The sequence below is a fragment of the Maribacter arenosus genome, assembly GCF_014610845.1.
GTDB classification, from domain to species: domain Bacteria; phylum Bacteroidota; class Bacteroidia; order Flavobacteriales; family Flavobacteriaceae; genus Maribacter_A; species Maribacter_A arenosus.
This window is the reverse complement of record NZ_JABTCG010000011.1, coordinates 1-50,817: the sequence shown is the minus strand read 5'-3', so window position 1 is coordinate 50,817 and position 50,817 is coordinate 1. Positions and strand designations below refer to the sequence as shown.

General features: G+C 37.5%; 44 protein-coding genes. 16 read left to right on the top strand and 28 right to left on the bottom strand.

Features of this window, described 5'->3' with window-relative positions; all coding sequences use genetic code 11:
• The 3 genes from HPE63_RS18655 to HPE63_RS18145 all read left to right on the top strand — a co-directional run.
• Positions 1–116 (top strand): T9SS type B sorting domain-containing protein (locus tag HPE63_RS18655; RefSeq protein ID WP_188315724.1); only part of this gene is annotated, 116 nt, incomplete at its 5' end.
• Positions 117–123: 7 nt separating this feature from the next.
• Complete coding sequence (locus tag HPE63_RS18150; protein ID WP_188315723.1) at positions 124–1,113, top strand: PorP/SprF family type IX secretion system membrane protein; 990 nt, start codon at positions 124–126, stop codon at positions 1,111–1,113.
• Positions 1,114–1,271: 158 nt separating this feature from the next.
• Positions 1,272–3,197 (top strand): OmpA family protein, encoded by a 1,926-nt coding sequence (locus tag HPE63_RS18145; RefSeq protein WP_188315722.1) that lies wholly within the window; start codon positions 1,272–1,274, stop codon positions 3,195–3,197.
• A 33-nt stretch (positions 3,198–3,230) separates the two neighbouring features.
• Here the strand turns inward: HPE63_RS18145 and HPE63_RS18140 are convergent, their stop codons facing one another.
• Both HPE63_RS18140 and HPE63_RS18135 read right to left on the bottom strand, forming a co-directional pair.
• Complete coding sequence (locus HPE63_RS18140) at positions 3,231–4,487, bottom strand: NRAMP family divalent metal transporter (protein ID WP_188315721.1); 1,257 nt, start codon at positions 4,485–4,487, stop codon at positions 3,231–3,233.
• A 53-nt stretch (positions 4,488–4,540) separates the two neighbouring features.
• Complete coding sequence (locus HPE63_RS18135; RefSeq protein ID WP_394355026.1) at positions 4,541–5,284, bottom strand: SanA/YdcF family protein; 744 nt, start codon at positions 5,282–5,284, stop codon at positions 4,541–4,543.
• Positions 5,285–5,698: 414 nt separating this feature from the next.
• On the opposite strand from HPE63_RS18135, the gene HPE63_RS18130 reads away from it, so the two are divergent.
• From HPE63_RS18130 to HPE63_RS18115, 4 genes are all read left to right on the top strand, one after another.
• Complete coding sequence (locus tag HPE63_RS18130; RefSeq protein WP_223198219.1) at positions 5,699–7,264, top strand: FAD-dependent oxidoreductase; 1,566 nt, start codon at positions 5,699–5,701, stop codon at positions 7,262–7,264.
• Positions 7,265–7,268: 4 nt separating this feature from the next.
• The gene (locus HPE63_RS18125) at positions 7,269–8,240 is read left to right on the top strand and encodes a polysaccharide deacetylase family protein (protein WP_188315720.1); all 972 of its coding nucleotides are present in this window, start codon (positions 7,269–7,271) and stop codon (positions 8,238–8,240) included.
• Positions 8,241–8,312: 72 nt separating this feature from the next.
• A complete protein-coding gene (locus HPE63_RS18120) occupies positions 8,313–9,404 on the top strand; it encodes a glycosyltransferase family 2 protein (protein ID WP_188315719.1) in 1,092 nt (363 codons plus the stop codon).
• Positions 9,405–9,415: 11 nt separating this feature from the next.
• Positions 9,416–10,726 (top strand): hypothetical protein, encoded by a 1,311-nt coding sequence (locus HPE63_RS18115; RefSeq protein ID WP_188315718.1) that lies wholly within the window; start codon positions 9,416–9,418, stop codon positions 10,724–10,726.
• A 230-nt stretch (positions 10,727–10,956) separates the two neighbouring features.
• Here the strand turns inward: HPE63_RS18115 and HPE63_RS18110 are convergent, their stop codons facing one another.
• From HPE63_RS18110 to HPE63_RS18045, 14 genes are all read right to left on the bottom strand, one after another.
• Positions 10,957–12,258, bottom strand: coding sequence for a heparin lyase I family protein (locus HPE63_RS18110; RefSeq protein WP_188315717.1), 1,302 nt, complete (start codon positions 12,256–12,258; stop codon positions 10,957–10,959).
• A gap of 224 nt (positions 12,259–12,482) precedes the next feature.
• Positions 12,483–13,442 (bottom strand): heparin lyase I family protein, encoded by a 960-nt coding sequence (locus HPE63_RS18105; protein WP_188315716.1) that lies wholly within the window; start codon positions 13,440–13,442, stop codon positions 12,483–12,485.
• 141 nt (positions 13,443–13,583) lie between these two features.
• On the bottom strand, positions 13,584–14,693 hold the full coding sequence (locus HPE63_RS18100; protein ID WP_188315715.1) for a glycosyltransferase family 4 protein: 1,110 nt from the start codon (positions 14,691–14,693) through the stop codon (positions 13,584–13,586).
• A 70-nt stretch (positions 14,694–14,763) separates the two neighbouring features.
• Complete coding sequence (locus tag HPE63_RS18095; RefSeq protein ID WP_188315714.1) at positions 14,764–15,864, bottom strand: glycosyltransferase; 1,101 nt, start codon at positions 15,862–15,864, stop codon at positions 14,764–14,766.
• Between the two features lie 68 nt (positions 15,865–15,932).
• Positions 15,933–17,054, bottom strand: coding sequence for a glycosyltransferase family 4 protein (locus tag HPE63_RS18090; protein WP_188315713.1), 1,122 nt, complete (start codon positions 17,052–17,054; stop codon positions 15,933–15,935).
• Between the two features lie 23 nt (positions 17,055–17,077).
• Positions 17,078–18,949: an asparagine synthase (glutamine-hydrolyzing) gene (gene asnB, locus HPE63_RS18085; protein WP_188315712.1), complete on the bottom strand. Its 1,872-nt coding sequence runs from the start codon at positions 18,947–18,949 to the stop codon at positions 17,078–17,080.
• Positions 18,950–19,017: 68 nt separating this feature from the next.
• Positions 19,018–20,223 (bottom strand): glycosyltransferase, encoded by a 1,206-nt coding sequence (locus HPE63_RS18080; protein ID WP_188315711.1) that lies wholly within the window; start codon positions 20,221–20,223, stop codon positions 19,018–19,020.
• A gap of 166 nt (positions 20,224–20,389) precedes the next feature.
• The gene (gene asnB / locus HPE63_RS18075; protein ID WP_188315710.1) at positions 20,390–22,249 is read right to left on the bottom strand and encodes an asparagine synthase (glutamine-hydrolyzing); all 1,860 of its coding nucleotides are present in this window, start codon (positions 22,247–22,249) and stop codon (positions 20,390–20,392) included.
• Between the two features lie 91 nt (positions 22,250–22,340).
• Positions 22,341–24,041 (bottom strand): glucosamine inositolphosphorylceramide transferase family protein, encoded by a 1,701-nt coding sequence (locus HPE63_RS18070; RefSeq protein ID WP_188315709.1) that lies wholly within the window; start codon positions 24,039–24,041, stop codon positions 22,341–22,343.
• A 73-nt stretch (positions 24,042–24,114) separates the two neighbouring features.
• Positions 24,115–25,476, bottom strand: a complete 1,362-nt coding sequence (locus HPE63_RS18065; protein WP_188315708.1) for a lipopolysaccharide biosynthesis protein — start codon at positions 25,474–25,476, stop codon at positions 24,115–24,117.
• A 36-nt stretch (positions 25,477–25,512) separates the two neighbouring features.
• On the bottom strand, positions 25,513–26,886 hold the full coding sequence (locus HPE63_RS18060; RefSeq protein WP_188315707.1) for an O-antigen ligase family protein: 1,374 nt from the start codon (positions 26,884–26,886) through the stop codon (positions 25,513–25,515).
• A gap of 71 nt (positions 26,887–26,957) precedes the next feature.
• On the bottom strand, positions 26,958–29,366 hold the full coding sequence (locus HPE63_RS18055; RefSeq protein WP_188315706.1) for a GumC family protein: 2,409 nt from the start codon (positions 29,364–29,366) through the stop codon (positions 26,958–26,960).
• Positions 29,367–29,483: 117 nt separating this feature from the next.
• The gene (locus HPE63_RS18050) at positions 29,484–30,308 is read right to left on the bottom strand and encodes a polysaccharide biosynthesis/export family protein (RefSeq protein WP_188315705.1); all 825 of its coding nucleotides are present in this window, start codon (positions 30,306–30,308) and stop codon (positions 29,484–29,486) included.
• Between the two features lie 98 nt (positions 30,309–30,406).
• Entirely contained in the window at positions 30,407–31,798 is a 1,392-nt protein-coding gene (locus tag HPE63_RS18045) for an exopolysaccharide biosynthesis polyprenyl glycosylphosphotransferase (protein ID WP_188315704.1), read from the bottom strand.
• Between the two features lie 871 nt (positions 31,799–32,669).
• Here HPE63_RS18045 and HPE63_RS18040 point away from each other — a divergent pair.
• From HPE63_RS18040 to HPE63_RS18010, 7 genes are all read left to right on the top strand, one after another.
• Positions 32,670–33,884: a site-specific integrase gene (locus tag HPE63_RS18040; protein WP_188315703.1), complete on the top strand. Its 1,215-nt coding sequence runs from the start codon at positions 32,670–32,672 to the stop codon at positions 33,882–33,884.
• A gap of 616 nt (positions 33,885–34,500) precedes the next feature.
• The gene (locus HPE63_RS18035) at positions 34,501–34,788 is read left to right on the top strand and encodes a helix-turn-helix domain-containing protein (RefSeq protein WP_188315702.1); all 288 of its coding nucleotides are present in this window, start codon (positions 34,501–34,503) and stop codon (positions 34,786–34,788) included.
• 67 nt (positions 34,789–34,855) lie between these two features.
• On the top strand, positions 34,856–36,058 hold the full coding sequence (locus HPE63_RS18030) for a primase-helicase family protein (protein ID WP_188315701.1): 1,203 nt from the start codon (positions 34,856–34,858) through the stop codon (positions 36,056–36,058).
• A gap of 210 nt (positions 36,059–36,268) precedes the next feature.
• The gene (locus HPE63_RS18025) at positions 36,269–37,225 is read left to right on the top strand and encodes a toprim domain-containing protein (protein ID WP_188315700.1); all 957 of its coding nucleotides are present in this window, start codon (positions 36,269–36,271) and stop codon (positions 37,223–37,225) included.
• Positions 37,222–37,527, top strand: a complete 306-nt coding sequence (mbpA, locus tag HPE63_RS18020; protein WP_188315699.1) for a mobilization protein MbpA — start codon at positions 37,222–37,224, stop codon at positions 37,525–37,527. The genes HPE63_RS18025 and mbpA overlap by 4 nt, the downstream gene beginning before the upstream one ends.
• Positions 37,524–38,393 carry a relaxase/mobilization nuclease domain-containing protein gene (locus HPE63_RS18015; protein WP_188315698.1) on the top strand — a complete coding sequence of 290 codons (870 nt, stop codon included), beginning with the start codon at positions 37,524–37,526 and terminating at the stop codon, positions 38,391–38,393. Before mbpA ends, HPE63_RS18015 begins: the two co-directional genes overlap by 4 nt.
• 12 nt (positions 38,394–38,405) lie before the next feature.
• A complete protein-coding gene (locus HPE63_RS18010) occupies positions 38,406–38,879 on the top strand; it encodes a DUF6730 family protein (protein WP_188315697.1) in 474 nt (157 codons plus the stop codon).
• A gap of 410 nt (positions 38,880–39,289) precedes the next feature.
• On the opposite strand, the gene HPE63_RS18005 is transcribed toward HPE63_RS18010, so the two are convergent.
• The 3 genes from HPE63_RS18005 to HPE63_RS17995 all read right to left on the bottom strand — a co-directional run bounded on the left by HPE63_RS18005 (position 39,290) and on the right by HPE63_RS17995 (position 40,589).
• On the bottom strand, positions 39,290–39,760 hold the full coding sequence (locus HPE63_RS18005; protein WP_223198218.1) for a UPF0158 family protein: 471 nt from the start codon (positions 39,758–39,760) through the stop codon (positions 39,290–39,292).
• A complete protein-coding gene (locus HPE63_RS18000) occupies positions 39,729–40,073 on the bottom strand; it encodes a DUF3024 domain-containing protein (protein ID WP_188315696.1) in 345 nt (114 codons plus the stop codon). The genes HPE63_RS18005 and HPE63_RS18000 overlap by 32 nt, the downstream gene beginning before the upstream one ends.
• Positions 40,074–40,172: 99 nt before the next feature.
• A complete protein-coding gene (locus HPE63_RS17995) occupies positions 40,173–40,589 on the bottom strand; it encodes a hypothetical protein (RefSeq protein WP_188315695.1) in 417 nt (138 codons plus the stop codon).
• A gap of 539 nt (positions 40,590–41,128) precedes the next feature.
• Between HPE63_RS17995 and HPE63_RS17990 the strand changes: the two genes are divergently transcribed.
• A complete protein-coding gene (locus HPE63_RS17990) occupies positions 41,129–42,184 on the top strand; it encodes an IS110 family RNA-guided transposase (RefSeq protein ID WP_188315691.1) in 1,056 nt (351 codons plus the stop codon).
• A gap of 248 nt (positions 42,185–42,432) precedes the next feature.
• Here HPE63_RS17990 and HPE63_RS17985 read toward each other — a convergent pair whose 3' ends face one another.
• The 4 genes from HPE63_RS17985 to HPE63_RS17970 form a co-directional block, all read right to left on the bottom strand.
• The gene (locus HPE63_RS17985) at positions 42,433–43,104 is read right to left on the bottom strand and encodes a hypothetical protein (protein WP_223198217.1); all 672 of its coding nucleotides are present in this window, start codon (positions 43,102–43,104) and stop codon (positions 42,433–42,435) included.
• Positions 43,105–43,192: 88 nt separating this feature from the next.
• On the bottom strand, positions 43,193–43,810 hold the full coding sequence (locus HPE63_RS17980; protein ID WP_188315694.1) for a hypothetical protein: 618 nt from the start codon (positions 43,808–43,810) through the stop codon (positions 43,193–43,195).
• A 146-nt stretch (positions 43,811–43,956) separates the two neighbouring features.
• Complete coding sequence (locus HPE63_RS17975) at positions 43,957–44,328, bottom strand: ankyrin repeat domain-containing protein (RefSeq protein WP_188315693.1); 372 nt, start codon at positions 44,326–44,328, stop codon at positions 43,957–43,959.
• Between the two features lie 174 nt (positions 44,329–44,502).
• Positions 44,503–45,018: a hypothetical protein gene (locus HPE63_RS17970; RefSeq protein WP_188315692.1), complete on the bottom strand. Its 516-nt coding sequence runs from the start codon at positions 45,016–45,018 to the stop codon at positions 44,503–44,505.
• A 184-nt stretch (positions 45,019–45,202) separates the two neighbouring features.
• Here HPE63_RS17970 and HPE63_RS17965 point away from each other — a divergent pair, with 184 nt between their 5' ends.
• Positions 45,203–46,258: an IS110 family RNA-guided transposase gene (locus HPE63_RS17965; protein WP_188315691.1), complete on the top strand. Its 1,056-nt coding sequence runs from the start codon at positions 45,203–45,205 to the stop codon at positions 46,256–46,258.
• A 286-nt stretch (positions 46,259–46,544) separates the two neighbouring features.
• Here the strand turns inward: HPE63_RS17965 and HPE63_RS17960 are convergent, their stop codons facing one another.
• The 5 genes from HPE63_RS17960 to HPE63_RS17940 form a co-directional block, all read right to left on the bottom strand.
• Entirely contained in the window at positions 46,545–46,958 is a 414-nt protein-coding gene (locus HPE63_RS17960; RefSeq protein WP_028374946.1) for a DMP19 family protein, read from the bottom strand.
• Positions 46,959–47,208: 250 nt separating this feature from the next.
• The gene (locus HPE63_RS17955) at positions 47,209–47,553 is read right to left on the bottom strand and encodes a hypothetical protein (protein ID WP_188315690.1); all 345 of its coding nucleotides are present in this window, start codon (positions 47,551–47,553) and stop codon (positions 47,209–47,211) included.
• A gap of 181 nt (positions 47,554–47,734) precedes the next feature.
• Positions 47,735–48,277, bottom strand: coding sequence for a TPM domain-containing protein (locus HPE63_RS17950; RefSeq protein WP_188315689.1), 543 nt, complete (start codon positions 48,275–48,277; stop codon positions 47,735–47,737).
• Between the two features lie 184 nt (positions 48,278–48,461).
• Complete coding sequence (locus tag HPE63_RS17945; RefSeq protein ID WP_188315688.1) at positions 48,462–49,931, bottom strand: amidohydrolase family protein; 1,470 nt, start codon at positions 49,929–49,931, stop codon at positions 48,462–48,464.
• 157 nt (positions 49,932–50,088) lie between these two features.
• A complete protein-coding gene (locus HPE63_RS17940; RefSeq protein ID WP_223198216.1) occupies positions 50,089–50,649 on the bottom strand; it encodes a CPCC family cysteine-rich protein in 561 nt (186 codons plus the stop codon).
• Between the last annotated feature and the right edge of the window lie 168 nt (positions 50,650–50,817).

Below are 50,817 nucleotides of genomic sequence, written 5' to 3'. Positions count from 1 at the left end.
ATACTTGGGACGGTACCCGTAACAATACGGATGTACCCAAAGGCACCTACTTCTATGTTCTGGATTTAGGGGATGGCTCGGAGGTCAGAAAAGGGTGGATCCAAATCATAAGATAATAAGATAATGAAATATAGAATCCATAATATTAGATATAATTCAACGCTTTTTGTTGCCGCATTGGTATTATTGTTCTCCACTGCGATGTTCGGGCAAAAAGAACCCCAATATACCCAGTATATGTACAATATTGGTAGTTTCAACCCGGCCTATGTAGGTACGGTTGAAACCCCCGAAATTGCCGGGTTGTATCGCGCACAATGGCTAGACATCCCAGGAGCGCCTAGAACCTTTAGGTTTGGCGTTAATGTTCCCTTTGCCAATGAAAAAGTGGGTATGGGATTCAATGTGGTCAATGATCAATTGGGGCCTTTTACGCAAACCTATGTAGACCTAGCCTACTCATATCAGGTCAATGTCTCCGATGACACCAAGCTTTCGTTCGGGTTGGATGTAGGGGGATCATTTTTAGCGGTTGATTTTACCAAAGGCAATTTTGAAGTAGAGAATGAACCTTTACTCAATGAACAAACCGTGAATAAATTTTACCCCACCATTGGGGCAGGTACTTTTTTATATTCCGATAATTGGTATGTGGGTCTATCGATTCCGAATTTCCTCACCAATGGCATTTATAACGATGAAGTAGCAGTTGTGGTTGAAGATAAGGTGCAGTTCAATTTTATCGGGGGCTATGTTTTCGACTTGAAGGAAGGTTTGAAACTTAAACCGGCCTTTATGGTAAACTACTTGCAAGGCGCCCCGGTGAATCTGAATGTGTCCTCCAACTTCCTCATAAATGACGTACTTACTTTAGGGGCTTCCTATAGGCTTGATAATGCCCTGAGTGGCTTGGCAGGTTTCCAGATTTCCAGTAGTACCTTTATAGGGTACTCTTACGATTACAATACCAATGGTTTAGGGGAGTTTAACAATGGCTCCCATGAGATAATACTTAAGTTTTATCTTGGAAAGGGCGGAGATCGCAACAGACAACCCAAAACCAAGAATGCTAAAGGGAAGCCTAAGCAAATCGATACGCCAAGGTTCTTTTAAAAATGAATGAATACATTAAAATGAAATGAGCATAAACAAAATTAATTTTTTGCTTATCAACTGAAATAATTAAATTTTTTATGCGCAAGCGAAGCGGTTGATCGATGCATAAAATTTTATTATACTCATTTTCAGAATTATACAAAATTTTATAATAGATGAAAACAAAGGCTTTACTAGTATGCTGTTTTATGATCTTAGCGACAACTTTCGCCCAAGAAAAAAAGTCGAAGGCTGATATTTTCTTTTATGGGTACGATTATAAAAATGCGATTGTGGAATATCAAAGGGAAATGACAAAAGCACCTTTAAAAAATAGCCAACTATTAAATTTGGCAGATTCCTATTACAATATCGGGGATTATAAAAAGGCCTCTGAAGTTTACTTGGATGTACATAAGAAAGACACGGTAATGTCTAGTAATCGCTTTAATAAAATGTTACAGAGCCTTTCAAAAACAGCTTCAAATGAACGGGTAAAAGCTTTTTTGAACTCAAAGCGGGGATCATTTTCAAATGAGCTGTTAGAGAATGCTGAGTTTAACGAGGAGTTACTTTCAGGAGATCAGGACAATTCAGAAATGGAGATCTTTAATTTGAATGGGAATAGCCCACAAGCGGACTTTGCCCCCGGGTTTTATAATGACAAGCTCCTTTTTAGTAGCGGTAGGGCTAAGAGCAATAAAAAGACCTATGAACCTTCAGGCGAATCTTATTTGGATATTTATGAAGGCCGTATCAGTGAGGATGGTAATGTTAGAAGTGTAAATCCTTTTACCGCGATTGCCGAATCTAAATTTCATAAGGCAACCCCATTTTTTTCAAAGGAACTAGGTAAATTGTTCTATGTACTTTCCAATACTTGGGAAGGCGAGCTTTTATTTGACGATAAGGGTAAGAATGCACTGGCCATTGCCATGTCCGATATGAAAGGGAACTTAACTTTTTTGCTTAAAGACCTAAGTACTTCATTTTATTATCCATTTTATGATGCAGCATCGTCCAAGCTTTATTTCGCCGCAAGTTTTGAGGATAGTTATGGGGGAACAGATTTGTATTATGTGTATACGAATAATGGGCAGATAATGTCAGAACCTACTAATCTTGGACCAAGGGTGAACTCTCCTGGGAATGAGATAGCGCCATTTATTTTTGATAATAGTCTTTATTTTTCATCCGATATTTTTTATGGGCTTGGGGGTATGGATATGTACAAGGCGAATATGCACACCGATGGGTCTTTTGGTATCCCAATAAATCTCGGTAAAAGCATAAACTCGACTTCTGATGACTTTAGCCTAGTACTCAGGGAAAACGGATCAGACGGACTTTTAGGATATTTTTCATCGAATCGGGGCGGTGGTAAGGGCAATGATGATATTTATGGCATTAAGGTTAAAAACGGGGTTGGCTTAAAAACCTTAACTATGAAAGGCCGTGTTGTGAACCTAAATTCCAACGACGGTATTGCTAAATCACAAGTTAGATTAATCGACAAGGAAGGCAATGTCTTAAAAGAGACCTACACTGATGAAAATGGTAATTTCAGGATAGAAATTCCATGGCAAGAGGAAGTAACGGTCCAAGCAACGAAAGAGCGACATTCTGTTTTTACGGCCAGTTATACGGAAAAGGAGTTAGAAAATGTGCAGCAATCGAATTTAAACCTCGGCCTATCATTTATCGATGATTTACTTACGGAAAAAGAGGGGAAACCCGTTATAAAACTTCAAAATTTCTATTTTGATACTGGAAAGGATAATATAACCCCAACGATTCAGACTGAGTTGGACAAGGTGGTCGATGCCGTTCAAAGATTTCCGCAATTAAAGTTAATCATCGAGACGCACACGAATAGCAAAGGTTCAAAGGCAAGTAATCAAAAGCTCTCCCAGAATCGTTCTGATGCTATCAAACAATATCTACTGCAAAACGGTGTAATATCGACAAATATAGTGGCTTCGATTGGTTATGGTGAAGAAAAATTGACCAACAATTGTGCAGATGGGGTATATTGTCTTGATTTCTTGCATAGGCAAAATGACCGTACCCTTATCGTTATTGCCAATTCTGAAGAATTATAGGTCTTTGATAAAACCTGTTACAACCTTTTAAATTCATTTGAACAAAACGATCCAGAAGTAGTAAATAGAGAAAAATGCAAGAAAAACAATTCCTGCATAGGTAAGTACCTGTAATGGTTTTTTAGGTCGCAATTCTTTTGGTATTTCACCCCCCAAGACGTTTTTCAGATTCATAAAGCCGATGATAGGGGCAACAACAAATGAAACAAAAGTAGCCAGCGCTACCAAGAGGCCCATATTTGCACTGAACGTGGTGATGACCACAAAGTTTATCACGGCCAAAATGAGGACACCTAAGGCAAAAAATCCTTTTTGCCCTGTCAATTTGACTTTTGGATAAAGCAGGTCGATGATATCAAGACTTACACGGGTAATGGCATCATGAGCGGTCATGCAGGTGCTCAACATGGTGGCAAAGGCAGCAATGGCTATAAAAATGTAAGCCCAAGGTCCAATATGGGCGGTGAAAAGTCGAACAACTTGGTCCGCAAAAGTGACCGCATTTCCACTAAGTTCCGTGTTGGTTCCATAAAGGGTCATCCACCCTATAATCATAAAGAAAACGGCAAGAATGCCGGTCATTATATATCCTATATTGAATTCTTGCAATGACTCGCGAAGCGTAGGCTTACTGCCCTCCGTATTCCATTTTTCGATACTCCAAAGACTTACCCAACTAGATGCTTCCACGGTAGTAGGCATCCATCCCATCAATCCTATTAAAAATAATACACCTACCTCATTGAAAATGGGGGTCGGGGTAAAGTTGGTGATCTCTTCCACCCGACCTTTAAAAATCACTAGTGCGGTCGTAACGATAAGGGCAATGAACAGAATGCTCACAACAAACTTAAGGGAGTTCTCCAGAAAACGGTACTTTCCAATAATCAACAAGGAGCTGATAAAAGCAAACAAACCCAAAGCCACTAAACTTATCGAAACACCCGATAGTTCAAAAAGGTTGATAAAGAGTCCAGCTGTTACCGTGTACAATGCAGCCAAAATAGTAAAGGTAGTAACGAGTGTAATCGCAGCATAAAACCATAGATAGCCCTTGCCGCGATTTAAATAACCTTCAATCAATGTTTTGTTGGTAATATTGGTGTAGCGTACCCCGAATTCAAAAAAGGGGTACTTAAAAACATTGGCCAAAACGATTGGAATGACCATGATCCAACCATATTGGGCACCTGCTTTAGTGGATAGCACTAAATGGGAAGTACCTATAGCCATACTCGCGAACAAAAGACCAGGGCCTAGATTTTTGATGAGTATTCTGAGTTTTGACATAATACGCTAATAACCTCCCTAAAATAAACTTTTTGATCGAGTTGTATACGTTGTTATTTTATTTCTATAGGGTTGCCGTAGAATTTGGGTTCGGTTTTTAGGACTAAATCAACAAATACTTTTACCCGTGCAAAATATTCCCTCAATTGCACTTTGAAGCCTTCCTGTCCCGAGATATCCCGGGCATTGTAACCGATAGCATGTAAACCTTTCTGGTTGGCAATATAGATGGCGCGTTCATTATGGAATTTCTGTGAAATCACCGTAACGCTGTCCAGGCCAAAAACAACATTGGCCCGTACCATGGAATCCAAAGTTCTGAAGCCTGCATAATCCAAATAAATACGCTCTTGGGGAATTCCATGGGCGATGAGATCCTTTTGAATGGTCGTAGGTTCGTTGTAGTAGATACTACCGTTATCACCACTGACAAGTACAAAATCTATTTTATGGGCCTCAAAAAGTTCTACGGTGGCTTTTATTCGATTTGAATAGTAGGGATTGGGTTGTCCTCCCACAATTTTTTTGGCAGTGCCCAGAACCAAACCGACCCGGTTTTTTGGAATTTCGTTAATAGAAGAGTAGGTTTTACCCTTGGCCCCTAACTCTATCAATAGATTACAGATGAAGGTAAACAGTAGACCAAGTATAAGGAGGATGCCAACCCTTTTGATAAACTTTCTCTTGTTGAACTGTTTGCGCATAATGGTGTATAAAGGTAGCCAAATATGGAAAGTATAGGACTTAAAAGAAACAAAAAAACCAAAGCTTTCGCCTTTGTTGTAATTAGTAATCATTAACTCTATATTTTTAGATTCGGCTATTATTCCCGTGCTAATTAATCCGAATGGCAACAAATAATAATCTAATAAATTTTTTTACCGTAAGGGATGTATGTTATGGGAAGAATATCGAGCCAAACGTTTAGAGCATCGTACCTGGTAGTATAGTCATTGATTTCAATCAAAAAATGGATTATCCATATAATTCCATAAGGCAAAGAAATAGGTAACGAATAAATGATAATAGTGCCGTTCTTTTGAGTGTCTTTTTTCGTTTATTTGTACTTGCGAAAAGAATATTAATTAGGCTTCTTCCAGTCCAAAGTATTATAAACGATATTTGAGTCTTTAATCTAGTTTTTTTCAATTATCATAACTACGAGGTTAATTTCGATTCTTGAAAAATTCTAATACGATTCAAGACAAGGATTGCAGATTATTAAATATTTTGCTGAACATTATACTGATTTAGATAAAGCGCAACTCAAAATTGAATGTGCAGCTACAAAAGGAATTACACAAGGCGCTCAAGATGAAATGAAACAGTTTACAAAATCTACAAAGTCCGGGAACTACCAAGGCGCACATGCAAAAAAGAATGTGCAAAATGGGTCGGATATTACAATCGACGAGCTTCAAAATGACCCTCTGACACAGTCGGGAAATATGAAAATAGGGATAATTGGTGGAGGATTAATGGGAATGGCGCTTGCCTTTAGAATTTCAGAGTTGAATGCTTCTGTAAAAGTGTTTGAACGCGATTCGCAGTTGGGCGGTTTATCTACACACTACAATTACGGCAACTTTACCTGGGATAAGTTTTACCATGTGATCGTACCGACCGATGGTAGTTTAATTAACCTGATCACTGATATCGGCTTGGGAGATAGTTTAAATTGGAGTCGCTCCTTTACAGGGTATTATGTAAATAAATCATTCTATTCCCTGAACAGCCCCAAGGAATTTTTGTTATTTCCGCTTTTAAATATTTGGGATAAAATTAGACTTGTATTCACCATCTTTTATGGGGGTAGAATCAGCAATTGGAAAAAGCTTGAAGGGGTCACGGTCAAGGATTGGTTGATACAGATGGGTGGCAAGAAAAATTTCAATAAATTCTGGGAGCCTTTATTATTGGCCAAACTTGGTGAAAACTATAAACGAGTGTCAGCTGTTTTTATCTGGACGTACATCCGTAGGTTATTCAAAGCACGGGAACATCCGGTGGAAAAAGACTTTATGGGATATGTTTCGGGAGGGTATAAAACAGTCTTTGATCGTTTGGAAAAAGAGCTTATAAAAAATAACTCAAGTATCCTTAAAAACACCTCAGTAAAAAGTATCAGACCGTTGGATGGAGGTGGCATTGAAGTGAAATATGATGATAAGGTCGAACATTTTGACAAGGTAATCTTCACCGCGCCTCTTAATGTTCTGGAAAATGTAACTTCTCCTGAATTTTGTGAAATCGTAAAAAACGATCAGGCCATTGAATATCTCGGCGTAGTTTGTTTGGCATTGGTGACAAAAAAGCCCCTTACGCCTTTTTACGTATTGAATATGGGTGATGTGAATTCCCCCTTTACCGGAGTGATTGGCATCAGCTCTTTAGTAGATCCGGAGCAGACCGCTGGGGAGTACATTACCTTTTTTCCGAAGTATATTCCCGCAGATCATACGTATTGGAGTATGCCCGATGAAACCATAGAAGAAATATTTATGAAAGGGGTCCGGGACCTTTATCCTGAGCTTAATGATGGGGATTTAGTCGCCGCGCACATTAATAGGGCATATAAAGTGCAGCCGTTGCAGGTATTGAATTACTCGACGATAATTCCTGAAATAATCACAAAACACCCTGACTTCTTTGTGCTAAATACTTCTCAATTTGTAAGTGATTCGGTAAATAACAATCGCGTTATAACCCATGTAAATTCGTTTATGGAACAGTTTGCTGTTGAATTAAAAACGAAGGCAAAAACCAATACCGTATAGGAATATGAGTAAACCAACAGCAAGCCTTTCCCTTGATCTTGATAACAAGTGGTCATACATGAAGAATAACGGTGCGAAAGGCTGGGAGGAGTACCCATCTTATCTAGACATTTTTGTTCCTTATATCTTAAAACTATTAGAAGAATTAGACCTGAAACTGACATTTTTCATTGTGGGTCAGGATGCCACTTTTGAACACAATCATAAGTATATAAGAATGATTGCCGATGCAGGTCACGAAATAGCCAATCATTCCTTTAAACACGAGACCTTTCTTCACCTATATACAAGAGAAGAATTGGAAGAAGAAGTTGATAGGGCCCATACTATTCTCAAAGCAGTGAGTGGTCGGGAACCCAAAGGATTTCGTGGACCAGGCTTTACTTGGAGTGAAACGTTGTTTGAGGTGTTGGAAAAGAAGGGATACACTTATGATTCATCTACTTTCCCGACGATTATAGGGCCATTGGCTAGAATGTATTATTTCAGAACTTCCAATTTAACTGTAGCCCAAAAAAGGGAAAGAAAAGAACTCTTTGGAAAATTTTCTGATGGATTCATGAAGTTAAGGCCATATTTCTGGAAGTTGAAGAATAACAAAAGGTTGTTGGAAATTCCGGTGACCACAATGCCCTTTTTTAGGATTCCGATCCACCTAACCTATTTGACGTATCTCAGTTCAATTTCGAAACAATTAATGTTTTTATATTTGAAATGCGCAATATATCTTTGTAAGCTCACGAGAACGTCCCCCATTTTTTTAATACATCCCACAGATCTTTTAGGAAGCGACATGGTTACTGGTATGGAGTTTTTTCCAGGAATGCAGATTCCCAGTAATGAGAAGTCTGTGATTTTCAAGAAGGTAATCAACATTTTCGCGAAGCATTTTACTTTGGTAACCCTAGAAGAATATGCTTCGGGCATATATGATAAGAATAAAATCAATAACAATAGAATTACCGATGTATATTGAAAGCATAAAGTGTGCTTTGAAAAAGATTTGTAAAGTAGCAAGAAGACAGAATAAGCAATTATAACTAAATATATGGAAACACAGTATAAACCACTCGAAAAGATGTCTCAATCTGAGAACCCAAAGGCGAGACCTTCTGTTACAATTCTTTTACCGGCTTATAATGAAGCCGCGATTATAACTGATAGTCTAAATATTCTCTGCGCTCACATGAATGGCCTGACTGAAAGGTTTAATTGGGATATTCTAATTGTAAATGATGGTAGCAAGGATGAAACCGCAAGAATTGCCGAAGAGTTAGCTCAAACACTACCTAATATTACAGTCTATCATAACAAGGTGAATCAGAATTTAGGGGGAGCGTTACGTAACGGTTTCAAACACGCGAAGGGAGAATATATTGTGGTTCTTGATATCGATCTGAGTTTTGGGCCGGATAATGTTGAAAAACTAATGGACGCAGCCATTGACCAAGACGCAGATATAGTAATTGCTTCACCCTATATGAAAGGTGGTAAAACGACCAATATACCTTTTCATCGGTTACTTTTGAGTAAGGTCCTTAACAAGATTATGCGATGGACCTCGGGAATAGATATACACAGCTTTACAGGGATGGCACGGGCTTATAAAAAGGAATTTCTGGATAACTTAAACCTAAAGACCAGCACCTATTCCATAAATCCCGAAATAATTCAAAAAACCCATATCCTAAGAGGTCGAATCATTGAGGTTCCTGCGAATCTGGATTGGACTTTCCAATTGGCGTATGGAGCAAATAGAACATCCAGTGTTAAGGTCTTCAAGGGAATTCTTAACGGTTTGATGTCGAGCTTTATCTTTAGGCCGTATGGATTTTTTATGATACTTGGGTTGCTATTATTAATTGCGTCTTTATATATGATTGTCTGGATATTTTATCACGTATTTACGATATACCCCGAGATTCAGGTAACCGGTGAATTTTTTGACGACCTTTTTTCTGAAGCTGTGGCCGCTGCCTATAACAAACGTCCCCACGCTTTTTTAATAGGTGGTTTCATCTTTGTGGCGGCTATACAATTTCTGGGCTTAGGGTTTATCTCCCTGCAAAAGAAACGGTACTTTGATGAACTGTTTCACTTGAATTCCAATATATTGAAACAAACAAGAAAGGCCAAATAAGATCAAGATCCATGAATTGGAAATCACATAATAGTAGTGTATTGTCATTTTTACCATTACTGGTTCTTTATATAGCTGTGGTTCTTGTTTTTTCTTCTAATGTGTTAGAAGGTGACGAATTCAGACATTTACATTATGCCGAAAATCTCATACACGGTTTTTATACAGAGGCAGATAATCCTGAATTGTTGAACGGACCTGGTTATCCTTTGGTTCTTGCGCCATTTCTGGCAATCAATTCTGGTTTTTTGATCCTTAAACTTTTAAATGCCATTTTTGTTTTTATAGGCGTTGTTTACTTTAAAAAAACTATTGAATTCTTTGCCAAAAAAAAGTACGCCATCATTTTTGCCTTCCTGGTCGGTATCTATCCACCGTTATTGAGATATATGCCCCTAATATATTCCGAGCCTTTAACTTTCATGATTGTATGTGGCTTGTTGTTTCATGTCTTTAAATTGTTTCGGAGCGAAAAACTCAATAGGAAACAGATCGTAATAATTTCGTTATATATTGTTTTTTTAGTACTTGTAAAAATTATATTTCTTCAAGTAATAGGATTAAGCCTGCTGATATTAATCGTTCTATTTTTATGGAACAGGGATAGGCAAAATATTAAGATTGCTTTGGTTTTAGTAGGGGGCTTTTTGCTGATTGTCCCTTATTTGATGTATGCGTATTCATTGACGGGAAAGCTATTTTATCTGGGTACCGGCGGAGGTGAAATTTTATATCATAGGTCTACCCCATATGAAAATGAATGGGGCAATTGGTTTTCGAGAGAAGATGTCTTACATGGAAATAGTGAAGATTTCAAACCTGATACTGTCTACGAAAATCTGAATCAACTATCTGTAAACCACCGCAAAATTTACGTGGAATTGGAAGATTTGACATTTATTGAACGAGATAGTGCTTTCAAGGCAATTGCTATTGAGAATATGAAAGCGCACCCAGGCAAATATTTGAAAAATACAATATCCAATGTTGGGCGATTTCTGTTTCACTACCCATTTTCTTATCGGAATCAGAATATGGCAGCTTATGGCTATCTGATTCCTAATGCGCTTATCCTAGGTTTATGCATACTTTGTATATATCCATTTTTATTGAACCGGAGAAATGTCCCCTTCGAATTAAAAGCTGTGATGATATTCTACCTAATATACGCCTGTGCCATTATTCTATTGGACGGTAGAGGCAGGAATTTTATAATCATGGTACCTTCCCTGGTGTTGTTTTTTGCATATATCTACACAAATACGGTTAAAATTACTTTATTAAAACCAAGGGAAGAAAAACAACAAACGAATATCGACTAAGCGACTCCTAAGACATTTAGGTGATACGTACCAAACGATAAGTTGCGTCGATTTAATTTGATGGCTATCTTGTAATTAATTTTTCTAAAGATGATGTCATTGTTGAACATGCACTCGGAATTTTCATAATTTGGCCCCAAAGGGATTGTGAAGGCAATGCTAACAATTATTACAACCGCTGTATATATATTCTATTGATGCCTTAGAGGTCATCATCAAAATGTTTTATTTTAGTTCGGAGCTACCAATGAGAATGAGTCATGAAGGTAATCGGAATTACCCGGCTGACGGGTTATAATGCGCAAATTTCCCATAAAGGTTTCCAGATGTGTGATGCCCTGTTGCTGAGATTGTTGCACCCCGTTCGATGATGCCCAAGGCCATTTGTAAATACCCCATTTGGCATTTCCACCCCATGGACTGGACGAATAAACTGTAGCTACTTGTTTGTCATATACGCTCTGGCCGTTTATCCATACCTGTAGCAACCCGTTCGACGCATCGTCCCATACGACATGTACCACGATATCCAATTTTTGTCCTGCTGTAGGTTTAATACCCGTAGGATTATATTTTTCCCCATCCGTTACGTTGTTGACGACATAGATTTCCCCGGCATTATGTCCGTTGAATTGCCCGTCTTTGATAATCATTAATTCCGTTTGTGGCGAATCGCCCACCACCCCATGATGCACCTGCCAGAAAAGCCATTGATTATTTTGATCTACTACATAATCATTACCAAAGGTGTAGCTCCAACCGAACCATTCTTCAGTACCTTTCGGATGACGAATATTCCAAGGTGCTGTCCGTATTTCGGCCCGCATATTATAATCCCTAGAACACCAACTTCCAACTTCTGGGGTAGTCGGATTAACACGAAATTTCAATTGATTGCCAACCTTGGTTATCTGTTGTTCATAACATTCGGAATCAATAACCAATTCTCCATTACTAAAGGAAACCCCTTTACTTCCGGAATATTGTGGTAGTGTTACACTCTCCCAGCACCAAGTTTTCAAACCAGTATCTCCAGCTAGTCCACCATTGGTAACACAGTTTGAATTGTTGTTTTCTTCAGGTGTAGTACTGTTTTCTTCAGGGGTAATAACAACCGTAACCGTACCTTCTTCAGTTGTTATCGATTGGTCCTCCTTTACAATTTCGGTAGTATAAGTAAATGTGTCTATTGTTTCTGGAACCGAGACTGTTTCTGTAACCGGGTCTGGAGTGTATGTTAAAGTGTTATCAGTATTGATCACAACGCTTCCGTTCGTAGGTGTAGAGGTTTCTGTAATTGTGACATTGTCTTGCTCCTTATAGGCGTCGTTTGATAATACATCCAGAACAATAAAGTCATTTTGAGAAACCATGTAAATATCATCCACAACATATTCGCCATCAACTATTTCCTGAGAATTCCTAAGAACGTAGTCGGTCAATAAATCAGAATCCTTGGAACATGAGAGGTGGAAGATAAATATGATGCTGAATAATAACACTTTGAATGGGGATTGGGGATTAATATTCATGGGGAATGTAGGTTAAAGTACTATGATAAAGTTTTTTGGGACTCTAATTTGCTAAATTTATTTCGTAGTTCGACAAAACGATAGCTTTTTTCGATGTAATACATATTATAAGTACGTACCTAACCAATTATTAGTATTTAGAATACTACTTTTTAACAAAATATTCGATGAATTACAAAGGAAACAGATCAAAAAAATTGGATTATGGAAAGATCATGATAATATTACCTTGGTGTAACCTTGGAATATGAGTTTCCGAGATAACCTAGATCTCCAGGTCTTAGGGTTATCATGCGTAATGGACCCATATAAGTTTCAAGATGCGTTATACCCAATTGGAGTGATTGTTGAACTCCGTTCGACTCTGCCCATGGCCATTTGTAAATACCCCATTTGGCATTTCCGCCCCAGGGATATGCTTCATAAACGGTGGCCACTTGTTTATTATAAAGGCGCTTGCCATTAATCCACACTTGTAACAATCCGGTCGACGCATCTCCCCAAACAGCATGTACCACTATATCCAATTTTTCTCCTGCTTTAGGGGTAATACCCGTAGGGTGGTATTCATTCCCGTTCGCGGCGTTGACGATATAAATTTCCCCAGCATCATGACCATTGAATTGACCATCTTTTATAACCATTAATTCGGTCTGTGGAGAAGCACCCTCGATCCCTGGATGTACTTGAAAGAAAAGCCATTGATTGTTTCGGTCGATTACATAGTCGTCTCCAAAAGTATAGCTCCAACCGAACCACTCCTCAATACCCTTTGCATGGCGGATATCCCAAGGTGCAGTCCGTATTTCCGCCCGCATATTATAATCCCTGGAGCACCAACTTCCGACATCAGGTTCAGTAGGGTTAATACGGAATTTCAATTGGTCACCTGCCTTCGACACCTGTTTTTCATAGCATTCTGAATCAATATACAATTCTCCATTACTAAATTCGATACCGTTGTCCTCAAAGTATTCTGGTATCGTGATATCACCCCAGCACCAAACTTTTAATCCGGTATCAGCAGCTTTTCCACCTTGTGTTACACAATCTGTAGGCCTATGTATTTCGGCAGGTATCTCATCGATACCCTCATCTATATTAACAGCATCCGTTGAGTTACTATTACACGAAATTTGCCATAATATTAAAACTATCCATACTACACTTAAACAGTCTTTCATAGCATAATTATTAGCCCTATAAATATACATGAACGCTATTAGTTATTAAGCAGTTACAGATTGATATTTTCAGGTAAATTACGAAGACATTGTTGCATGTCGGTAATTAGCTTTTAAAAATTTCTTTTGTCTAGGGTAGATTTACAAATTATAAAGTGAGAGATATTCAAGAGTTATTTTATCCCAAGTATATTGCGTATTTACCTTTTTTTTTGCATTTAGACCCAATTTTTCGAACCTAGGTTTATTGTTTTCGATCCACAGCAACTTTTTGGAAAGATCTTCGACATCTTTACTTTTAAAGAAAAGCACATCGTTGTCATCGAAAACCTGTGTATTTTCAGGAATATCGCTCGCTAAGATGGGTTTTCCGGTGCTGGCAACTTCCAATAACATGATCGACATGCCTTCGATTTCCGAGGGGAAAACAAAATATTCGCTTTTAGTTACCAATTCCAATAAGGCCGACAACGGATTTACATAGCCTAAATAATAAACGTTCAACCCTTTGCTTAATTCTTTTACTTCTTTGATGTAGATAGGATTAAAATTAAGGTCTCCGGCAACAAAAATGTTTCCTTTGTAATTTATCTTTTTGTAGGCTTTCAACAAAGTGTGTAAACCTTTGATGCCCATGATCCTTCTTGCCGCAAAAAATACGTAAGGGGTATCTTTGGGCACTGCTTTGGGCCAGAAGGTTTCTATAGTACTTTCATGGCTTTCTTCTACTGGGTTTATTCCGTTCGGAACGAATTTCACGTCAACATTGTATTTCTCTTTATAATACGCACATAATGGTTTCGATATAGCGGTCTTAACCCCTTTGAATTTTAGAAAACGTTGTTCGTTCATTAAAAAGAATGATTTGGCAATCCCTCCCCAAACACCATCTTTATAGGGTACACCATGTACCGTAGCAATTACTTTGGCCTTCTTCGACAAACCTTTTAGGAATAAGAAACTATCGATTTTATGGGCATGAACGATATCGTATGTTCCAAAAAGTCTAATGTGGCAATAACAGATGAAATAATATAGAAATACCCCTATGCTATCCAATTTGATTTCAGGAAATTGTATAACATGTACTCCCTTAATATTAGTTTTGGCCAATTTATGTTTATAGCAATAAATGGTAACATTGTGATTTTGTGCCAGATTACGAATAAGATTTTCCGCCACACGACTTGTGCCACCTCTTGAGGGATAGTATTTAATTCCAAAAAAAGCGATATTTTTCTTTTCTCCCATTTTTATTGTTAGTACACTTTGTCTATTTATGTTGGGTTGTATATATTGGACTTTCAGAGTTCAAAATGGGTCATTGCAAAAGTTTCTGATATAATGCATAATAGGCACTTGTCATTTTCGATAAACTGAACGACCGTTCGAGTCGAGATTTTCCTTCATGGCCCATTCTTTTCATTTCAGTCGGTAGATCTAATAAATAAATCAATTGATTTGCCATAATTTTGGGTGATCCGGGAGCAACTAGAATACCCGTTTTCATGTGATCGACAACTTCATCGGTACCTCCCCCAATGGTAGCCACTGTAGGCTTTCCCAAAGCCATATATTCGAGTATCGCATTGGATATACCTTCGCCATGCATTTTCTCATTTGTAGCCAATACACCAATATCAAAAATGTTGATAATCGATTCTACGTCTGTTTGCGAACCAGTGAACACAAAATAAGGGGTATGATCGGAGGGAACCATTTGCTTACAATTCTTTAGTGTTGGCCCATCGCCTACGGCAATGAACGTGACATCCTCTCTTTGTTTAAATAATAGTAATGCAGCTTTTATGAAGGTTGCATAATCTTTTCGGTCGAAAAAGCTTCCCACCATGCCAATAATTTTTTCGGTTTTGATGTTAAACTGTTCCCTAACCAGGGATTTGTTTTTTAAATTCGATAAACGATTACTGTCAAATCCATTATAAATACAAACACTTTTATGTGCGGGCGCCCTATATTCTTGAAGTCCCGCCAACGAATTGCCAACCACAACTTTGGAAAAGGGATAAGTCAACCTAGCCCTAAAAAGTCGAACATCAAAAAAAGACATGTTTTTTGGGGCATCGGTAATGTTACCATTAATGAGTTTTATGCCAAGAATCATAGAGGAAGGGATGGCCATAATTGCTGACATCGTGCCCCAGCTGTGCATTAAATCAGGTTTCCAACTCTTGCATAATTTGTAGAGTCTGTAGAAAACCATCGGATTTCTTTTGGGAACCCGTTTCAGTATGTTAACAGGAATGCCTAGTTCGAATATTTCTTGATAATGGATTTTTTCAGAAAAAACGACCAAATTTAGCTGCACATCAGAATAATTCGCAAAACCCTTGATCAGCTCGATCAATCTTCTTTCCCTGCCCCCTGAAACAAGGCTATCAATAAGTAACAATATTTTCATGTTTTTCTATTAGGTTCATACTACCCACGGTTCAATAAGGTAATCAACATTCAATCTTTAAAACCTATTTAATCATCTTGCAAACACACTTCCCCATTGTTTATTGGTATTGCCTCAATATTTTTGATAATGTTCAAATATTTTTTTTGAAAAGCATCATAACTGAAATTTTTAACCAAATGATCATAACTGGCCTGTCCCATTCGCTTTCGTTTGTCAGGCGATTCTATTAAGGTACCCAAATGTCGGGCAATATCCTTGTAAGCATCGATGGTCGAAAGAAATCCATTTTGCCCGTGCAAGACAAGGCGTGAATTATCTCCGGCATCTGTCGCTACTATAGGCAAAGCACAGTTCATGGCTTCCATTATCGAATTGGAGATACCTTCAAAAGTCGATGTGCTAAGGTATATCTCGGATGACTCCAACAGGGCATATATATTCGAAGGATTGGTTATGAGTTCGATTTCCTTTTGTAAGTCATACTTTTTTATAGCGCCTGTAATGTTCTCCTGCTCCGGACCGTCTCCTACGATTCTATAACGCAATACATAATTACTCTTCAACGTGTTTTTTAGCTCGGCAATCGCTTGTAATGCCGTTACATATCCTTTTTGCTTTACCAATCTACCAATACTGATTACAGTAATTGTCTTCATTTGCAAGCCTTTTATTTGACTTTTTGGCCTTATTTCTATACCATTAGGTATTACCATAACATTTTTTTTAAATCCGAATTTAATCGAGGAGTCATAGGCAGCGTAATTATTGGCTATCGTATAATTGAGCAAATGATTATTGGCAAAACGCAACGCGGCATATTTAAAATAGGCTATATGACTATTTCTGATTCCACCAAAAATGTAGGGCACATTGGCAATCTTTCCACAAATGGACGCCCAGATGGTATCTGTTGGCAAGAAGGAAAAAATGATATCTATTTTTTTCTTTTTAAGAAAGCCGGTAAAGTCTCTAATTTTTTTTATAGGATTTCTGTCCAAGAATATGTGTTTTATATCATCCTTTTCAATTACCGCAATATGTTTTTTATAGATTGGCTGTGGATTAATGATGACCACCGTAGTATTGTGATACGGCTTCAACGCTTTGGCCAATAGCAAACTTTGCTTTTCTGCACCGCCAGGAGCGAGTGAATTTATGGTAATACAAATATTTTTCTTTACAGTCATTTTGCTAATTTCTACCTCACTTTTTATGCGATGGCCTGCGACATCCATCTTTGTAGCAATAAAATTCGCCATAACAGGGTGCCGTGATCGACCTTGCCCTTTTGATTTTCTTCTATCAGTCTTTTTATCATTTTTTGATTTAGGGACTTCAACGAATTCGTTGAAGTCAATACATTATCGAATTCACTATCCTTGAACCATTCTCTTAACGGAACTTCGAAACCTTGTTTTCTTCGGTTCAAGATCTCGTTGGGCAATTTATTTTGCATGGCGTTTTTGAGCATATATTTTACGCCCTTATCGGTGTATGTAGGCATTTTCAACGATTTATCTACTTGGTAAATCAAATCGACTATGCGATAATCCAACAAGGGCGCACGGGTTTCAAGTGAATTGGCCATGCTCGTTTTATCGACCTTGACAAGCATTTGATCGGGAAGCGAAACCTTAAGATGAAAATAATTCAATCGATAAAAAGGATCTTTTAACCTACAATTGCCCAAAGTATCAGAAATAAAATTTTCAATCGGGAACGCATTTCCGGTCAATAATTGCTTAATTTCTGGCGGGGGTATTTTAACAAACTTTGTAATCAATCGCTCACCGAAGGTTACATTGAACGAATCTAATACCCGTTTGATCCGATTCAATTTATAACGTATATTTCCTGTAGCGATGTTGCCTATACCATCGACCATTGCAGGTAAACTTTTTTTAAGAAATCCCGGCATGGAATTTTGATATCTTTTGGCAAAAAGTTCACTTTGATAATTTGAATATCCTGTAAAAACCTCATCACCTCCATCGCCGGTCAAGACCATTTTTACATGTTTGGCGGCACTTTCCGCTAAATAAGAAGTGGGAATCGCAGCAGGATCGGCAAAAGGTTCATCAAAGTGATGTAAAATATCTTTGATCGATTTTTCCAACGAAGATTTGTCCACTATTTTCTCGTAATGTTCCGTTTTAAACTTGTCGGCAATAATTCGGGCATTATCCCTTTCGTCAAAAGCTTTTTCATTAAACCCTATCGTAAACGTTTTTACGGGAAACGAAGATATTTCGCTCATTATGGCTACGATACTCGACGAATCAAGCCCGCCGCTCAAAAAGGCACCATAAGGGACATCGCTTCGCATTCGCATACGAACGGAATCATAGAGCAGTTCGCTCAGTTCGGCATTTACCTTGGATTTGTCCTTTCGCAAATCTAGTTCGTCGATGTCGGGGAGGTCCCAGTAGCTATGTTCTGTGACCTTATTATTCTTTACAACCAGATAGTTGCCTGCCGGAAGCTTTTTAATCGATTTGTAATACGTATTCGGAGAAGGAACATAGCCAAAAAACAAATACAGTTCATCCATATCGGTGTTGGGTTCCACAGCACCGGTATAGGCCAAAATGCTTTTTATTTCAGAACCGAACAGGAAAGAGTCTTTGTACAGCATGTAGTTCAGGGGTTTCTCGCCGAGGCGGTCCCTTGATATAAACAAATGCTGTTTCGCAGCGTCCCACAGTGCGAAGGCCCACATTCCGTTTAATTTTTCCTGACAGGCGAACCCCCACTGCTCATATGCTTTTATGATAACCTCCGTGTCGGAACTGGTAACAAATGAATGGCCGAGTTTTTTCAGTTCTTCCTTAAGTTCTATGTAATTGTAGATTTCTCCATTGAAGACGATGCTTATCGTTTTTTTTTCATTGAACATGGGTTGATCCCCACTTCCAAGATCTATGATCGATAATCTGCGATGTGCCAAACCAACAAAAGAGTCGATGAAAAATCCTTCGCCATCGGGGCCACGATACGAGATGGTATCGGCCATTTTTTTTAGCAATTCCCTAGAAACACTTCTTTCGTGATGAAAGTTGAAAACTCCTGCTATTCCGCACATTTAAATTCTTATTCCAACATTTGAATTCGAAATTGCTATCTACCTTCAAATGTATATTCATTGTATAGTTAAATTTCCTGTAAAAACATTCGTAATCTTACCCCATGTGTTCTATAATCAAACTCGGCAAGGCCTAATTGCTTGCCATTAGCACCAATATTTTTAGAATCTACCGGGTTGTCCAAAACGTATTGCATTTTTTCCGCAATTGCGTCAATATCATATAAATCAGCAACGAGGGCGGTTTTACCATCTTCAAAGTAGTTTTTGATTTCTCCTACATTCGTTGTTATGACCGGATTGCCCGATGCCAGGTATTCTCCTATTTTATGGGGAAACCGCGCCGAATCTTGTACAGTTGGTCGCAGTGGAATTAGCAGAGCTATCGCATTGTTATACAAATCAACAAGTTGGTTATAAGGAATGTTCGAAAATAACCTAATCTGTTCCGTATTGAATTGCGTGTTTAAATCTTCTTGTAAAAGGCCAGTTTCACTTTTCTTACCGCCACTTACGATCAAAAATAATTTTGTAGTTTCATTTTCGGAAATGCTTTTATATGCCTCGATTATGAAATCGATTACTTCCTTATAGGCCATACTTCCACAATACAGAAAATAAGGTTCTGTATCCCTATTCTTTCCTTTGCCGAATTTTTCAAAATCACATAAAACAGGTAATTTCATTGCAGGTTTAGAAGGTGCGATTGCCATATAGTATTTCATAAGACGATCACTTATGGGCAAAGCTCCATCGAATAGCTTTATGACCCAATGGTCGTATAAATAATCTTTTACCTTTGTCAAAACAGAATTTCTATCTTTCATAGAAGATGCCAGCTCGACGAAGTTAATGACTGTAGAAAAATTTAGAAACGCCGAATAGATAAGGTAACGAAGCACATGAACGACATTCATCTCCGAGATTATGGCCACGTTGATCTTATCGTGCTTTTTTAGATATTTTAAATACATGAATTCTCCATATAGACCTTTCAATTTCTGAATATTTCGACTTATGAAACCCTTTGGTCTAAAAACGCTTTCAGAAGTGTAGATGTAATCAATACCTTCATAATTACCTTTTACACCAAAGTTTATTTTACTGTTTTTCTTCCAAACACCCTTACGACAAATTACGGTAACCCTATATCCTTCAGTGAGAAGTGTCTTAGCCATTAAGGTAATTCTTTGAACTGCGGCCAATCCCATGGGGAAGCCCGACTCTCCTAGAAAGACTATGTGTTCGTCGTTATTTTGTTCTTCTTTTGTCAAACTCGGTTATAGTGTTTTGATCACGTATTTAATTTGAAAAAATATTGAATGGAATGGTTTTGCAAAATATAATCAGAATTTGATAGCGCATATGACAATTGTTAAATGCTGCATTTGGTTTTTTTTTCATTTCTTTTAAATTAGGGTATTAACTTCGAATAGCCTCCTATTTTCGCGAATTTAGCCATTGGTCCAAGAAGAGTAAAGACCATATTTTATCGTTAAAATCTCGCATTCCCTTATTGTGGTCTTTAACTATCTTACTTACATAATCTGGGTCTAAATAATCATAAAGCGGCCCCTTTGTGTTCAGCAAACGATCATTGACATATTCTTTAAGATCATCTTTAAACCAAGCTTTCATCGGCACACTGAATCCCTGCTTTTTATGCGAAATGATAGATTCTGGTAAATGTTTTTTCATTGCTTCTTTAAAGATGTATTTTTTAATGGTTCTCTTCATTTTTAATTCAGACGGGATACGAGAAGTTAGTTCTGCAAATTCATGATCCAAAATAGGCACCCGCACCTCAAGCGAATTTTGCATGCTTGCCCGATCTACTTTGGTGAGCACATCATCTACCATATAGCTTTGCATATCCATTTTTTGCATATTGAATAAAAAGTCGGAGGAGCCTGAATTAGTAAAACTCTCAATTCTACTTAATTCTGCAGGAGATTGCTTTATATCTTGCCAGAGTTCTTTCTTGAACAGTTTTTCACGTTCGGCTTGTTGCCAAATCGATAAAAAAGCAGGGAAACTATTTTTGGGTTTGGAAAGATAATAAGTTGCCCCTTTTCCTTTTACGCTGTTAGGAATCATTTTATGCATAGCGCCCCAGAAATGTTTGCTTGGACCTTCGGGCAACACATTAAAGTTGCGCATGTTCATCATTCGCTGGTACTTATTGTAGCCTGCAAATAACTCATCACCCCCGTCACCAGATAGCGCTACGGTTATATGCTCCCTGGCAAATTTAGAAACGAAATATGTTGGTATGGCCGAAGAATCGGCAAAGGGCTCATCATAACAATCCACTAAGTGTGGCAATAGACCAATAGACTCTGGTTCTACAATTTGTTCATGATGCTCTGTATTGTACATTTTGGCGACTTCCCTGGCATATTTTAATTCATTGAATTCCTCCTCTTTAAAACCTATTGAAAATGTCTTTACGGGTGTGCTTGAATTTTTTGACATTAATGCCACCACTGCACTCGAATCAACTCCTCCGCTCAGAAAAGCCCCTATAGGCACATCGCTCATCAAATGTGCTTTTACCGATTCGGACAGTTTATCATCTAACAACTTGCACCATTCCTCTTCTTTCTTGCTATAATCAGGGTTATAGTGAATATCCCAAAATCTATTGATCTTGACCTTACCTCCATGTTCGATATCTAAAATATGGCCAGGCCTTAATTTTTGGATGTTTTGATAAATTGTGCCCTCTTGGGACGAATATCCATAGGTCAAATACTGATCCAGCATTGGAATGGAAAGTGCCGAGGATGATTTCGTCTGACTCAAAATACATTTTATTTCTGTACCGAAAATAAATTTCTCATGATCCAAGAAATAGAAAAATGGCTTGATGCCAAAACGGTCCCTGGCGCAAAAAAGTTTCTTGTGCTTCTCGTCCCAAATAGCGAACGCGAACATACCCCTGAGGTATTTCACACAATCACTCCCATACTCCTCAAAAAGATGAACGATGGTCTCAGTGTCTGTTCTTGTTTTGAATTTGTGTCCTTTTGTAATCAACTGTTCTCGCAAGCTGAGATGATTATAGATTTCACCGTTAAAGACGATCCATATTGTACCATCTTCGTTCGATAAGGGTTGATGACCTGTATCAAGATCAATAATACTCAATCTGCGAAAACCGAGGCCAACATTTTTCTTTACATAAAAACCGCTATCATCTGGTCCTCTATGGGTGATCAGTTTGGTCATTTTATGAATGTCATCTTGAAGAACAGGTCTGTCTATATCAAAATGAATCTTACCACATATTCCACACATTTATTTTGTTGGATATTTAATTATGTTACTAATTTTCTATTATATTTCCTTCTCATATGGTACTAAAAAATAAAAAGAAGCACAAAAGAACCTATTTATTTTTCAGCATAACAAAAATTCGCATTATTTTATGTTTAAGCGCATTGAAATTGGCTAAAATGAATAATTCTTTGGCTCCATCGACCAAGGTATAATTGCCTACTTGGCTAAGGGTATGTACCTTGTCTGAAAAATAGGTTTTCTTGAAAGGATCTACGATGTTGTGAATTTCTTCCTTAAAATCATTAATGGTTAGAGTTATGACCTTGTTGATACTAATTCTGCCTTCAATCTTTTCGGAATAATCCATCGATGGCCGAAACAAGTCGCCATTATGTATAAATAAGGTGCCTGCTGGCCTTGACGATCGAATATCAGTTTTTACAGGATTTTTAGGATGTTGGTGCCAAGGGCCGAAAATACTATCGGAATAATGGATATTAAGATTATAACGTGCACCTAATTTTTTATTCGTAGAAAAAAGAAACCACGTATTGTTGTGTTTAAATGGAGTGCTGTCAATACCTGCGTAGTTCTCGATGAGCACTTTTTCCAATTTCCATTTAAGGGGAAATTCCAAGGCTTTATATAAACGTACCTGATTTGCCTGGTAGGTCTCAGGGATGCAATAAATTTCATCTTCGTAATCCAAAAGATAGGGATAGGACATATGGAATTCTTCATCGATGACTATTTTGTTATCCTTGAACTCGCCGTCATGGTACAAAATACTAGCAGTCTTGCCGATACCTTGATCAAAACGGTAGTCTTCGTAAATAATATGTAATTGGTTCTTAAAATGAATCCCAAAGGGATCGGCCATAAATCGAGACTTTGGTAAATTCGGGAACCAATGTATGGTAGGAGTTTTTTTAGAATCTAAGAAATCATGAATAGGAGCCTCGGCTACGCCGATATTCCAAAAATCGGTATAAAAAAGCAATTTAATGATGCTCTTAAATGCTAAATTAAACTGAACATAGAAAAAAAACAGCATCTGAAAATTACTTGGAGAACGGTATATCTTATCAGATTTTATTTTCGTGGCAACAGCTGAATTATTGACGTTATTGTTTCTTATATCCTGACAAATCTTGAGTGGCCAATCGGTAGCTTCTAAATGTATTTTATCAATATTTTCCGTATAAAAAATTGCTGTTTTTAAATGCCCTTCTTTCAATACGCAGTTAGTATCTGGCTTGTTCGTGAGTCGAATAAGATAGGCACTCGTTATAACATCTTTGTGATAGATCTCCCAAAAACATCCAGTCGTATCCTGATACTTCTCTAGATTGCCAAACCGATAGTTCCATATACCATATTTAACGACTTTTAGCAGATTTCCCGTAAATTGAACAGAAGAAAAATCGAGAATGAAATCGAGTTCGGCATTTTCAATTATTTGGATATCAGCGGAATGCAATTGGGCAAATCCATATGTAATAAGAAAATCACATTGCATTACGGCTATTCCCTCGAATAGGGAAAGGGTTTCAACCCTTTGCAGGGCCTTCGATTTCTTTTTAATGAACAACCGATAGTAGAGATTCCATAAAAAACCGATTTTATGTGAAGAATCATTAAATGAAGAAGGTGCGGGTTTTTTACCCTGCCGTTTACCATCATATACCACTAATTTCAATTCGACATCGGCTTCCGAAATCAACTTTTTGATAACGATTTCTTGCCATGTATACAACTGATTATTGTTGCAAATGACGCCAAATCGAATATGTTTTAGGTGAGATTTCATTTCTATATTGATATATGATTGTGTTTAACATCTGATATATCAAGGACATTACTTGTTTTAAAATGTGAATTTTCTATTTTGCCCATATACCGCAGTCTTTTTGAGACAAAATTTTATACACTTGAATCGGCGAAACGATCGCTACTGGAACTAAACTCACTATTGTGCCCAACACAATCCCAACGACACCATAATCCAAAACTTTAACGAAGAAAAGCGATGCCGGAATATTGATTAGTGCTGCGAAAATCCACGCATACATTTGTAGTTTGATCCTACCTGTTCCGTTCAATACAATATTGAAAATGTTTACCCAAGTTGTAAGGCAAATTGAGATGGCGACTGTTATTGAAATAGCTATGGGTATCGCAAGGTTTTCTTGAAGCCAAAATTTATATATGAAGGGGGAAATAATAACCATGACAGAAATTATAAATAATGTGGCTATCCAAATTTTCAAGACAGTCCACATAGACTTTTTCATCCAGATAAAATCACCTTTGGCATAGGCTTCTATATTCGATGGCCAAAGCTGGTTGTTGAGAATGACGAACAACATCATAAATACGGAAAGATATTTATAGGCCGCCTCATATTGTGGCACACCTTCCAAAGACACAAAACTGGCGATTAGAATATTGTTTGTTTGATGTATGACAAGCATGGCCATTTGAATCAGGAAGAATTTGATCCCTAAAGAAAAAAGATCTTTGAAATAGGCCAATTTTACATATTTAAAAGAAGGGCGGTATGAGTTGAATTTACGCCTGAAGTAGAATAGTCCAACAAGTAACGGTACCATGGCGAAGGTTAAAGACCTGGCCGTTCCAAAAAGCAGTAATGATTCGGGCACTATTAATGGAATGAGTAGGATCAAAAACAAAAACGAAGCTTTGGTCAGCAAAGAGAAAAATTCTACGTAAGCCATTTTTTGCAACGCGTAAAATATTTCATAAATATTTCCTGCTATGAACCGAATACCAAAAGAAACGATGATGATGGCCCCAAGGATCTCTACTTCTTTAGTCAGTTCTGGGGCGATATTCAACCAACCGGTCCACGGCACGAAAAAATTCAAAATAAGAAGTACGATGGTAACTACTACTACAACTGCACCTAGAACGAAATATGCAGTACTGACGTAATGTACCGCCTTTTGATTATCGTCAAGGGCTACCGATTCTCCAAACTTGTTCCTCAACCCGAGACCGATACCTATATCGAAACTTAAAAACCAATCTACTATTGAAAGAAGTGTTAAAAAGATTCCGAACTTAACGGCCCCAAGATATTCTAATGATAAGGGGAAATAAATAAAACCTATCAGTACACCAAGGCCTTTAAGTAATATGGTCAATAATACATTTCTTTTAGCCCTGACGGACCGCTCATTGCCTTTATGTAAAGCTGTTTTTAACTTTTCAATTACATTCATATTTTAAGATGGCGGTACAATTATGGTACTTTCGGGTCAATTGACAAAAGCCAATCGTTCTTTGATTCTATTGATTCCCATTCCAATCCCAATATGGACGGCATAGAGAATTGAAATATATTTTAAAAATAAAAAGTTATTGGTCAGATTACCGATCATATATAGGATACTTACTAGAAAAGGCAGAACGAAATATAAATCAATATTTAAAGATTTTGAGTAATAAAGCACTGACAATATGACGAACAAAGTAAAGAAAATTGACGCAGGGATCCCGTATAAAAAAAGTGCCGAAAAATAACCGCTATGAAGATCTCCAGTCGTTGCCGTTGCCCGGTCTCTATCACCTGTTATGCGCATCAAATTTACATAATAGACCTCATTCTTGAGATTGCCATACCCGAAAACAGGTTTTTTGCCGATATTATCAAGAACCATGGCATAGTATCCTGCTCGGCTATCGACCCGCTCACTTAGCCTTTCCTTTATCAAAGAGCTCTTCATTATGTCTTGATAATAAAAGATAGAAATTGATAATATAATCGCAATCAAGGCCAAACCCGTAAAAAAAAGCTTTTCAAGAGCCATTTTCTTAATGAAAACCAGATAGGTAAGGAGAACTAAAGCCAAAATCACCCAGCTCATCCGCTGAAACGATGATATCACCCCTAATGAAAAAAGGGCTACCAATGAAATTTTCAAAAGATTGTTTTTAATTGTGGTCAACGTCCATACAATTGCGATGATGAGGTAGTACGAATTGAAATATTCGGTGCTAAACATACCATTTGATCTTAAAAATGATCCGAAGGCTTCCCGGTTATCGCCTATTCTTAGAAAGTATGGGTCGATAACTAACTGAACAAGACTTATTAAACTTGACGCTACGGCACCGATTATGATCGATTTACCGATGAGGTCATAGGAAGGTTTATCTGCCATTAACCTAAAGGATATCATAATGACTAAAAATGCTATGGCATCGTAAATACTTATTACAGCGTCTACAACACCTGTCTCGGGGATATTGTAAAGTGCCGAGATAGCAAGCATAATCACATAGGCATATAGGGCAACTTCGAACCAAGGAATGCTTTTGTTCAAAGTAAATTGTAGCTTTTCCTTAGAAAAAAACATTTTTCTTGCGAGAAAAAATGATAATATAAAAAAAAGCAACCTTTCTGGCTGAATTTCGAAAAAGCTGAATCCGGGAATTTTTATCGTCAATAATGCGTTAATATTACCAGTCAGCAAATAGAACGACACAAAAAATAGTTCAAACTTATATTTTGAGCCACTTTTAATAAGTAAATATAAAGCAATGATACCAGCAATGACAAAATAGATATAGAAATAGGGCATTTGCGCCTCATCTATTTTAAAGTTAAAAAGCTTGGAGAAGTCATTCATGTTATCTGGATATCACAGTTCTTGCTGTGCATTCATTTTGGATAATTCAAACCTTTGAATAGGATAAAGGATTAAGTCGATAACGCTTTTTTGACCAACCGTTTTTCTTTATTTTGCCCGTAACTCTGCTCATATCCATAGTAGTGATCTTTCTTCGAGACATCATTGAAAATGATAAAACTTTTCTTCTTTTTACCTTGCGGTATCAGCTTCTCTATATCTTCCAAAAATCCGATTTTGGCGATATTTCTTCGAATTACGAATAAATTTATATCAATCAAATCTCTAAAAAGTAGAAAATCTGATACTAGGCCGACTGGAGGGGTGTCCAGTATGATATAATCGTATCTATCTTTAAGATCTAGAAAAAGTGATTTCATTTTAGGTCCTGAAAGCATCTTATGAACATTACCATTCACCGTTGAAGTCGGAACGAAGTGCAAGGTGTTTAATTCTTCATGAAAATGAATTATATCATCCGCTAAAATAGTATCTCCATCTAAATAGTCCGTAAGTCCCTTGCCTTGGTTATCCTTGATACCTTTGACCAGACTAGGCTTTCTTAAATCCGCATCGATAATAAGGGTTTTTTTACCTGATTCGGCAAGAGTTATGCCCAAGTTGATAGCATTATACGTTTTGCCCTCTTCAGGAAAAATAGAAGTTATTCCTAAGACAACACATTGTTCTTTTGTCTTTACATATTTCAAATTGGTAGTTAAGTAACGAAATGATTCCTTTACATTCCACAGCGAAAGCTCGGAGTCCGAATTTAAAGATTCAGGGTCATGATGCGCGATACTGGCTATCACCGGAATATCACTATTAGAAAAAATCTGTTCTATATTTTCAATGTTCTCGTTCTTGGAGAAAAAGGCAAGCCATGCCATAGGAAACATAGTGCCAAGTACAAAGGCCAATACCAAAAGCAGCAATTTTTGAGGGGCTACCGGCCCATCACCTACCATTCTTGCTTCATCCAATACCCTGGTATCCGAAGTACTCTCGGCTCTGGCAATACCCGTTTTGGCCAGCTCTTGACTTAAATAATTGAATAGATTACTATATAAAGTACTTTGTCTTTCTATTGAAAGTAGGGCATTTTCTCTTTCTGGCAGAGAATTGATTACCCCATTATAACTTGCTAATTGACTAATAACTCTTTCTTGTGCATACTCTAAAGATTTTATGGCATTGCGCAAATTGTTCAGCAATAAATCGGTCGAGGCTTTGATCTGTTGGTTCAAGATGCTCATTTCTTGGTTCGTACCGGTTACATAGAATTTTTTCTTTGCTCTTTCGGCATATAAGTTTTTTAGTTCAGAGAGGTTTGCATTTATCATGGGATCCTCAATACCAATAGAAGTCGGAATTACAAAATCATCCGTGTGTTTATTCTTTTGGACGTTTTCAATTAGTGAATTGTAAAATTTGATGTCCAGTTCAATTTTCGCCTTCTCAGCTTGTAAATTCGAGGTTTGACCCAAGGCATTGGTTGCTGTTACCCCTAAATTAAGTGCCCTTTTGTTTCTTTTGAAATGTTCGAGTTGTAACTCGACTCTTGCCAAAGAATCCGACACTTCCCTTAGTTGCTTTCGAATAAATTCCTCCTTGCCCGAGGCAATTCCGTTTCTGGATTTCAGTTTATTCTGTACGTAATTTTCTGTTAGTCTTTTGAGAAAATGAACTTCTTTATCTACGAGGGCTCCGTAAGAAACTATTTTAAAAATACTTGCCTGAATGTCAATATTATTGACTTCAAGGCCTGTAAGATATTTATTGGCGACGTCATCAATGTTGTGGACAACGAAACTGAGGTTTCGAAGTGTATCGTCGTCAAGGTTGAAATCATAATCCGGTTTATTTATTATGAACGAGAAATATTCATGGCTGACCACTTCTCCAAATGCGAATTCTTTCGAAAAAGAAAAATCTCTTTTTACGTCACGGGTTGAACCGCTTTTTGGGTCTAAAACCTTAAAATTATTACCCTCAATCGTTAATTGATATTTTTCATTTGAAAGTATATCTACTTCAAAAGGAACATCATAAAGCTGGGCTTTGGCCTCGGTGAGTGTTACACCAATTGGAAAATAACCATAATATTCTTTTCTGGTTAGCCAGTTACCGGAATAGTAGGTAATGTCAAAACCCAAATCTTCCACAGTTTGGCGAACAAGGCTAAAAGATTTTAAGATGCCCACTTCATTGTAGAGGTTTTTTTCAACTTCGATTAAGCCTACTCCGCCCTCGATGTATTTGCTTTCACCCAGGGCCCTGTTACTTCCTGATGCATCGATCAAAATAGAGGTTGAAACTTCATATTTCGGCGTGGCCAGAAAGATATACGCTAATGTAATTGCTAAAAATGAACCAATGCTTAAAACGAAAAGCCATTTGTTCTTATAGACCTTCTGGAAAAATTGTTTCAAATTAACCTCCTGTGGCGCGTTAATCTTTATATCTTTTCTTTTTTTCATTATTGAATGTTATCAGGTTTTTTTTTACTTTTAAAATACCCATCATATTAGGGCTGATTAAATGATTAAACCCAGATATTTATGTCGAAAGTATTATTGTCATGATTCATGCTAATTTCAATTCGAAGTAAAATTCAGTACTAGTATGGTTGTGGTAATGGCAGATAAAATAAGTGAGAACACACTCAAATTGCTTTGTGCAATGCCTGACTTCGATTTGTCTACATATAAGACATCGTTCGGTTTCAAGAAGTAGTATGGTGATTGAATAATTGCAGGATCTGTGAGATCTAAACTTACTACTTTAGATTTGTCGCCCTCCTGCCTTATTACTTTTATATTATTGCGTTTTGCCGATATATTCAGATCACCTGCTGCACTAAGAGCCTCGAATATGGTTGCCTGTGTATTGTATATATAGTTGGTACCCGGGTTTCTAACATCTCCCAAGACCGATATTTTAAAGCTGGTAAGTTTTACCGATACCATGGCATTCACTAGATATTTGTCGATTTCGAGCTGCACTTTGTCTCTAATTTCCTCCACAGTAAGATCACTCACTTTAAGTTCGCCGACAATGGCGAGATTGATCATGCCGTCCGTATCAACAGTATAGCCGGTTAGAAATAACGATGCGGGATTTGCCTCGATATTTCTATTTTCTACCGTAGTAATATTAAAAAAAGAAGATTGTTCTGGATCTTTGCTTTGTACTTTGATGCTCAATACATCATTGGGTTGAACCCTATATTCAGTTGGAATTATCGGTATGGTAAGTGAGTTCTGAGCGGTTTGTATATAATTCAACTCCTTCGAGCTATAGCAAGACGACAATGATAACACGATTAAAAACAGAAATAGTTTGTTCATTTTTGAATAGATTTCAGTGCTTGATTGTATAAATGATTTGTAATCGAGAGGAAATATCAAAGCTTTATTCATTTTTTTTAAATTTTAAGAAGCCTTAGTTTTTCAATGGTGTTTTTAAACTTTGTTAACGTATGGCATCGCTTCAACATCATGGCCTTATGGATCAAAAATTAAAATGCCTTTTTTCGATGCCTACCAAAAATAGTTCGGAAAATGATTTTAATATCTAACCAAAAACTCCAATTTTCAATATACCATAAGTCATGTTTTATCCGTTCATTTTTCTGTTCATTGGTTACTGTAGGTCCTCTCCAACCATTGACTTGGGCCCAACCCGTAATTCCTGGCTTAATATAGCTCCTTACCATATAATCATTCACACTTCTTCTAAAATCCTTCTGTAAGTTGGCTCTATGTGGTCTTGGACCAATTACACTCATTTCTCCTTTCAATACGTTAAAAAACTGTGGTAACTCATCCAAATCACTTTTCCTTAAAAACTTGCCTACCCGGGTTATTCTTGGATCATTTACGATTGTTGATTTTGTGCCATTCACTGGGTTGTCACAAACTGACATAGTTCTGAATTTGTAACATTTAAATGTCTTACCAGCTTCTCCTTTTCTATATGGGGTATAAGTAATTGGACCTCTAGAATCCAAATATATGAAAATACCGATAAGCAGGTATAAAGGGGAACATACTATGATAATCATTAATGCAAAACAAAAGTCAAATAGACGTTTTAATATTGTTGTGTTGAAATTGTCCAATGGAGATTGGCGAAGTTTATAAACCGCAAAATCACCTATTGTGCCTGCATTAAACTTACTGGCCATAAGCAGGGGGTATTCCGGAATTAATTTAACCCGTACCCCAAAACTATCGGCAATCTTTATTAATTCAGTAATTTTTCGTTTCTCTAGTTGTGACACTGAAATGAAAACTTCATCAATGGAATTGTTGGCCAATACCTTCGACAACTCATTGATATTTCCTAAAATTTTCAAGTTTAGTACATTTTTAGATTGCTCATCTTGATCTCCCAGATACCCCGACAGGATATACCCAAAACGGGCCATTCCTTTCGTTAACCCAATGAGCTCTGAAAACTCGAGATCAGAACCTATCAGTAAGGTATTAGAAAAAAGATTTGAGCTTCTTTTTTTTAAATATTTCAATAGATACTTGTGACTGATCAAATTTAAATAGGAAAAAATGAAAATAGGAAAAATAAATGTAGAGCGTGCGAAGTATCTGATTTTAAATAGTATCACCAATGTCGCAACAATTCCAACAAAGAAAAATAATGACGTTAAAATACTCCTTAAATAGTTGTAATCAGGATCAAAATAGAATTCTTTTTCCCTATTGTAAAGAATAATAAATAGCCAACTTAAATTATAAATAATTATCAGGGGAATCATTTTTTTAAGAAAAGCTGGGTCAATAAATGAAAATTCAGGTAGTCTAAAAAAAAGGTAGATAATCAACACTGAATTCAATAAAACAAACTCAAATGCGAGTAGATTTATCAGTAAATATCTATTCTTCGAATTCATAAAAGCAAGCTCTTAACATCTTAATATTGAACAATAAAAAAAGTCTTATATTTAAATAAGACCCACTACAAAGAGTTTCAATTTACACGAACAAATAAAAGTCATGGCAATTATTATACTTTGAAAACTAGGTAATGTGACAATTGTACAACACTGTTTTTTTCTTGATTTAGCCAACATTTATAATTGCCCATTTTTATAAGTGCATTATTTTATTTCAATTTAAATTTAGTTGTATGCTTTTAAACCCGATAAAATATCGGTCGAACCTAAAATATATTAGTTAAAAGGCTTAAAAACCGATCTGAATCCAATAAAATAAAGGTTAATATTATTAGTAATGAAATGACCACCCATAAAATAAACTTCTTAATAATTTATTTTCATTATCAAATTTTATAATAAGGACATTTAGATATGCAAACTTAGTGGAGAGGGAAACAAAAAGCCAAGGCTAAAACCTTGGCTTTCCATTCATCTGTACTCGAGGCCGGAATTACCTCACTTCGCTCGGTGAGTCCTGGTCGAACATGTTGAGAATGAAAAGCCAATCGCTTCACGATTACTTTTTGTTTCCCAAGCTTATGACCAAACGAGTTTGGTCACGCTTTAAAAACAAAAAAACCAAAGCTTTCACCTTGGTTTTCCATTCATCTGTACTCGAGGCGGGACTTGAACCCGCACGGCCTAATGGCCATTGGATTTTAAGTCCAATGTTTTTTAGTGTAAATTACAACAAAGTAATTGATAATCAATTGATTAACAGTATTTTAATTTTCCTTGATATCAAACAAAATCATTTAAAACCATAAAATGTTGTACCTATGTTGTACCTAAATTGATTATCTTTATAATTAAGGACAAAAATATTATGGCTTCCAATACCAAAATCACACTAAGAAAAAAACCGAATAAGGATGGTCTTTATCCTTTGGCTGTCCGGATTACTAAAAATAGAAAATCCAATTATATGTATATTGGACACTATATTGATATCAAATATTGGGATAAAAGAAATATGGCTGTTCGTAAATCCCACCCAAATGCAGATTTATTAAATACATTACTACTTTCTAAATTAACTGAAGCAAACAAAACACTTCTTGAACTTCAATCTGATAATCAGGATATATCCTCTAGCCAAATTAAAAAAGAAATTACTTCCACTCTAGCGTTCACCACTTTTTCAGAAATAGCAGATGCCTATTTAAAAGAACTAGAGAATAATAGCAAATTCACCAGATTTTTTTCGGATAAAGTTCGGATCAATCATTTGTTGAATTTTTATGGATCAAAACGATTGATGTTTCAGGAAATTAATGAAGGTTTTTTGAGACGTTTCCAATCTCATTTAAGAAGTAATCATAATCTATCCGAAAGGTCAATTGTAAATAACTTGGTAGTTATACGAACGCTTTTCAATAGGGCTATCAAATTGGGTATCGTTGACCAAAAGAATTACCCTTTTGGTGCCGATAAAATACGCATCAAATTTCCAGAAGCAGAAAAAGTAGGGTTGACAATAGAAGAAGTACAAAAAATTGAGAACTTGGAAAATTTGTCGAAACAAGAGCTGCATACTCGAAATGTTTGGCTTTTTAGTTTTTATCTGGCAGGGATACGCATAGGGGATGTTTTAAAAATTCGTTGGAGCGACATATATGAGAATAGGATTCATTATAGAATGAACAAAAACTCAAAACTAGTTTCTTTAAAATTGCCGGATAAGCTTATTCCTATTCTGGAATCTTGTCGGGTTCGAAAGAAGTATTCAAATGATTTTGTTTTTCCAGAACTTGAGAAGGCAGATTTGAAAAATGATAAGGATGTCTATGCCAAAACCAATACTGCTACGAAGAAATTCAATAAATATTTGAAAAAGATTGCAATAAAAGCCAAGATAGACAAAAAGGTTACCATGCATATAGCCCGTCATAGTTTTGGAAATATCGCAGGTGATCGAATACCGGTACAGATGCTACAAAAATTATATAGACATTCTTCCATTACAACTACAATGCAATACCAGTCTAACTTTATTAACAAAGAGACAGATAAGGCTTTGGATGATGTGGTTAATTTTTAGTTAGCCTATTGGTGTTATTATTATTACGTACCCTTTACTTAGATAAGTGAAAATCTTCCTTGCAAGTACTGTCCCATAAAAGGTTAATTAATGAGTATACTAAAAGAGACCAAGTTTGGGACACTTTCTTGGTAAATATTATTATTCTTTCAAGTTATACTTTTTAAAGTGTCGGACTGTACGTCAAAAACTTTCTAAAGAAAAGCTTTGATCCTAAAATTTTGGATTCTCCGGATATTAATTAAAACAGTCTTAGTAAGCAAAAGACGTATTTAGAATAATACAAACATTGAATTCCGCCTTTTTAAGGCCATCATTTTTTTGTTCTTTCTCTTTCAATTGTTGATAACCCCATAATCTTGCCTTAAATGGAATATTTTGTATAATTAAATTTGGTACAACTTGGCATCCAATGGGACCAATTAAAATCAAGGGCATATGCAATTGATAATATATCGACTAAATTGGGTTAATACGTTGTTTATCAATTAATTGTGAATAACTATTTGTTTTTTCCTACTTCTCCGTTTTCCTATTTTCATACATTTATCCAGTAGCAATATTGAAAGAAAACAAAAGCGCTTTTGTTCATTTCACATCCCTAAAAAGAAACAAAATGGGCAATTTTTTAATCCTCGAACGACTAGATCGTTTGGAAAGACTGTTGATCGCCAATAAAGAGGTACTCACCTTTGAGGAGACCTGTGACTATACCGGAATATCCAGGAGCTATCTGTACAAACTTACCGCTGCTGGACATATCCCACATTCCAAACCCAATGGGAAACTGATTTTTTTCGAAAAGAAGAAGATTGTCCGTTGGTTGCTCCAAAACGAACGAAGATCCACACAGGAAATGGAAGACGAAGCTGCAGCCTATACGCTAAACGATAAAAGGCGATAGCATACCCCCAAATTCAATTAGTTCAATACCACACCCAAGGAATACCCTTGGTCCTAAACAATTTTTCATGAAAACAGTACCATACTTACGGGTGGGCACTTCGTACTATAAATTGGTGCAGGCACCCACCATCGCAGGACATTTCAATGAGATCCTGGTGCATTGGAACATCGAGACCATCCGCCAGGACCATGGAAAGGATTACCTGAGCAAGGTGCCGAAGTACGATGGTTTTACCTGTATCCCGAGCCATATCGATTTCAAACAGGAATACCAAGGGTTCTATAATACCTATTCCCCTTTGGTTGCAATACCCAAAGAAGGGGAATGCCATACCTCAATGGCCTTTGTCAAACATATTTTTGGCAAGCACTTTGAACTTGGACTGGACTACCTACAATTGTTATATAGCAGACCGGTACAGGTACTTCCAATTCTTTGTTTGGTGTCCAAGGAACGCTCTACGGGCAAGAGCACCTTTCTCAAATGGCTCAAGGCCATTTTTGACAACAACCTGACCTATCTGACCAATGATAGCTTTAGCAGCCAGTTCAATGCGGATTGGGCGAACAAGCTGCTCATCTGCATAGACGAGGTACTTTTCAACAAGGAGGAGCTTACCGAACGTATCAAATACCTAAGCACCACCAATATCAATAAGTTGGAGGCCAAGGGAAAGGACAAACGGGAAGTGGAGTTCTTTGGCAAGTTTATCCTTTGCAGTAATAACGAGGACAACTTTATCAAGATCGACGGGAACGAGACCCGTTTTTGGGTACTAAAGATACCGGTACTCAAAAAAGAGGAAACCAATTTCCTTCATCAATTGATATCGGAAATCCCGGCCTTTCTGTTCCATCTACAACAACGCCGGTTATCGACCGAACATACCACTAGGATGTGGTTCACGCCGAAACAGATAAGGACCGCTGCCTTGAAAAGGTTGGTACAGAACAACAGGAACCGGGTGGAGAAGGAACTGGCAAGCATCCTGTTCAGTGTCATGGAAAAGTTCGAGATGGAGGAAATCCATCTCTGCCCCATCGATGCGTTGCACCTTTTGAACAGGACAAGGGTAAAAACCGATTTGACCCAACTGCGGAAACTGCTCAAGACCGATTGGAAACTGACCAATCAGGACAACTCCAACAAATACCAGAAAATTGTCATCTGGAGCGATGGTGATATCCACATTACTGATGCAAAAGGACGCTATTTTACAGTCGAAAAAGACTTTTTGACCAAAAATTTTGATGATACGATGACATAATAGGTCGAGGCCAATGTTTATGGGGGTTAAGGCTGTCATCAAACTGTCATCATTTTGTCATCAAAAAAAATAATGATGACAGAAAACGCTTTAAATAAATTAAGAATGATGACGTGATGACAAAATGATGACACGTTAGTCCCAATGCTGATAGGCTTTAGAGGGTGTTGTCATCATATCATCAAAAAAACAAGTAAAACTATTTGGCTTATGAAAAAAGAAAGAACAATCAACTTATCGTGTGAAACAGCCCGTAACGTTTGCATCGTTGCCACGATGGCAAAGTTAGGGCACTTTCCGACCAAGTCGAGCGAAAAAGAAGCTTGGTTCCTGAGTCCATTCAGGTCAGAGATCCAAGCCTCTTTCAAGGTGGGCAAGAAACTGAACAGATGGTACGATCACGGAGCAGGAATAGGAGGTAATGTGATAGACCTGGTATGCCTGATTACCAAATCCTCGGTAAGGGAAGCCTTGAAAATGATCGGACAAGATCAAACCTCTTTTTCTTTTCAACAGCGCCCGTTTTTTGAAGAAGATAATGGACAAAGAATAACGATCACCAAAGTCAAAAAGCTGACCCATTTTGCATTGAAAGAATATTTGAAATCGAGAAACATTGAACTGAAAACCGCTTTGAGGTATTGTAAAGAGGTGCATTATGGTTTTAAGGACAAAAGCTTTTTCGCGATTGGATTGGAGAACGTATCCAGGGGATGGGAACTCCGGAACAAATATGTAAAAAATTCCAGTTCGCCGAAGGACATCACCCATATCAGAAATGGCCATACCAAGCTCATCATCACCGAAGGCATGTTCGACCTGTTATCGATTCTGGATTGGAATGAAAACTTGGAATTGGACTACGATTTTTTGGTATTGAACTCCATAGCCTTTGTCCAAAAAACGGTGAAGATCATGGATGGTTATACGGTTATCGAGCTCTATTTGGACAATGATTCAACTGGCAAAAAAACGACCCAAAACTTGATAGCCTACTCCAACAACTGCATAGACAAATCAACAATATACAAGGGGTTTAAAGACATGAACGAATGGCTCATACATATGACTAAAAAGGGACTTGGGCAGGAAACGCAAGATGTGTTTTTGTTGCCACAAAAACAAACTTGCTTTACTCCCGGCGGTCGCAAAGAAAAAAAGAAATGAAACGGACCTATATCAAATTCCGATGCTCCATCTACGAGAAAAAGCTACTCAGAAAAAGGGCGGAACGTGCAGGTATTTCCCTCTCTGAATATTGCCTTAGTTCCGCTTTTGGCAATCCCGTCATCGAACGTCTGACCGATGAACAATTGACGCATTATAAAATGCTGGTAAAGTACAAGAGCAACTTTACCCGAATCGGGAATATGTTCAAGAAGCACAACCCAAAACTGGCCAGCGAGGTCGAGAAACTTGCAGAGGAAATACGCACGCACCTGTACAATTTCAAAAGAACAAAGAAATGATAGGAAAAGGAAAATCCATAGCGCATACGGGAGCATGTATGGAATACGGTTGGAACCAGGAGAAGGATGCGGAAGTGGTATTTAGCCAACATCTGGCGGGAAATAATCCCCAGCAAATAACGGAAGAGTTCAAGCTGATACAGGAAGAGAACACCCGTTGCCAGAAGAATACCCTGAGCTTTATACTCAGCCCGACACAGGAAGATGGCAGGAACCTGACCAAGGATAAGCTAGAGGAACTCACCCAGAGGTTCATCAAGGAAATGCAATTGAAAGAACGACAGGCCATTGCCTTTGTCCATAGGGACAAGGCACATACCCATGTGCATCTGTACGTGAATCGTATCAGTTTTGATGGAAAGGCCTACAACGACAGTTTTATCGGGAAGCGAAGCCAATTGGCCGCCGAGAACGTGGCCAAGGAAATGGGGCTGACCACGGTCAAGGAGGTTCAATTCGAAAAAGAAATGGAATCCATACATACCCGTCTTGAAATAAAGAACATACACCAAAGGGTCATGGAGGAACAAAAGCCAAGAACCCTCGATGATTATATGAAGGCAATGAAAGCGCAGCATGTGGAAGTCATCCCGAGTATAAATAAGGCCAACAGATTACAGGGGTTCCGGTTCGAATACAAAGGGCACAATCTTAAGGCGAGCGAGGTGCACCGCTCCATGTCCGGAGGGAAGATCATCGGGCGACTTTCACAGAATAAAGGCATGGGAAAACCAATAGTGGCAGGCAAGTCCGTCCGGATATTGGGAAAAGCCGTGGAATTGGGCAGCAACCTTGCCACTAGCATTGCCAAAAACGCATTGAAAAAAACAATCAAAAGGGCCATCGATACAGGAATCGGATTTTAAAAGAAAAATACAATGGGATATAAAAAATTGGATGAGATCATGGAACTGCTGAGCGACGAGCTCGACGGGTTCAACAAGTCGTTGGAGAAGTTGGAAGGACTGACCAAGAATATGGATAATATCGAAATAAAACCGGATACTTCGCAAATCGATTATTTGCTCAAGGAACATCTGGACACTGAGAAGGCCAAAAGTTCAAGACTTCAAGAATCAATTCTTATTATAGGAAAGCAGATTTCGAGGGCCAGGTTGGTTCCGAAAACACAATTATGGGTTCACTATTCGATTTGGTCCATATCCCTGGTCATCATAGGGTATCTGGCTTTTCGGGTCTCTAGAATCGACCATATCCAACAAAAGGCATTCCTGGAAGGAAGGCAGCAGGTCATCTCGGATCTGAAAGGATATTTTGAACGATATCCCGGACATTACGAATCCTATCAAAAATGGATAAAAGAAAAGAATAGTGCTCCAAATCAAGAGTAGGGTGCGCCCTATGGAATTTTTGCTCAACGCTTATCTACCGGAACACTACAAAAATTCCACAGGATCCAAGCGCAAAGTTTAGGGGTAAGATTTGGGATTATCTCTTACTTCCCTAAAATGACCAAAAAAAAATTGAATGGCAATTTCGTTTACAATTTTAAAGAAAAACATTGTTTTTTGGCAAAGTATCTATGAGTAGTACGGAGTCAGGGAAACTTTTTGTTTCCGACTACGCACTTAGTCAAACTTTTTGCCCGCCCGAACGTGCCTTTTCGGTACGGTTGGGTTTTGATTTATTATTTTTGTCCGATGTAAAAGTAAAATCCATAAGATTTTGCGGACGTGCCTGCCGGCAAGCAGTTTTCTTTAATATACAAAGACCTTTCAGTTTAGCCCATAGCCCTTATTGCTTATAGGTTTTGGTGTGTGTTGGCTTTCTGTGTTTTTAATAGATTTTTTACTATTTCTTCCAATTCATTTTGTTTAAAATCAAACCAATTTTGTCTAAAATCCGAGTTGTCAATAGAATGCTTGAAATTTTGAAATGGTTTTTTTCTTATTAAAATAATCTCTAATTCCTGTTTAAATTTGTCGTCGGTCATTTGCTCGACAAATTGCTCCATAATTTTGAACGACTCAAAGCTTTCCAAAACCTCGATTTTAATAAAATCAGATTTTTGTTTTTTTATCTTTTCCAAATCCTCTAGAAAAACCTTTTTAAATTCTTCTTCATCCGATACCTGCGATAAGTTTGGTATGGCAATAATTTCATCCGTTTTAGAATTATAGTAACAGTCCATTCCACAATCCAGATTTCCAGCAATCTCCTTGATTATTTTTCGGTTAGAATTATCCATAAAAACATCCATGTTTATCTTCATCAATAATTTCAATGATTTTAGCTAAATGAGTTGAATTTGGAAATGGTTTATATAGTTCCCATTTTCCGCTAGCTCGCATCCAATACAAATTCCATAATTGTTTGGACTTATAGAATCGAATCTTTGCGAAAAGAATGTTTTGTATCTCTTTTGGATTATTCCACATAGGTCGGATTTCAAATAGCTCAATAATCTGACCGTCGTACGAGAATGCTAAATCAAGCTGTTTCCTAATTTCCAGATTTTCTGGACGTTTGGATTCCACATATCTCTTGATTGTGGAATGATTAATATCAATTACCTCGTTTTTCATTTTATCATAGATAATTTCAGCTTCTGACTAACGTTTATATTTAGTATAATATTCCTATAGCATAAAGCGTAATTATAGTTAATGTTAGCCCAAGTTTTACTATTTATTCAATGGAATAATTCTCCCGTCATCGTATTGTTTTTTTTCGAAACTATTTATTGTTTTCATTTTTTCTAAATAGTGTGCAAATAATTCTTTTGACAAATCCGTTTCCTCTAGATTTTCCAAAACACTACTCATATATTCGGAATTGTCCCAACTATCCATTTCAACAAAAATTCTACAGTATAATTCAATTGCATTATCAACTGACGATTTCCATAATGATTCAGCAAGAATAAATTGAAAGTCAGGATGCCAGGTTCTTGAATCTTTCATTAAACGAATAATTGCCTGTGAATTTAGATTATCAATATATCCAGAAAGTTTCACATATCCTTTATGCTCCCACCATTCCATATCATTTTCATTTGTGGTGATCAGTTCGTAGATATAATCAAAAGTTTCGTCTTTCATTCGATTTGCCTAACGACCTGCTAAACGCAGTTCCGTGATTTTTAAGGAAATATAGCAAAATCCATTAACTATCGTTTGAAAAACTGACTGATGTCATGGGTACTGGTTTTAATCGATAGTTTACCAAGAAGACCGTGCTATCGGTCGTATCTTGTGGATTTTGTGGTATTGGGATTAAAAATTGCGGGGCCAAATTGCTTTTAGCCATTGTTATTGCACGTTAGCCGCTTGAGCGGACAGCTGGGAGCTGTTAGTAATATAGGGACGCTTGCAATTTGGTTTAGCAGGTCGTTAGAGTACATTTCTTTTGGGGTGGGAGTGCGCAGCACGTAGCAACAAAAGTCAGCTTTAGTTGAATGTGCTCTAACGGTCTCGTATAACCGTCAGTTACGGGTTTATATGCGTTAATTTTCGGTTTGACACAGACGTTAGCAATTCCGAGTGGATTCGGACGTAGTCGAATCCGCCGTAATTGCGGTTAGCATCTATGAAAAAGCAGTAAGTCGAGTATCTTAAAGGTTAGCAAAAAAACTTAAGATATGAAAACACGAATTACTGCAACACCTAAGTTATACATTGGCATTGACATGCACAAACGTAGTTGGAAAGTTCACTGCGCTACCGATCTTAGTTCTGGCAAGACATTTTCTATGCCGCCCGAGCCTGAATTGCTTCTAAGCTATGTTGAGAGGTATTACCCTGATTTCGATGTTTCGACTGCCTACGAGGCAGGCTGTTGCGGTTACTTTGCCCATCGTTGCTTCGAGGGTTATGGCTGGCGTTCGTTGGTAGTGAACCCCGCCGATATCTTCAGAAAGGGCAAGGAGCGCCATACCAAGACCGATAAGATCGATGCTCAGCTCATAGCAAGGGAGCTGAAGGACGGTCGATTGGAGGGCATACAAGTGCCCGATCCCAAGCGCGAACAGTTGCGCAGCCTGTTCCGCAGGAGGAACGATCTGGTCAAGGACATGCGGCAGATCAAGAGCTACATCAAGATGCAGTTGTTGTATTATGGAGTGAAGGTACCCGAAGGTTATGACAACGATCATTGGAGCCACGATTTCAGGAATTGGTTGGACGCTCTGGCTTTCCAGTACGAAACGGGCAAGGAAGTGCTCAATAGTAGAATGCGGAGTTTTCGATTTATCGACAAGGAGTTCAGGGATGTCTCGACACAGCTGAGAAAATGGACGAAGAAATATTATAAAGAGGATTATATGCTATTGCGCAGCATACCGGGTATAGGTCCGATAGTTGCCAGCGGCATACTGAGCGAACTGGGAGATCTGAGAAGGTTCAACGGCATCAAACAGCTCTCGGGCTATGTGGGCCTGTGCCCTGGTATCTATCAAAGCGGTGACACGGTAAGGCATACGGGCATGACCATGCGTTCGCATCGTTTGATACGAAGTTACTTTATCGAGGCCTCGTGGCAGGCCATCAGAACCGACCCCGTGATGCAGGCCTATTATCGCAAGCACCATGGCAAGAACACCAAGAAGGTAATCGTAAAAGTGGCCAGAAAGCTGTTGAGCAGGACTCTGGCCGTGATAAAAACAGAGACCCCCTATCAGATCGGGGTTATTGAATAGAAATGTGAACCAGTAACAAAGCTCAACAAGAAGTAGAATAGTCTAGATTACAAAACAATGTGGGTGACCATCTCTTAGGATAGGATCACATCGGTTAGCAAGTGACTGGACTAATTAACTTATAATCATACAGATGCTGGTGACGGTCATAAGAACTGATCACATATAGGATGCGGAGCAAGTTATACTAAAAGAAAAAAGGTGGTTTAAGATTAAAACAACATTTTAATTATCTTTGAGACACTGGACTATGGCTTTTCATAGGATACATTGTTGGCAAACGTTTTTTCTTTTAGTTGTCCGTTTATAATTTTCTTTAAATCAGTTATAGATTTGTCCTTTTGACTATTATATCCGTAATGTACCAGTCCGATTCCAAAACCAATCATTATTAATGGAAAAATCAGCAAAATAGGATTAGTTCCTTGATTTATAACTCCTACAATTCCCATAATGAAGGCAAATCCGACAAAAGTCAGCCAGAATAGCATAAACACAATTACAAAAGTGTGAACTTTTAAATCCGCAACTAATTTGGTTCCATTTATATTCGGTTGAATTTTTCCTTTGATTTGAGGAAGAAAAGAATTCCGACCTGTTATTATTCGCTGAATTTCAAACCTGTCTTGTTCAAAATTTCCTTCAAACAATTCCTTTTCTTGAGATTTGTCAAATCCAATTTTCAGTCTTTTTTTTGGTCGAATATTTTCCGCTAATATTTTTCTGACTTCTTGATTTGAAAGAGTAGTTATTATTTCAATTTTATCAGACGGAATTATCCTCATTTCGTTTTTCTCAAATGTTTGCCAACGGTTTTGGCTATGATTGCGGCGCGGCGTTGGGGGCGAAGCTATCGGAGGATCTAACGGCTTTGTCGTTAGAAATTCGCGCTGGCAAAGCGAGCCCTGGCCGTAATCCATTTAAGCCAGTTTTAGTTTTATTTAAATGTAGGAAATTTTGAGCAAGTTGAAATGCAGCGCTGAATTATAGCCGTTGTTACAGCACGTTTTACATTGCCCAAGTGTCCTCGATTTTTTCAATTTTCCATTTGTCTTTCACCTTTTTTATATAAACCCTAAATCCCTCACCGCATTGGTAGGGACCACAAACGTACCCCACATGAAGTAACCCACTGGTTTTGTCTTTATTGAAAAGAATATTTGAAAAGAAAAATTTGGCTGATAGGTAGAAGTCGTCGTCGGTCTTCCAGAATTCAAGGCCAGTTGGAAAAGAGGAAAGCGGCCTAAATTTAATTCTCTTATCACTGGCCTTTAGTTTTGCAAAATCCATTATTATAAGCGAATCCTCTTTCAGAGAATCTACTTCTATTGATAAACCTTTTAAATGACTTTGCAGGCTTAGATAATCGTCCTTATTAAGGTGTTCCAAGGTGTCACTAATAACAATGACGATTGAGGTAGTATCCCTTGCAAGAGAATCTAGTTTAAAGGTATTATTGTTGACTTCGTGCAATGTGGGCCTACTATCGTAATGTAAGGTGTCAATGAGAGTGGGAAATATTTCGTATAAAACACTTGGTGCAGGCTTTATTTTCTCTTTAACTGCGGAGTTACACCCTGCAATTGATAGTGAAATTAGTAATGCCTGCAGGGTGTTTTTTATCATATGTGCTGTAATGGTTCGGCTATGATCTGTTGCGGAAAATGTCCGCAGGACTTTTCCGCCCAAGACCAAGCCACTGCATAAAATTAAGGATTTCCGTCAAAGGAAATCCGCCCGCAATGGATTATAGGTAATGTTAGAGCCAGTTTTTACTTATAAAATCTGAGTATATCATAATTTGCAATTGTTTTTGCCAATTCGACAGGACTTATATCATTTAAATTTTTCAAATTCCTATCTGCACCGTTGGCCAAAAGCAGTGAAATAAAATCCCCCTTTCCATTAGAAGTAAAAGTTGCCCGCCATAATGGGCTATTACCATACTTATCCTGTAAGTCCAGCGATGCACCCTTATCAATTAAAAGTTTTCCAATTCTTATGTCATTATTCTGAGCAGCAAAGTGGAGTGCCGTCCAACCGTTCGAATCACACTGATTTATATCAATTCCATCATGAATAATCTGTTTAGCTTTCTCAAAGTTCATATCAATTACTGATATTAAAAAATCAGATCTTTCCATTCATTAAAAGTTATTGATGCAATTGGCTCTAACGTTTATGTATATGGAAAGTTGCGTGTTTGTGTGCGAGGATTTTCCGAAGGAAAATCAGAAGCTAGCAAACGAGCAACTAACATTGATTTAGGTAAAACTAGCAATTTTTTATATACTGTGTTGGCTACAGTTATTTTATTTTTATGCAACTCCATTTACTCGAAAGTCTACAAATTCCTTTTTGTCAATTATATAATTTATATTCCAAAATCGACTTCCTCCGTCAAACCACATTTGCCAATCCGTTTTCCAAGAATCGTCGGGTTTAGTCCAACCACGAATAGATTCCCAAATACTATAGCCATTCCAAATGAAATTTGCGTGAATTACTCTTTGTCCGTATTGGTCAATAAATCCGATATATTGTCGGTCATATTTTTTTAATCTTTTATGAATTATTGGTCCATAATGTTTTCCTTGATTCGGTTTGTTTTTATTAATCTTTTTTATTTGGCTTCGTAATTGATTTTCCAATTCCACAATTTCTTCTTTTGTTGGTGTAAATCTTTTTTCAATTGATGGATTTTCGGTTAGCGGAATGTCATAAGTTTTAGGAAAAATTGCTCCTTTAAAATTTCGACTATTAATCAACTCAATATTTTGAGAGAAAGTCAGTCCAAAATTAAGCGTCAATATTATTAGAAGCAGGTTTTTCATAATTGTAGCCAACGGTCTCGTATAACCGTCAGTTACGGGTTAATATGCATTAATTTTCGGTTTAGCACAGTCTTTAGCAATTCCGAGTGGATTCGGACGTAGTCGAATCCGCCGTAATTGCGGTTAGCATCTATGAAAAAGCAGTAAGTCGAGTATCTTAAAGGTTAGCAAAAAAACTTAAGATATGAAAACACGAATTACTGCAACACCTAAGTTATACATTGGCATTGACATGCACAAACGTAGTTGGAAAGTTCACTGCGCTACCGATCTTAGTTCTGGCAAGACATTTTCTATGCCGCCCGAGCCTGAATTGCTTCTAAGCTATGTTGAGAGGTATTACCCTGATTTCGATGTTTCGACTGCCTACGAGGCAGGCTGTTGCGGTTACTTTGCCCATCGTTGCTTCGAGGGTTATGGCTGGCGTTCGTTGGTAGTGAACCCCGCCGATATCTTCAGAAAGGGCAAGGAGCGCCATACCAAGACCGATAAGATCGATGCTCAGCTCATAGCAAGGGAGCTGAAGGACGGTCGATTGGAGGGCATACAAGTGCCCGATCCCAAGCGCGAACAGTTGCGCAGCCTGTTCCGCAGGAGGAACGATCTGGTCAAGGACATGCGGCAGATCAAGAGCTACATCAAGATGCAGTTGTTGTATTATGGAGTGAAGGTACCCGAAGGTTATGACAACGATCATTGGAGCCACGATTTCAGGAATTGGTTGGACGCTCTGGCTTTCCAGTACGAAACGGGCAAGGAAGTGCTCAATAGTAGAATGCGGAGTTTTCGATTTATCGACAAGGAGTTCAGGGATGTCTCGACACAGCTGAGAAAATGGACGAAGAAATATTATAAAGAGGATTATATGCTATTGCGCAGCATACCGGGTATAGGTCCGATAGTTGCCAGCGGCATACTGAGCGAACTGGGAGATCTGAGAAGGTTCAACGGCATCAAACAGCTCTCGGGCTATGTGGGCCTGTGCCCTGGTATCTATCAAAGCGGTGACACGGTAAGGCATACGGGCATGACCATGCGTTCGCATCGTTTGATACGAAGTTACTTTATCGAGGCCTCGTGGCAGGCCATCAGAACCGACCCCGTGATGCAGGCCTATTATCGCAAGCACCATGGCAAGAACACCAAGAAGGTAATCGTAAAAGTGGCCAGAAAGCTGTTGAGCAGGACTCTGGCCGTGATAAAAACAGAGACCCCCTATCAGATCGGGGTTATTGAATAGAAATGTGAACCAGTAACAAAGCTCAACAAGAAGTAGAATAGTCTAGATTACAAAACAATGTGGGTGACCATCTCTTAGGATAGGATCACATCGGTTAGCAAGTGACTGGACTAATTAACTTATAATCATACAGATGCTGGTGACGGTCATAAGAACTGATCACATATAGGATGCGGAGCAAGTTATACTAAAAGAAAAAAGGTGGTTTAAGATTAAAACAACATTTTAATTATCTTTGAGACACTGGACTATGGCTTTTCATAGGATACATTGTTGTAGTGCGTTTTTATTTCCCAATTCCGCTGTTATTTATATGTTCCAACAGAGCATTTTCCAGTTCGTCTGATACTTTCCAAAATTTATTGTCCATTTCCTCAATGTAGTCTTCAAATTCGTCTTCATCAAATTTTTCGAATTCCTCTTGCCGAGCATCTGGTCCTTCTGGAATTCCATTTGGCAAATAGGTTTTGTTAAATTCACGTAATTGGTTAGCCACCGAATTAAAATTCAGATATTCCAAATCCTCAATCGTATCGGCATTTTTGTCAGCTCCGTAATTCATATAATGGTCCCATAATCCGCCAGTTGTCAAAGGTTCAACATTAAACCAAACTCGTTGTTCACGAGTAAGTTTTTCATAATTGGAAAATCCAATTTCAACTATTTTTTCCCACGCATCTTGGGCTTCGTCTCTTGTCATATTTTCGGTTTTCTCAAATGCACTACAACGGTTTAGCTATGAACAGTACGGGAGTAAATTAGCGTTTACTTTCCGTCTGCGCGCGCAGCAAAAGCTTTTTGTTTTGATTTATATTTTTTCGCCAGAGCAATCCCGACGCTTCGGGAGAAAAGATTTTGCGATCATAGTAAATATACGCTTACTTTAAATTAAACACCAAACTCCGCATTACTTATAGGTATTGTTGTGCAACGTATTTTATTCTCGCTTTTCATTCATAAAATTTCAATTCTTTCATTTTCGAAGCGCTATTACTATTTACTTCAACAATAATTCGTTGACCAGTTCCGCAACCACAAGCTTCGCAGTCAGTCGCTAAAGATGAATTACTGTCAAAACTCAGACTTATAACAGTTACATTTTCCATTTCCAAATATTCCGTAACGGCATTTTCCGTTTCCGTATTTGAATTATTTTCTCCTGTATTCCAAGGGTCCGCGCATTTGGTTTGATTCCAGAAAAATAAAGTTGAGTTTCCGTTTGAGTTATCATCGTTTTTACAGCTGTATGACAGGAGAAATATAAATCCTATTAAAAAATGAATTTCAAATTTCATTGCTTTTTGTTATATGTTGCACAACGGTTTTGTGTATGGTTAGTTGCGCCTGCCTGCCGCAGGCAGGTGTTTAAGCAACTAAATTAGTAAACAAAAACGAGCGCGAGAAAATTCCGAAGGAATTTTCCGAGTAGGCAACGACCAAAGCAATTAATTATACACGGTGTTGTACACAGTACTTTTATTTCCATTTTTCTATTAATTCAGCCACTCCGTTTTTTATTCCGTCATAAAAGTTTCCATTTTTAAATTCAGGAATGATGGTCTGGTCAATAACATTTTTACAAATTTGGTCAGTCAAAATGAGTTCCGTTCCAAATCCAGTTGCAATACCGATTTTCTGACAAGGTTTACAAAGCAGAATTATCAGTCCATTATCTTTTTCCGCTGTTCCAACTCCCCAATATTTTCCCAAATCCGTCGCCATTTTTTGTATGTCAGAATATGGATTTATACTATCAATTGTTACAACAACTATTTGTCGGGTGGTTTCAATATTGTAGTCGTAAATAATGTCCGACAGTTCTTTCCTTTGTGAAGGACTAAAGATGCTGTCATAATCATTTATTATTAGACCTTTAAGTTTTGTTTCTCGAAACTTTTCAACTGTCGAGAAATCAAATTCAGTAGTAGTTTTTTTTGTTTCAGTTTCCTGTGCTGAACCTTTGCAAGAAAGCAGGTTTAAAGTCAGAAAAAGGATTAATATTTTAATTCCGATTTTCATTTTTCGTATTGTGTACAACGGTTTGTGTATGGTTAGTTGCGATTGTTTCGCAACTAAAATAGCAAAAGGAAACCGAACCTTAGGAAAATCCGGCCTGCCACGCCTTGGCGTGGAGGATTTTCCGAGTAACACTAACCCAAGCAATTAATTATACACAGTGTTGGGAACAGTTTTTTTATGATTTTTATTTAGCTACTTCAATTGCCACCTTCTTTAAAATAGTATCAAGGCTTTGCCTGTCATAAAATTTGCCATTGGACAATACTGAATAAATTTCTTTTGTATTACTAATATTATCTAATGGGTTTGCCTCTAATAGGATTAAATCTGCAATAAAACCAATTTTAATATTCCCATATGAATCTGATTTATCAGCATATTCTGCTGCATTTAAAGTAGCTGTCTGTAATGCTTCCAATTCTGTCAATCCAGCTTCAACTAATAACTCCAACTCTTCATGAAGTCCAAATCCATAATGAACTCCAAATACACCACAGTCAGAACCTGCTAGAAGTTTCACACCTGCTTTATTCATATCACCAACAATGTTAAATCGCTTTTCTCGAATTAAAGGATTCTGTATTCCTAAAATCTCCTTAGTTGATATTTCATCTTCAATCCAAAAGTCATGTTCTTTTTCAGGTAAATATTTGAGTCTTGAATCATCTCTCCAATCATAATCTCTTAAGATATTATCCATTTCCGTTGCGACTAAAGTAGGTGTGAAAAAGGTGTTGTTTTCAAGAAACTTCTTAAAGACTTCCTGACATTTTGCATCATCATAAGTTTTCACTAGTTCCAAAACCAAACTATACATGTTTTTTGGCTCTCTTGATTGAATGAGTTCAGTAATTTGTTCACGAAGTCTTTTTTCTTCTGAACTACATTCTTCAAAAAGACTGCCTGCACAACAATGCTCAATGCTTTTTTGGCCTGCATCAGAAGCTTCAGATGCTTTAATTGACGCTGGAACATGACCTGCAATCGGTAGTTCTTTCTTATTGGCTTCATCTGCTATTCCAAAATAAGCTTCTCTAGGTATTTCATCATATATTTTAATAAAATCAACACCTCTATCCAATAAAAGATGAACAAGTTTTTTTCCGTCTTGTCTGTTTCCGGGTTCTTTTATTGTTGAAGCTTCTCCTGATTTTACACCATGAATATAGGTACTTCCAAGTATAGCATTAGGACCAATAACCTTTCCATATTTAACCTCTGATTGTAATCCTCTGGATTGCTCAATGCTCATGTCCAATTCCCAACACGGTTCAAAACAATCAGCGCTTAACACACGAATTCCTGTAACTCCATTAGCAATAAATAATGGGTAAAGTATGCTTCTAGTTACGGATTCAGACGATGTATGAGCGTGCATATCCCAAAGGCCAGGAATAATATATTTCCCTGTTCCATTAACTATCTTGGCTTCTGGAGAAAGCTCTATTTCATTTGATTTTCCTATCGTAGTAATTATACCGTTTTTGATGATTAAGGTCATTCCTTCCGAAACTTGACCATTATTCATGTCAATGAGGGAGGTGTTAGTGATAACAATTAAATTATCTGTTTTTTCTTTTCTAGGATTATCGCATGAATAGTTTCCTAAAATCAGAAAACCTAAAATCATTATGTTTCTAAATGCTATTTCCAAAGATTGATTTTAATTGTTCCCAACGTTTCGGCTATGATTTCGTTGCGGACATTTCCGTAGGAAATTGGCCGTATGAAATCCAGCCGGTTAATGGTTATTATTTTTCAAGTTAGTTAAAAAGCAGCAATGAATTATAGCCATTGTTGCCAGTAGTACTTTATTCCGTTACTAAATCTGCCAACACTTCTCTTCCTTTGTTTTTGAATTCTGTCCAAATTGGGTCTGAAATATCTGCATTCATAAGTTTATTTTCATCAATGCTATTCATTCGAATCCTATGTTTTTTAATTATTTCTAAAACTTGCTTTGGGTTTTGGTTTATTTTTCCATTCAAGCTGTCCGCTAAATGAGTTAAAATTCGTCCAATATTTATTCGGTTTTCAGTTAGAGACAAACTCGAATTTGGTCCACCCCAAATTTCATCCGCTTTTGGGTCGTCTTGATTATCATCTTCCCAATTACAAACTTCGCAAATATCATATCCACCTCGTTCCGTAAGAGTTGGATATCCACAACCAGGACAAGTAAATAAATTCAGATTTTTTTCCTTAATGTAGTTGTCAAACGTAATTCGTTTTTGTTTAAAATCAGATAGGATTTGTTTTTCTGTTTCGGTCAATTTATCAGATTCAAACTTTTTAGGATAGTTGGATTCAGTCATATTTTCAATCCGCTTTTCGGTTTTATTTGTTTGTCCACAGCCAATAAATAAACTCAAAATTAATAGCTTAAAAATATTTTAATCGGTCTAATCGTATTACTGGCAACGGTCAAGTGTATGCGTAGTAGCGAGGATACGAGCCATTACGCATACACGATGTTAGCGAGTCGTTGTTCTTTATTTTGGTATTTAACATCAAATAAAAATTAAGATTAGCGTTAAAAC

Excerpts from the sequence above, each read along its gene's own strand:
- HPE63_RS18150 (WP_188315723.1), top strand. The coding sequence starts at position 124 with ATGAAATATAGAATCCATAATATTAGATATAATTCAACGCTTTTTGTT.
- HPE63_RS18145 (WP_188315722.1), top strand. The coding sequence starts at position 1,272 with ATGAAAACAAAGGCTTTACTAGTATGCTGTTTTATGATCTTAGCGACA.
- HPE63_RS18140 (WP_188315721.1), bottom strand. The coding sequence starts at position 4,487 with ATGTCAAAACTCAGAATACTCATCAAAAATCTAGGCCCTGGTCTTTTG.
- HPE63_RS18135 (WP_394355026.1), bottom strand. The coding sequence starts at position 5,284 with ATGATTACTAATTACAACAAAGGCGAAAGCTTTGGTTTTTTTGTTTCT.
- HPE63_RS18125 (WP_188315720.1), top strand. The coding sequence starts at position 7,269 with ATGAGTAAACCAACAGCAAGCCTTTCCCTTGATCTTGATAACAAGTGG.
- HPE63_RS18120 (WP_188315719.1), top strand. The coding sequence starts at position 8,313 with ATGGAAACACAGTATAAACCACTCGAAAAGATGTCTCAATCTGAGAAC.
- HPE63_RS18115 (WP_188315718.1), top strand. The coding sequence starts at position 9,416 with ATGAATTGGAAATCACATAATAGTAGTGTATTGTCATTTTTACCATTA.
- HPE63_RS18110 (WP_188315717.1), bottom strand. The coding sequence starts at position 12,258 with ATGAATATTAATCCCCAATCCCCATTCAAAGTGTTATTATTCAGCATC.
- HPE63_RS18105 (WP_188315716.1), bottom strand. The coding sequence starts at position 13,442 with ATGAAAGACTGTTTAAGTGTAGTATGGATAGTTTTAATATTATGGCAA.
- HPE63_RS18100 (WP_188315715.1), bottom strand. The coding sequence starts at position 14,693 with ATGGGAGAAAAGAAAAATATCGCTTTTTTTGGAATTAAATACTATCCC.
- HPE63_RS18095 (WP_188315714.1), bottom strand. The coding sequence starts at position 15,864 with ATGAAAATATTGTTACTTATTGATAGCCTTGTTTCAGGGGGCAGGGAA.
- HPE63_RS18090 (WP_188315713.1), bottom strand. The coding sequence starts at position 17,054 with ATGACTGTAAAGAAAAATATTTGTATTACCATAAATTCACTCGCTCCT.
- asnB (WP_188315712.1), bottom strand. The coding sequence starts at position 18,949 with ATGTGCGGAATAGCAGGAGTTTTCAACTTTCATCACGAAAGAAGTGTT.
- asnB (WP_188315710.1), bottom strand. The coding sequence starts at position 22,249 with ATGTGTGGAATATGTGGTAAGATTCATTTTGATATAGACAGACCTGTT.
- HPE63_RS18070 (WP_188315709.1), bottom strand. The coding sequence starts at position 24,041 with ATGAAATCTCACCTAAAACATATTCGATTTGGCGTCATTTGCAACAAT.
- HPE63_RS18065 (WP_188315708.1), bottom strand. The coding sequence starts at position 25,476 with ATGAATGTAATTGAAAAGTTAAAAACAGCTTTACATAAAGGCAATGAG.
- HPE63_RS18060 (WP_188315707.1), bottom strand. The coding sequence starts at position 26,886 with ATGAATGACTTCTCCAAGCTTTTTAACTTTAAAATAGATGAGGCGCAA.
- HPE63_RS18055 (WP_188315706.1), bottom strand. The coding sequence starts at position 29,366 with ATGAAAAAAAGAAAAGATATAAAGATTAACGCGCCACAGGAGGTTAAT.
- HPE63_RS18050 (WP_188315705.1), bottom strand. The coding sequence starts at position 30,308 with ATGAATAAAGCTTTGATATTTCCTCTCGATTACAAATCATTTATACAA.
- HPE63_RS18045 (WP_188315704.1), bottom strand. The coding sequence starts at position 31,798 with ATGAATTCGAAGAATAGATATTTACTGATAAATCTACTCGCATTTGAG.
- HPE63_RS18040 (WP_188315703.1), top strand. The coding sequence starts at position 32,670 with ATGGCTTCCAATACCAAAATCACACTAAGAAAAAAACCGAATAAGGAT.
- HPE63_RS18035 (WP_188315702.1), top strand. The coding sequence starts at position 34,501 with ATGGGCAATTTTTTAATCCTCGAACGACTAGATCGTTTGGAAAGACTG.
- HPE63_RS18030 (WP_188315701.1), top strand. The coding sequence starts at position 34,856 with ATGAAAACAGTACCATACTTACGGGTGGGCACTTCGTACTATAAATTG.
- HPE63_RS18025 (WP_188315700.1), top strand. The coding sequence starts at position 36,269 with ATGAAAAAAGAAAGAACAATCAACTTATCGTGTGAAACAGCCCGTAAC.
- mbpA (WP_188315699.1), top strand. The coding sequence starts at position 37,222 with ATGAAACGGACCTATATCAAATTCCGATGCTCCATCTACGAGAAAAAG.
- HPE63_RS18015 (WP_188315698.1), top strand. The coding sequence starts at position 37,524 with ATGATAGGAAAAGGAAAATCCATAGCGCATACGGGAGCATGTATGGAA.
- HPE63_RS18010 (WP_188315697.1), top strand. The coding sequence starts at position 38,406 with ATGGGATATAAAAAATTGGATGAGATCATGGAACTGCTGAGCGACGAG.
- HPE63_RS18005 (WP_223198218.1), bottom strand. The coding sequence starts at position 39,760 with ATGAAGATAAACATGGATGTTTTTATGGATAATTCTAACCGAAAAATA.
- HPE63_RS18000 (WP_188315696.1), bottom strand. The coding sequence starts at position 40,073 with ATGAAAAACGAGGTAATTGATATTAATCATTCCACAATCAAGAGATAT.
- HPE63_RS17995 (WP_188315695.1), bottom strand. The coding sequence starts at position 40,589 with ATGAAAGACGAAACTTTTGATTATATCTACGAACTGATCACCACAAAT.
- HPE63_RS17990 (WP_188315691.1), top strand. The coding sequence starts at position 41,129 with ATGAAAACACGAATTACTGCAACACCTAAGTTATACATTGGCATTGAC.
- HPE63_RS17985 (WP_223198217.1), bottom strand. The coding sequence starts at position 43,104 with ATGGATTACGGCCAGGGCTCGCTTTGCCAGCGCGAATTTCTAACGACA.
- HPE63_RS17980 (WP_188315694.1), bottom strand. The coding sequence starts at position 43,810 with ATGATAAAAAACACCCTGCAGGCATTACTAATTTCACTATCAATTGCA.
- HPE63_RS17975 (WP_188315693.1), bottom strand. The coding sequence starts at position 44,328 with ATGGAAAGATCTGATTTTTTAATATCAGTAATTGATATGAACTTTGAG.
- HPE63_RS17970 (WP_188315692.1), bottom strand. The coding sequence starts at position 45,018 with ATGAAAAACCTGCTTCTAATAATATTGACGCTTAATTTTGGACTGACT.
- HPE63_RS17965 (WP_188315691.1), top strand. The coding sequence starts at position 45,203 with ATGAAAACACGAATTACTGCAACACCTAAGTTATACATTGGCATTGAC.
- HPE63_RS17960 (WP_028374946.1), bottom strand. The coding sequence starts at position 46,958 with ATGACAAGAGACGAAGCCCAAGATGCGTGGGAAAAAATAGTTGAAATT.
- HPE63_RS17955 (WP_188315690.1), bottom strand. The coding sequence starts at position 47,553 with ATGAAATTTGAAATTCATTTTTTAATAGGATTTATATTTCTCCTGTCA.
- HPE63_RS17950 (WP_188315689.1), bottom strand. The coding sequence starts at position 48,277 with ATGAAAATCGGAATTAAAATATTAATCCTTTTTCTGACTTTAAACCTG.